Origin of the sequence: Streptomyces bambusae, from assembly GCF_020532645.1 — a bacterium.
Lineage (GTDB): Bacteria > Actinomycetota > Actinomycetes > Streptomycetales > Streptomycetaceae > Streptomyces > Streptomyces bambusae.
The window spans coordinates 55435-110760 of sequence record NZ_JAJAUZ010000018.1; the positions used below are offsets into that span (position 1 = coordinate 55435).

Annotated in this window: 60 protein-coding genes (1 of these 60 only partly in view); 23 read left to right on the plus strand and 37 right to left on the minus strand. The window is 72.6% G+C overall.

Going from position 1 to position 55326, the window contains the following annotated elements:
- Positions 1 to 105: 105 nt before the first annotated feature.
- From rlmB to LG634_RS15205, 5 genes are all read right to left on the minus strand, one after another.
- A complete protein-coding gene (gene rlmB, locus LG634_RS15185; protein WP_226734317.1) occupies positions 106 to 1062 on the minus strand; it encodes a 23S rRNA (guanosine(2251)-2'-O)-methyltransferase RlmB in 957 nt (318 codons plus the stop codon).
- 100 nt (positions 1063 to 1162) lie between these two features.
- Positions 1163 to 2566 (minus strand): cysteine--tRNA ligase, encoded by a 1404-nt coding sequence (gene cysS, locus LG634_RS15190; protein ID WP_226734318.1) that lies wholly within the window; start codon positions 2564 to 2566, stop codon positions 1163 to 1165.
- 106 nt (positions 2567 to 2672) lie between these two features.
- Positions 2673 to 3206 carry a 2-C-methyl-D-erythritol 2,4-cyclodiphosphate synthase gene (gene ispF / locus LG634_RS15195; protein WP_226734319.1) on the minus strand — a complete coding sequence of 178 codons (534 nt, stop codon included), beginning with the start codon at positions 3204 to 3206 and terminating at the stop codon, positions 2673 to 2675.
- Positions 3196 to 3942 carry a 2-C-methyl-D-erythritol 4-phosphate cytidylyltransferase gene (gene ispD / locus LG634_RS15200; RefSeq protein WP_226734320.1) on the minus strand — a complete coding sequence of 249 codons (747 nt, stop codon included), beginning with the start codon at positions 3940 to 3942 and terminating at the stop codon, positions 3196 to 3198. The genes ispF and ispD overlap by 11 nt, the downstream gene beginning before the upstream one ends.
- 336 nt (positions 3943 to 4278) lie before the next feature.
- A complete protein-coding gene (locus LG634_RS15205) occupies positions 4279 to 4761 on the minus strand; it encodes a CarD family transcriptional regulator (RefSeq protein ID WP_003953493.1) in 483 nt (160 codons plus the stop codon).
- A 613-nt stretch (positions 4762 to 5374) separates the two neighbouring features.
- On the opposite strand from LG634_RS15205, the gene LG634_RS15210 reads away from it, so the two are divergent.
- The gene (locus LG634_RS15210) at positions 5375 to 6034 is read left to right on the plus strand and encodes a DUF461 domain-containing protein (protein ID WP_226734321.1); all 660 of its coding nucleotides are present in this window, start codon (positions 5375 to 5377) and stop codon (positions 6032 to 6034) included.
- A gap of 153 nt (positions 6035 to 6187) precedes the next feature.
- On the opposite strand, the gene phoP is transcribed toward LG634_RS15210, so the two are convergent.
- Together phoP and phoR are read right to left on the minus strand one after the other, a co-directional pair.
- A complete protein-coding gene (phoP, locus tag LG634_RS15215) occupies positions 6188 to 6859 on the minus strand; it encodes a two-component system response regulator PhoP (RefSeq protein ID WP_468133279.1) in 672 nt (223 codons plus the stop codon).
- 5 nt (positions 6860 to 6864) lie between these two features.
- Positions 6865 to 8178, minus strand: a complete 1314-nt coding sequence (phoR, locus tag LG634_RS15220; protein WP_226734323.1) for a two-component system sensor histidine kinase PhoR — start codon at positions 8176 to 8178, stop codon at positions 6865 to 6867.
- Between the two features lie 210 nt (positions 8179 to 8388).
- Between phoR and phoU the strand changes: the two genes are divergently transcribed.
- Positions 8389 to 9060 (plus strand): phosphate signaling complex protein PhoU, encoded by a 672-nt coding sequence (gene phoU, locus LG634_RS15225; protein ID WP_226734324.1) that lies wholly within the window; start codon positions 8389 to 8391, stop codon positions 9058 to 9060.
- A gap of 111 nt (positions 9061 to 9171) precedes the next feature.
- Here phoU and LG634_RS15230 read toward each other — a convergent pair whose 3' ends face one another.
- From LG634_RS15230 to LG634_RS15240, 3 genes are all read right to left on the minus strand, one after another.
- The gene (locus LG634_RS15230; RefSeq protein WP_226734325.1) at positions 9172 to 9321 is read right to left on the minus strand and encodes a hypothetical protein; all 150 of its coding nucleotides are present in this window, start codon (positions 9319 to 9321) and stop codon (positions 9172 to 9174) included.
- Between the two features lie 118 nt (positions 9322 to 9439).
- Positions 9440 to 9904: a GNAT family N-acetyltransferase gene (locus LG634_RS15235; protein ID WP_226734326.1), complete on the minus strand. Its 465-nt coding sequence runs from the start codon at positions 9902 to 9904 to the stop codon at positions 9440 to 9442.
- A gap of 83 nt (positions 9905 to 9987) precedes the next feature.
- On the minus strand, positions 9988 to 10746 hold the full coding sequence (locus tag LG634_RS15240) for a phosphoglyceromutase (RefSeq protein ID WP_226734327.1): 759 nt from the start codon (positions 10744 to 10746) through the stop codon (positions 9988 to 9990).
- Positions 10747 to 10956: 210 nt separating this feature from the next.
- Here LG634_RS15240 and LG634_RS15245 point away from each other — a divergent pair, with 210 nt between their 5' ends.
- On the plus strand, positions 10957 to 12288 hold the full coding sequence (locus LG634_RS15245; RefSeq protein ID WP_226734328.1) for an MDR family MFS transporter: 1332 nt from the start codon (positions 10957 to 10959) through the stop codon (positions 12286 to 12288).
- On the opposite strand, the gene LG634_RS15250 is transcribed toward LG634_RS15245, so the two are convergent.
- Both LG634_RS15250 and mshA read right to left on the minus strand, forming a co-directional pair.
- Positions 12260 to 12781 (minus strand): type III secretion system chaperone family protein, encoded by a 522-nt coding sequence (locus LG634_RS15250; protein ID WP_226734329.1) that lies wholly within the window; start codon positions 12779 to 12781, stop codon positions 12260 to 12262. The genes LG634_RS15245 and LG634_RS15250 overlap by 29 nt on opposite strands.
- A complete protein-coding gene (mshA, locus tag LG634_RS15255) occupies positions 12774 to 14156 on the minus strand; it encodes a D-inositol-3-phosphate glycosyltransferase (protein WP_372482425.1) in 1383 nt (460 codons plus the stop codon). The genes LG634_RS15250 and mshA overlap by 8 nt, the downstream gene beginning before the upstream one ends.
- A gap of 326 nt (positions 14157 to 14482) precedes the next feature.
- On the opposite strand from mshA, the gene LG634_RS15260 reads away from it, so the two are divergent.
- The 3 genes from LG634_RS15260 to LG634_RS15270 all read left to right on the plus strand — a co-directional run bounded on the left by LG634_RS15260 (position 14483) and on the right by LG634_RS15270 (position 18071).
- Complete coding sequence (locus LG634_RS15260; RefSeq protein ID WP_226734330.1) at positions 14483 to 15304, plus strand: class I SAM-dependent methyltransferase; 822 nt, start codon at positions 14483 to 14485, stop codon at positions 15302 to 15304.
- A gap of 172 nt (positions 15305 to 15476) precedes the next feature.
- Positions 15477 to 16520: a C40 family peptidase gene (locus LG634_RS15265; RefSeq protein ID WP_372482426.1), complete on the plus strand. Its 1044-nt coding sequence runs from the start codon at positions 15477 to 15479 to the stop codon at positions 16518 to 16520.
- Between the two features lie 243 nt (positions 16521 to 16763).
- Entirely contained in the window at positions 16764 to 18071 is a 1308-nt protein-coding gene (locus tag LG634_RS15270; protein WP_226734331.1) for a PP2C family protein-serine/threonine phosphatase, read from the plus strand.
- Positions 18072 to 18200: 129 nt separating this feature from the next.
- Here LG634_RS15270 and LG634_RS15275 read toward each other — a convergent pair whose 3' ends face one another.
- The 6 genes from LG634_RS15275 to LG634_RS15300 all read right to left on the minus strand — a co-directional run bounded on the left by LG634_RS15275 (position 18201) and on the right by LG634_RS15300 (position 22618).
- A complete protein-coding gene (locus tag LG634_RS15275; protein WP_226734332.1) occupies positions 18201 to 18542 on the minus strand; it encodes a DUF2516 family protein in 342 nt (113 codons plus the stop codon).
- 161 nt (positions 18543 to 18703) lie between these two features.
- On the minus strand, positions 18704 to 19309 hold the full coding sequence (locus tag LG634_RS15280; RefSeq protein WP_226734333.1) for a hypothetical protein: 606 nt from the start codon (positions 19307 to 19309) through the stop codon (positions 18704 to 18706).
- A 23-nt stretch (positions 19310 to 19332) separates the two neighbouring features.
- Entirely contained in the window at positions 19333 to 19767 is a 435-nt protein-coding gene (locus LG634_RS15285) for a helix-turn-helix domain-containing protein (protein ID WP_226734334.1), read from the minus strand.
- A 61-nt stretch (positions 19768 to 19828) separates the two neighbouring features.
- Positions 19829 to 20611, minus strand: coding sequence for a putative protein N(5)-glutamine methyltransferase (locus LG634_RS15290; RefSeq protein ID WP_372482427.1), 783 nt, complete (start codon positions 20609 to 20611; stop codon positions 19829 to 19831).
- Positions 20612 to 20626: 15 nt separating this feature from the next.
- Positions 20627 to 21940 (minus strand): GNAT family N-acetyltransferase, encoded by a 1314-nt coding sequence (locus tag LG634_RS15295; RefSeq protein WP_226734335.1) that lies wholly within the window; start codon positions 21938 to 21940, stop codon positions 20627 to 20629.
- Between the two features lie 96 nt (positions 21941 to 22036).
- The gene (locus LG634_RS15300) at positions 22037 to 22618 is read right to left on the minus strand and encodes an RsiG family protein (RefSeq protein WP_226734336.1); all 582 of its coding nucleotides are present in this window, start codon (positions 22616 to 22618) and stop codon (positions 22037 to 22039) included.
- Positions 22619 to 22742: 124 nt separating this feature from the next.
- On the opposite strand from LG634_RS15300, the gene dtd reads away from it, so the two are divergent.
- A complete protein-coding gene (dtd, locus tag LG634_RS15305) occupies positions 22743 to 23168 on the plus strand; it encodes a D-aminoacyl-tRNA deacylase (RefSeq protein ID WP_226734337.1) in 426 nt (141 codons plus the stop codon).
- A gap of 28 nt (positions 23169 to 23196) precedes the next feature.
- Here dtd and ygfZ read toward each other — a convergent pair whose 3' ends face one another.
- The 13 genes from ygfZ to LG634_RS15365 all read right to left on the minus strand — a co-directional run bounded on the left by ygfZ (position 23197) and on the right by LG634_RS15365 (position 32753).
- Positions 23197 to 24162: a CAF17-like 4Fe-4S cluster assembly/insertion protein YgfZ gene (gene ygfZ, locus LG634_RS15310; RefSeq protein WP_226734338.1), complete on the minus strand. Its 966-nt coding sequence runs from the start codon at positions 24160 to 24162 to the stop codon at positions 23197 to 23199.
- A gap of 65 nt (positions 24163 to 24227) precedes the next feature.
- The gene (locus LG634_RS15315) at positions 24228 to 24665 is read right to left on the minus strand and encodes a Fur family transcriptional regulator (RefSeq protein ID WP_226734339.1); all 438 of its coding nucleotides are present in this window, start codon (positions 24663 to 24665) and stop codon (positions 24228 to 24230) included.
- 121 nt (positions 24666 to 24786) lie between these two features.
- The gene (locus LG634_RS15320; RefSeq protein ID WP_226734340.1) at positions 24787 to 25359 is read right to left on the minus strand and encodes a heme-binding beta-barrel domain-containing protein; all 573 of its coding nucleotides are present in this window, start codon (positions 25357 to 25359) and stop codon (positions 24787 to 24789) included.
- Between the two features lie 274 nt (positions 25360 to 25633).
- On the minus strand, positions 25634 to 26539 hold the full coding sequence (locus tag LG634_RS15325) for a hypothetical protein (protein WP_226734341.1): 906 nt from the start codon (positions 26537 to 26539) through the stop codon (positions 25634 to 25636).
- A complete protein-coding gene (locus tag LG634_RS15330) occupies positions 26536 to 27276 on the minus strand; it encodes a hypothetical protein (RefSeq protein WP_226734342.1) in 741 nt (246 codons plus the stop codon). The genes LG634_RS15325 and LG634_RS15330 overlap by 4 nt, the downstream gene beginning before the upstream one ends.
- Positions 27273 to 28025, minus strand: coding sequence for a hypothetical protein (locus LG634_RS15335; RefSeq protein ID WP_226734343.1), 753 nt, complete (start codon positions 28023 to 28025; stop codon positions 27273 to 27275). Before LG634_RS15335 ends, LG634_RS15330 begins: the two co-directional genes overlap by 4 nt.
- Before the next feature lie 197 nt (positions 28026 to 28222).
- Complete coding sequence (locus tag LG634_RS15340) at positions 28223 to 28498, minus strand: DUF3099 domain-containing protein (protein ID WP_226734344.1); 276 nt, start codon at positions 28496 to 28498, stop codon at positions 28223 to 28225.
- Positions 28499 to 28630: 132 nt separating this feature from the next.
- Entirely contained in the window at positions 28631 to 28921 is a 291-nt protein-coding gene (locus LG634_RS15345) for a DUF1416 domain-containing protein (protein ID WP_226734345.1), read from the minus strand.
- A 34-nt stretch (positions 28922 to 28955) separates the two neighbouring features.
- Positions 28956 to 29801, minus strand: coding sequence for a sulfurtransferase (locus tag LG634_RS15350; RefSeq protein ID WP_226734346.1), 846 nt, complete (start codon positions 29799 to 29801; stop codon positions 28956 to 28958).
- A 180-nt stretch (positions 29802 to 29981) separates the two neighbouring features.
- A complete protein-coding gene (locus tag LG634_RS38455) occupies positions 29982 to 30065 on the minus strand; it encodes a putative leader peptide (RefSeq protein WP_372482430.1) in 84 nt (27 codons plus the stop codon).
- A gap of 197 nt (positions 30066 to 30262) precedes the next feature.
- A complete protein-coding gene (locus LG634_RS15355; protein ID WP_226734347.1) occupies positions 30263 to 30982 on the minus strand; it encodes an LmeA family phospholipid-binding protein in 720 nt (239 codons plus the stop codon).
- Between the two features lie 84 nt (positions 30983 to 31066).
- The gene (locus tag LG634_RS15360; protein ID WP_226734348.1) at positions 31067 to 32488 is read right to left on the minus strand and encodes a hypothetical protein; all 1422 of its coding nucleotides are present in this window, start codon (positions 32486 to 32488) and stop codon (positions 31067 to 31069) included.
- A gap of 10 nt (positions 32489 to 32498) precedes the next feature.
- Complete coding sequence (locus LG634_RS15365) at positions 32499 to 32753, minus strand: MoaD/ThiS family protein (RefSeq protein WP_226734349.1); 255 nt, start codon at positions 32751 to 32753, stop codon at positions 32499 to 32501.
- Positions 32754 to 33139: 386 nt separating this feature from the next.
- Here LG634_RS15365 and LG634_RS15370 point away from each other — a divergent pair, with 386 nt between their 5' ends.
- The 5 genes from LG634_RS15370 (at position 33140) to LG634_RS15390 (ending at position 38602) form a co-directional block, all read left to right on the plus strand.
- Complete coding sequence (locus LG634_RS15370) at positions 33140 to 33931, plus strand: winged helix-turn-helix domain-containing protein (RefSeq protein ID WP_226734350.1); 792 nt, start codon at positions 33140 to 33142, stop codon at positions 33929 to 33931.
- A 24-nt stretch (positions 33932 to 33955) separates the two neighbouring features.
- Positions 33956 to 34984 carry a LacI family DNA-binding transcriptional regulator gene (locus tag LG634_RS15375; protein WP_226734351.1) on the plus strand — a complete coding sequence of 343 codons (1029 nt, stop codon included), beginning with the start codon at positions 33956 to 33958 and terminating at the stop codon, positions 34982 to 34984.
- Between the two features lie 128 nt (positions 34985 to 35112).
- Positions 35113 to 36375, plus strand: a complete 1263-nt coding sequence (locus tag LG634_RS15380; protein WP_226734352.1) for a S1C family serine protease — start codon at positions 35113 to 35115, stop codon at positions 36373 to 36375.
- A 77-nt stretch (positions 36376 to 36452) separates the two neighbouring features.
- Positions 36453 to 37187: a response regulator transcription factor gene (locus tag LG634_RS15385; protein WP_226734353.1), complete on the plus strand. Its 735-nt coding sequence runs from the start codon at positions 36453 to 36455 to the stop codon at positions 37185 to 37187.
- Between the two features lie 47 nt (positions 37188 to 37234).
- Positions 37235 to 38602 carry a sensor histidine kinase gene (locus tag LG634_RS15390; protein ID WP_226734389.1) on the plus strand — a complete coding sequence of 456 codons (1368 nt, stop codon included), beginning with the start codon at positions 37235 to 37237 and terminating at the stop codon, positions 38600 to 38602.
- A 24-nt stretch (positions 38603 to 38626) separates the two neighbouring features.
- Here LG634_RS15390 and LG634_RS15395 read toward each other — a convergent pair whose 3' ends face one another.
- The gene (locus LG634_RS15395; protein ID WP_226734390.1) at positions 38627 to 39490 is read right to left on the minus strand and encodes a phosphatidylinositol-specific phospholipase C; all 864 of its coding nucleotides are present in this window, start codon (positions 39488 to 39490) and stop codon (positions 38627 to 38629) included.
- Between the two features lie 236 nt (positions 39491 to 39726).
- Complete coding sequence (locus LG634_RS15400) at positions 39727 to 41550, minus strand: bifunctional metallophosphatase/5'-nucleotidase (RefSeq protein WP_226734354.1); 1824 nt, start codon at positions 41548 to 41550, stop codon at positions 39727 to 39729.
- 162 nt (positions 41551 to 41712) lie between these two features.
- Between LG634_RS15400 and mshD the strand changes: the two genes are divergently transcribed.
- The 8 genes from mshD to pstB all read left to right on the plus strand — a co-directional run bounded on the left by mshD (position 41713) and on the right by pstB (position 50970).
- Entirely contained in the window at positions 41713 to 42639 is a 927-nt protein-coding gene (gene mshD / locus LG634_RS15405) for a mycothiol synthase (RefSeq protein ID WP_226734355.1), read from the plus strand.
- 220 nt (positions 42640 to 42859) lie between these two features.
- Positions 42860 to 45115 carry an RNA degradosome polyphosphate kinase gene (locus tag LG634_RS15410; RefSeq protein WP_226734356.1) on the plus strand — a complete coding sequence of 752 codons (2256 nt, stop codon included), beginning with the start codon at positions 42860 to 42862 and terminating at the stop codon, positions 45113 to 45115.
- Positions 45096 to 46097 carry a CHAD domain-containing protein gene (locus tag LG634_RS15415; protein ID WP_226734357.1) on the plus strand — a complete coding sequence of 334 codons (1002 nt, stop codon included), beginning with the start codon at positions 45096 to 45098 and terminating at the stop codon, positions 46095 to 46097. The genes LG634_RS15410 and LG634_RS15415 overlap by 20 nt, the downstream gene beginning before the upstream one ends.
- Positions 46094 to 46495, plus strand: coding sequence for an NUDIX hydrolase (locus LG634_RS15420; protein WP_226734358.1), 402 nt, complete (start codon positions 46094 to 46096; stop codon positions 46493 to 46495). The genes LG634_RS15415 and LG634_RS15420 overlap by 4 nt, the downstream gene beginning before the upstream one ends.
- A 332-nt stretch (positions 46496 to 46827) precedes the next feature.
- Positions 46828 to 47967 (plus strand): phosphate ABC transporter substrate-binding protein PstS, encoded by a 1140-nt coding sequence (gene pstS / locus LG634_RS15425; protein ID WP_226734359.1) that lies wholly within the window; start codon positions 46828 to 46830, stop codon positions 47965 to 47967.
- A gap of 127 nt (positions 47968 to 48094) precedes the next feature.
- Positions 48095 to 49084, plus strand: coding sequence for a phosphate ABC transporter permease subunit PstC (gene pstC, locus LG634_RS15430; RefSeq protein ID WP_226734360.1), 990 nt, complete (start codon positions 48095 to 48097; stop codon positions 49082 to 49084).
- Positions 49084 to 50163, plus strand: coding sequence for a phosphate ABC transporter permease PstA (pstA, locus tag LG634_RS15435; protein ID WP_226734361.1), 1080 nt, complete (start codon positions 49084 to 49086; stop codon positions 50161 to 50163). Before pstC ends, pstA begins: the two co-directional genes overlap by 1 nt.
- A 30-nt stretch (positions 50164 to 50193) precedes the next feature.
- Entirely contained in the window at positions 50194 to 50970 is a 777-nt protein-coding gene (pstB, locus tag LG634_RS15440; RefSeq protein ID WP_226734362.1) for a phosphate ABC transporter ATP-binding protein PstB, read from the plus strand.
- 112 nt (positions 50971 to 51082) lie between these two features.
- On the opposite strand, the gene LG634_RS15445 is transcribed toward pstB, so the two are convergent.
- On the minus strand, positions 51083 to 52081 hold the full coding sequence (locus LG634_RS15445) for an inorganic phosphate transporter (RefSeq protein WP_226734363.1): 999 nt from the start codon (positions 52079 to 52081) through the stop codon (positions 51083 to 51085).
- A 5-nt stretch (positions 52082 to 52086) separates the two neighbouring features.
- On the minus strand, positions 52087 to 52707 hold the full coding sequence (locus LG634_RS15450; protein WP_226734364.1) for a DUF47 domain-containing protein: 621 nt from the start codon (positions 52705 to 52707) through the stop codon (positions 52087 to 52089).
- 187 nt (positions 52708 to 52894) lie between these two features.
- Here LG634_RS15450 and LG634_RS15455 point away from each other — a divergent pair, with 187 nt between their 5' ends.
- Positions 52895 to 53242: a metal-sensitive transcriptional regulator gene (locus tag LG634_RS15455; protein WP_226734365.1), complete on the plus strand. Its 348-nt coding sequence runs from the start codon at positions 52895 to 52897 to the stop codon at positions 53240 to 53242.
- A gap of 45 nt (positions 53243 to 53287) precedes the next feature.
- Here LG634_RS15455 and LG634_RS15460 read toward each other — a convergent pair whose 3' ends face one another.
- Entirely contained in the window at positions 53288 to 53443 is a 156-nt protein-coding gene (locus LG634_RS15460) for a hypothetical protein (protein ID WP_226734394.1), read from the minus strand.
- Between the two features lie 194 nt (positions 53444 to 53637).
- Positions 53638 to 54450: an SCO4651 family lipoprotein gene (locus LG634_RS15465; protein ID WP_226734366.1), complete on the minus strand. Its 813-nt coding sequence runs from the start codon at positions 54448 to 54450 to the stop codon at positions 53638 to 53640.
- A 108-nt stretch (positions 54451 to 54558) separates the two neighbouring features.
- On the opposite strand from LG634_RS15465, the gene LG634_RS15470 reads away from it, so the two are divergent.
- Both LG634_RS15470 and LG634_RS15475 read left to right on the plus strand, forming a co-directional pair.
- A complete protein-coding gene (locus LG634_RS15470) occupies positions 54559 to 54717 on the plus strand; it encodes a hypothetical protein (RefSeq protein WP_226734367.1) in 159 nt (52 codons plus the stop codon).
- A gap of 393 nt (positions 54718 to 55110) precedes the next feature.
- Positions 55111 to 55326 carry the 5' portion of a hypothetical protein gene (locus LG634_RS15475; RefSeq protein WP_226734368.1) on the plus strand. Its footprint extends 30 nt past the window's final position, so the window shows 216 of its 246 coding nt (coding positions 1–216); the start codon lies at positions 55111 to 55113; its stop codon lies beyond the right edge, outside the window.

The window sequence follows — 55326 nt, forward strand, 5'->3', positions numbered from 1 at the left end:
CCTCAACCGCCGGACGGGGCAGGATCAAGCCCGTCCGGGGCCCCCAGCCCGCTGGGGCCGGGGGCGATTGAGGACCGGGGTGCGGGGCGGAGCCCCCCACGAACCTCAGCTGCGACGCCGCGCCGCCTCGTAGAGCACGACACCCGCTGCGACACCGGCGTTCAGCGACTCCGCCCCGCCCGGCATCGGGATGCGGACGAGGAAGTCGCAGGTCTCGCCGACGAGTCGGCCCAGCCCCTTGCCCTCGCTGCCGACGACGATGACGACGGGCCCGCCGAGCGCCTCCAGGTCCTGGACCTCGTGCGTGCCCTCGGCCGCGAGGCCGACGACGGTGATGCCGGCCTTCTTGTACTCCTGGAGGGCCCTCGTCAGGTTGGTGACGCGTGCGACCGGCGTACGGGCGGCCGTGCCCGCGGAGGTCTTCCACGCGCCGGCGGTCATGCCCGCGGCCCGCCGCTCGGGGATGACCACGCCGTGGCCGCCGAACGCGGAGACGGAGCGGACGATCGCGCCGAGGTTGCGCGGGTCGGTGACCCCGTCGAGGGCGACGATGAGCGGGTCGGCGCCCGCGTCGTACGCCTCGGCGGTCAGGTCCTCCGGGTGCGCGTACTCGTACGGCGGGACCTGGAGGACGAGGCCCTGGTGGTTGAGCCCGTTGGTCATGCGGTCGAGCTCGGGGCGCGGGGCTTCCATCAGGTTGATGTTGCCGCGGGCCTGGGCGAGGGCGAGGGCCTCGCGGACGCGCTCGTCGTTGTCGATGAACTGCTGGACGTACAGGGTGGTCGCGGGCACGCCGTCGCGCAGGGCCTCGAAGACCGAGTTGCGGCCGACGACCATTTCGCTCTGGCCCTTGGGGCCGCCGCGGCGCGGGGCGGGGCGGCGCTTGGCGGCCTGCCGGGCCATGGCGTTGGAGACGCGGAAGGCCTTGTGGCCCTTGCGGTCCTCGGCCTTGGGCGTGGGGCCCTTGCCTTCCAGACCCTTGCGCCGCTGGCCACCGCTGCCGATCGTGGCGCCCTTCTTGTTGGACGTACGGCGGTTCCTGCGCTGGCTGTTCCCGGCCATGACCTCTACCTGTTTTCGTTGGTGCTGCGATATGTACGTATGAAGAGTGTGCCGCCCGGAACGCCGGGCGGCACCACTTGGCCGGAGCGGCCGGGCCCGGTCAGCGGGCGCCGAGCGTCCAGCGCGGGCCGGAGGGGCTGTCCTCGATGACCAGTCCGGACTGCTGGAGCTGGTCGCGGATGGCGTCGGCGGTCGCCCAGTCCTTGCGGGCCCGGGCGGCCTCGCGCTGGTCGAGGACCAGCCGTACGAGGGTGTCGACGGCGCCGTGGAGCTCCTCGCCGCGGTCGGTGTCGGTGCCGGCCCAGTGCGGGTCGAGCGGGTCCAGGCCGAGGACGCCGAGCATGGCGCGGACTTCGGCCAGGCGGGCGATCGCGCCGTCCTTGTCGTCTGCGGCGAGCGCGCTGTTGCCCTGGCGGACGGTGGTGTGGATGATCGCGAGGGCCTGCGGGACGCCCATGTCGTCGTCCATGGCCTCGGCGAACGCCGGCGGCACCTGGTCGGCGGGCTCGACGGGCTTGCCCGCCTTCTCGACGACCCGCTGGCAGAAGCCCTCGATGCGGGCGAAGGCGGCGTCCGCCTCGCGCAGGGCCTCCTCGCTGTACTCGATCATCGACCGGTAGTGCGGGGTGCCGAGGTAGTAGCGGAGCACGATGGGGCGCCAGTGCTTGACCATCTCGGAGACGAGCACCGAGTTGCCGAGCGACTTGGACATCTTCTCGCCGGCCAGGGTGACCCAGGCGTTGTGCACCCAGAAGTTCGCGAAGTCGTCGCCGAAGGCCTTGGCCTGGGCGATCTCGTTCTCGTGGTGCGGGAAGATCAGGTCGAGACCGCCGCCGTGGATGTCGAAGGCGCTGCCCAGGTACTTGTGCGCCATGGCCGAGCACTCCAGGTGCCAGCCGGGACGGCCGCGGCCCCACGGGGTCTCCCAGGAGGGCTCGCCGGGCTTGGCGGACTTCCACATGGCGAAGTCGCGGGGGTCGCGCTTGCCGGTCTCGCCCTCGCCGGACGGCTGGAGCAGGTTGTCGAGCTCCTGGTTCGACAGCTCCAGGTAGCCGGGGTACGAGCGGACGTCGAAGTAGACGTTGCCGTCGGCCTCGTACGCGTGACCGCGCTCGATGAGGCCGCGCATCATCTCGACCATCTCGGTGACGTGGCCGGTGGCGCGGGGCTCGTAGGTGGGCGGCAGGCAGCCGAGGGCGTCGTAGCCGTCGTTGAAGGCGCGCTCGTTCTCGTAGCCGATGGACCACCACGGGCGGCCCTGGTCGCCGGACTTCGCGATGATCTTGTCGTCGATGTCCGTGACGTTGCGGATGAACGTGACGTCGTAGCCGCGGTACGCGAACCAGCGGCGCATGATGTCGAAGTTCAGGCCGGACCGGATGTGCCCGATGTGCGGGGCGGCCTGCACGGTCGCACCACAGAGGTAGATCGAGACGCAGCCCGGCGCGAGCGGGGTGAAGTCGCGGATCTGCCGGGCGTTGGTGTCGTACAGGCGAATAGTCACGGGACCAAGGGTAGTGGGCGTGTGGTAGTGCCCCGCGACCCTTTCGGAGACGCGGGGCGCTTTGGTTCCCCGATCGTTGCGGCGGCCGGGCGGGGTGCGGTGCGCCTCAGGCGGCGGGCGTGCGGTGGACGAGGGCGGTGGCGATGGCGGCCAGGCCCTCGCCGCGGCCGGTGAGCCCGAGCCCGTCGGTGGTGGTGCCGGACACCGACACGGGCGCGCCGACGGCCTCGCTGAGCGCCTTCTGCGCCTCGTCGCGCCGCTTGCCGACCTTCGGCCGTACGCCGATGACCTGCACGGACACGTTGCCGATGGTGAATCCGGCGGCGCGCACGATCCGGGCGGCCTCGGCCAGCAGGGTGGTGCCGGCGGCGCCGGACCACTCGGGGCGGGAGGTGCCGAAGTGGGCGCCGAGGTCGCCGACGCCGGCCGCGGAGAACAGCGCGTCGCACGCGGCGTGGGCGGCGACGTCACCGTCGGAGTGCCCGGCCAGCCCGTAGCCGCCGGACGCGTCCTCGTCCCAGAGCAGGCCCGCGCACCACAGTTCGCGGCCCTGCTCGAAGGCGTGCACGTCGGTGCCGATGCCGACCAGCGGGATCAGCGGCGCGGCGGGCGCTGCGGGGGTGGTCGGCTCAGTAGGCATCGGTGGCCCTCCTGCGGGCGAGTACGGCCTCGGCGAGTACGAGGTCCAGGGGACGGGTGACCTTGAAGGCCTCCTCGTGGCCGGGCACGAGGACGACGGGGACGCCGAGCTTTTCCACCATTCCGGCGTCGTCGGTGGCGCCCTCGCCGTTGACGGCGACGGCCTCGTGGGCGCGGACCAGGGTGGCGAGGTCGAAGCCCTGCGGGGTCTGCACGGCGCGCAGCCGGGCCCGCTCGGGGGTGGCGACGACGGGTTCGGGGGTGCCGGCGGGCTGCGGGTCGACTTCCTTGACGGTGTCGGTGACCGGCAGGGCGGGGACGACGGCGGGTGCGCCCTCGCGGACTGCTTCGACGACGGCGTCGACGGTGTCGACGGGGACCAGCGGGCGGGCGGCGTCGTGGATGAGGACGGAGGTGACGCCCTCGGGGAGGGCGTCGAGGCCGGCCCGGACGGACTCCTGGCGGGTCTCGCCGCCGGGGACGACGAGGAAGTCGGTGCGCTCGGGCAGTGCGTGCTCGTCGAGGAGGTTCTTGACCTCGGCGGCGCCGGCCGGCGGGGCGACCACGACGACCAGCGAGACGGCCCGGGAGCGGGCCATGGCGCGGACGGCGTGGATCAGCATGGGGGTGCCGCCGAGGGTGCGCAGCGCCTTGGGGGCGCCAGGGCCCAGGCGGAGGCCGCGGCCGGCGGCGGGGATCACCGCGGCGGTGCGGGAGGGGCGCGAGTCGTCAGTCATCGGAGCTCCGGGCAGGCGGGCGACGAAGGCCAGGTTTGTGGCTTCGGCCGGTGTGGGTATGGCCTGGGGGTACCCCCGGCCCGTGGTTGGGGGAGTGCCGGGCACGATGCCGCGACCGGGGCCCCTTCCGTGACGACCGGTCGTATCGGCTGCCCGGGCCCGGCACGCCCAAGGTGGTGCAGGGGTGCGCAGCGTACGGGTGCGGCGTGCGCCGGTGCTACCGAGCCGGCGCGGGTGCGGATACAGACATGCCGCAGCGCCCGGCAACAACGCCCCTCACGGGTGAGGGACGTGTCGGCGGGCACCGCGGCACGACTGTTGAGCGCACCTCGCGTGTCAGGACGCGAGGACCTCGTCGAGGAGGGCCTCGGCCTTGTCCTCGTTGGTGTTCTCTGCGAGAGCGAGCTCGCTCACCAGGATCTGGCGAGCCTTGGCGAGCATGCGCTTCTCACCGGCGGACAGTCCGCGCTCGCGCTCACGACGCCACAGGTCGCGGACAACTTCCGCCACCTTGATGACATCGCCCGAGGCGAGCTTCTCCAGGTTTGCCTTGTAGCGACGAGACCAGTTCGTCGGCTCCTCGGCGTACGGTGCACGCAGCACCTCGAAGACCCGGTCCAGCCCGTCCTGGCCGACTACATCGCGAACGCCGACGAACTCCGCATTGTCCGCAGGCACACGAACCGTCAGGTCGCCCTGGGCGACCTTGAGCACCAAGTAGGTCTTGTCCACGCCTTTGATCTGGCGAGTTTCGATGGCCTCGATCAGCGCGGCCCCGTGATGGGGATAGACCACGGTGTCGCCAACCTTGAACGTCATGTGACAGGTACCCCTTCCGTGGCTATCCAGGGTAACACGAGAACTGACTGTTATGAATGGCGTTTTCGCAGGTCAGGGCCTATCTCGGGGCTTGACAACCACGACACGGACGTGCTGCGCGGGGGTTCCGGAAGGGGGTATTCGCAGGTCGGAGCGGCTGACAGCACGCCCCGAAACGGCCACGTTACACCTCCCGGGTGATGGTGGCGCTGTGACGTACGTCCCGTTTTGCCGGGTTGGAAGACCCGAAAGTCAAGTACTCCGTTCGACTGGCGGGCATCTGTACGGAGTGCCTTCCGGCCCAATCTGGAATTGATCACCACCCGGATCCTCCGGAACAGGTCGGCCGTAATAGCGGAGGCCGTCGGAAGCGGTCACGGGGTGGCTCGAAATTGATCACCGGCGATATGGCGGCGATATGCGAACGGGAGAGTGAACGGGGGGTTGAAGGCCGGGGTGATCCACTGCGCGGAGGGTCGGGTGCGGGCGCGGGGCGGCGGCTCGGTAACCTAAGCCCGCTGACACACCCTTAGGGCGGCTTTACCTCGCCAGGCGCCAGGCGGAGCCCCCGACCGCTTCCGTCCGTACGTACGTCCTAGGAGATGCCGCCGCCGTGAGCCGGACCCTTCGACGCGGCGCCGTTGCCGCCGCCGCCATCGTGTTCTCGATCGGATCGCTCGCCGCCTGCGGCGCGGGCAACAACGCGCAGACCCTGGAGATCAAGCCGGACAACGCGGCGATCACCAAGGGCGACATCAAGATCCAGAACGCGCTGGTCATCACGCAGCCCGAGAAGGAGGCGAAGGGCCCGGCCGTCGTCTCCGCGACGCTGTTCAACGCCGGCCTGGAGCCGCAGACCCTCGACGGGATCGCCCTGCCGGGTGGCTCCGGCACCGTGAAGCTGAAGCCCGCCACGGGCTCCGGCAAGATCACCGTGCCGGCCGGCGGCTCCGTGGTGATCGGCGGCAAGGGCAACGCCACCGCCGTCATCGAGAACGGCCGCGAGTCCGTCAAGGACGGCGACGCGCAGAAGGTCGTCTTCCAGCTCAGCAAGACCGGTGACGTGGCCCTGGAGGCCTTCGTGGTCCCGGCCACCTCCTACTTCAAGGAGTTCGGCCCCGCCGAGGTCCCGGCCGCGCCGACCACCGCGCCCTCGGGCACCCCGTCCGGCACGCCCTCCGGCACCCCGTCGCACGGCGCGACCGGCACCCCCGCGGGCACGCCGTCCGGCACCCCGTCGGGCACGGCCTCCCACGCCGCGGCGGGCCACTGACCCGCCCGGCGGCCCGCCTGCCGTGAGGGGCCGGAACCGGGACCGCCACCGCCGTACAGAACGGCCGGAGGGCCCCACCCGATCCAGGGTGGGGCCCTCCGGCCGTTCTGCTCGCGCCGCCACCGGCTCGCGGGCCGCCGCGGTCCGTGCGGCTTACGGCTCGAACTTGTAGCCGAGGCCCCGGACCGTCACCAGGTAGCGCGGGGCGCCCGGGTCCGGCTCGATCTTGGCGCGCAGCCGCTTGACGTGGACGTCGAGGGTCTTGGTGTCGCCCACGTAGTCAGCGCCCCAGACCCGGTCGATGAGCTGCATGCGGGTGAGCACCCGGCCCGCGTTGCGCAGCAGCATCTCCAGCAGGTCGAACTCCTTGAGCGGGAGGTCGATCTTGGCGCCCGCGACGGTGACCACGTGCCGGTCCACGTCCATGCGCACCGGCCCGGCCTCCAGGGCCGCGGGGGTGACCTCCTCCGGCTCGCCGCGGCGGCGCAGCACCGCGCGGATGCGGGCGACCAGCTCCCGCGAGGAGAAGGGCTTGGTCACGTAGTCGTCGGCTCCTATTTCCAGGCCGACGACCTTGTCGATCTCGCTGTCCTTGGCGGTCACCATGATGACCGGGACGTTCGAGCGGCCGCGCAGCTGACGGCACACCTCGGTGCCGGGGAGGCCGGGCAGCATCAGGTCCAGGAGGACGAGGTCGGCGCCGTTGCGTTCGAACTCGTCCAGGCCGTCGGGTCCGGTCGCCGCGATGGCGACCTCGAAGCCCTCCTTGCGGAGCATGTAGGACAGGGCGTCGCTGAAGGATTCTTCATCCTCGACGACGAGCACTCGGGTCACGGAAGGACCTCCGGGGCAGGGATGGCTGGTTCTGTTGCGAGGACGGAGCGAGCGGTGGCGGCCGGTCCCGTTCCGGAATGGGGGCCCGCGGAGCCGTCGTGGGCGCCGGTACCGGGCAGGGTTGCGGAGGAGTCGGAGGAGTCGCGGCCGGGCGGGAGCGCGGCCTCGGGGAGGCGGAGGGTGAAGGTCGAGCCCTGGCCCTCGGAGCTCCACACGGTGACCTCGCCGCCGTGCGAGGCCGCCACGTGCTTGACGATGGCCAGGCCCAGGCCGGTTCCGCCGGTGGCGCGGGAGCGGGCCGGGTCCACCCGGTAGAAGCGCTCGAAGATGCGCTCGCGGTCCTTCTCCGGGATGCCGATGCCCTGGTCGGTGACCGCGACCTCGATGAAGTCCCCGCCGGGTGCGGCGACCCGGCGGGCGGCGATGCCGACGCGGGTGCGGGCCGGGCTGTAGTTGACGGCGTTCTCGACGAGGTTGCCGAGGGCGGCCGCGAGCTGGCTCCGGTTGCCCCAGACGCGCAGGTCCGCGGTGCCGCCGGCGGCCATGGTGATCTGCTTGGTGCCGGCGGTGTGCCGGCAGCGGTCTATGGCCTCGGCGACCAGGGTGTCCACCCGGACCGGCTCGGCGTCCTCCAGCGGGTCGTCGTTCTGCACGCGGGAGAGGTCGATGAGCTCCTGGACCAGGTTGGTCAGGCGGGTGGCCTCGATCTGCATGCGGCCGGCGAAGCGGATGACGGCCTCGGGGTCGTCGGAGGCGTCCATGACGGCCTCCGACAGCAGTGAGAGCGCTCCCACGGGCGTCTTCAGCTCGTGCGACACGTTCGCGACGAAGTCGCGGCGCACCGCCTCGATGCGGCGGGCCTCGGTGAGGTCCTCGACGAGCAGCAGGACCAGCCGGGAGCCCAGCGGGGCGACCCGTGCCGAGACCGCGAGGGCCTCGCCGCGGCCGGTGCCGCGCCGCGGCAGGTCCAGCTCGACCTGTCGTATCTCCCCGTCGCGGCGGGTGTCGCGGGCCATGTGCAGCATCGGCTCGACGGCGAGCTTGCCCCCGCGGACCAGACCCAGGGCGTACGCCGCGGAGCTGGCCTTGACCACGCTGTCGCCCTCGTCGAGGACCACGGCGGAGGAGCGGAGCACGGAGAGCACCGTGTCCACGCCGGGCGGCAGGACCGCATTGATGTCGGGGCGCATGGCACTCCGCGTGGGGCGGGCCTGGTCGCGCTCGCTCCAGCGGAACGCCAGCATGGCGATGACGCCGGTGCACAACCCGGCGATCGCTGCCGCTGCGGCGACCGCCGCGTTCACGTCCATGTGTCCAGGTTAAGCAGGGTCGGCGACAGTTCCACAGCCGTTCGGGTGGCACCTCGAACAGTCGTCGCCCAGAGTTCACCGTGACGACCGAGTTGATTCACTTGTGGTGCCGGAGTCCGTCGCGAAGCCCGCCCACCGTGGGAGCGTGGGGGTCCGAGCCCCCCGGACCCGGGGCGAGACAGGCCTCCGGTAGATACAGAGAGGGACACCATGCGGGACGCGTACCACGAGGAACTGGACTCGATCGGCGAGAGCCTGGTCGAGATGGCGCGGCTGGTCGGCTCCGCGATCGGGCGGGCCACCACGGCCATGCTCGACGCCGACCTGAACCTTGCCGAGAACGTGATCGCCGCGGACCAGAAGGTCGACGATCTGCAGCACGACCTGGAGGCCCGGGCCATCGCGCTGCTGGCCCGCCAGCAGCCGGTCGCCACCGACCTGCGCATCGTCGTGACCTCGCTGCGCATGAGCGCCGACCTGGAGCGCTCGGGCGACCTGGCGCAGCACGTGGCGAAGCTCGCCCGGCTGCGGTTCCCGGACACCGCGGTGCCGCGGGACCTGCACGCGACCATCCTGGAGATGGGCCAGCTGGCGCAGCGGCTGATGGCCAAGGCAGCCGAGGTGATCATCACCAAGGACGTGGACCTGGCGCTCCAGCTGGAGAACGACGACGACGAGATGGACACGCTGCACCGGGCGCTGTTCCAGCACCTGATGGACGACCGCTGGAAGCACGGCATCGAGACGGCCGTGGACGTGACCCTGCTGGGCCGCTACTACGAGCGCTTCGCCGACCACGCGGTGTCCGTCGCCAAGCGGGTCGTCTACCTGGTGACCGGCGAGCACGCGGACGAGCTGCAGCAGCCGACCGAAACGGTCTGAGCCGCACGGCCCGGTCCGGCGCGGCCGTGCGGCGCGTCCGCATGCGGAAGGGCCCGCCCGGGCGACCCGGGCGGGCCCTTCGCTCGTGCGCTGCGCCTCGCGCCGGGGCGGTCAGCCGCCGCACTGGCAGGGCGCGCCGGACTGGCAGCCGCAGCCGCAGCCCGAGCCGCACCCGCAGGCGGCGAGGAGCGGGAGCCGCAGCGGCTCGGACACCGGCTGCCGTTCCTGCTCGGGAGTGATCGGTACGGGGGAATCGGCCATGGGGGTTCCTCCTCGGAAGGCGTACGCGTCGCACTGCCCTGACCCATTCATGCCCAGCGGTACCGGCGCGTCAACGGCGCACCGGTGCAGAATCCCCGGCCGCGGTCCGGGCCGGCGGTCAGGCGAGCTCCAGCACGCCCACGGTCTGGTCGCCGGAGGTCTCGCCGGTCTCGGTGAAGCCGAGCTTCCGGTAGAACTCCCCCGGTCCGTGCGGCCCCGTCTCCCAGGTGACGTACATCCGCCCGGCGCCGCGCCGGCGCAGTTCGTCGGCGACGGCCGCCACGGCGAACCGGCCGTACCCGCGGCCCTGCGCGTCTGCGGAGATGTTCAGCCGCCACAGCCCGGACCGCCGGTCCGCGGGGTCCTCCGCCGGGTTCCACTGCATGTCGAGGAAGGCCATCAGGAAGCCGACCGGCTCGTCGCCGTCGAGGAGCAGCCGCGGCCAGGCCCGCTCGCCGTACGCGTACGCCTCGGCCAGTGACGTCACCACCGGCGCCACGTTCTTCTCCTGCTCGGGCCGCACCCGCAGCGCCACCGCCGCGTCCACGTTCTCCGGCCCCACCTCGACCAGTCGCATGCTCATCCCGGCAACGTAACAACGCGCACGCCCCCCGACCACGGAATATCCGCGGCCGGGGGGCGCACCGGCGAACTGGGGGGCGGTGGTTACTTCTTGCCCTGGTTCTTGACGGCCTCGATGGCGGCTGCGGCGGCCTCCGGGTCGAGGTAGGTGCCGCCCGGGTTGAGGGGCTTGAAGGCGGCGTCGAGCTCGTAGGAGAGCGGGATGCCGGTGGGGATGTTCAGGCCCGCGATGTCGGCGTCGGAGATGCCGTCGAGGTGCTTGACCAGGGCGCGCAGGGAGTTGCCGTGCGCGGCGACCAGGACGGTGCGGCCGGCGAGCAGGTCCGGGACGATGCCGTCGTACCAGTACGGGAGCATGCGGCCGACGACGTCCTTGAGGCATTCCGTCCGGGGGCGGAGCTCCGGCGGGATGGTCGCGTAGCGCGGGTCCTCGGACTGCGAGAACTCGGTGCCGTCTTCGAGGGCCGGCGGCGGGGTGTCGTACGAGCGGCGCCACAGCATGAACTGCTCGTCGCCGTACTCCGCCAGCGTCTGGGCCTTGTCCTTGCCCTGGAGGGCGCCGTAGTGGCGCTCGTTCAGGCGCCAGGAGCGGTGGACCGGGATCCAGTGGCGGTCGGCGGACTCCAGGGCCAGCTGCGCGGTGCGGATGGCGCGCTTCTGGAGGGAGGTGTGCAGCACGTCGGGCAGCAGGCCGGCGTCCTTGAGCAGCTCACCGCCGCGGACCGCCTCCTTCTCGCCCTTCTCGGTGAGGTTGACGTCCACCCAGCCGGTGAACAGGTTCTTCGCGTTCCATTCGCTCTCGCCGTGGCGGAGGAGGATCAGCTTGTACGGTGCGTCGGCCATGCGTACGAGCCTAGTGGACGGCCCGGGGGCCTGCGCGCGCCGTCCGGGGGCTGGTCGGGACGGTCCCGGGACCGTCCGGCAACGGCCGTGGCGGGGCCGTCGATTGACGGCGGGCGTCAATTCAGTGGCGGGCGCGGGCCGCTCTCCGTAACGTGCCGAGGGCCGCTGCGCCACTTACACCGTGATGTCCGTACGCCCGGGGGGAACCGCATGTCCGCCGTCTCGCTCAGATCGATCGGAACCGCCGCGCGGGAGAGCGTCTCCGGACTGCCCCGCGCGTTCTGGTGGCTGTGGGCGAGCACCCTGGTGAACCGGCTCGGGGCCTTCGTCGCGACGTTCATGGCCTTGTACCTGACGCTGGAGCGGGGCTATTCGGCCTCCTTCGCGGGACTGGTGGCCGCTCTGTACGGCCTCGGCGGTGTGGTGTCCTCGCTGGTGGCGGGGGTGATGACGGACCGGCTGGGGCGGCGTCCGACGATGCTGGTGGCGCAGGCCGGCACCGCGTTCACGGTGGCGCTGCTGGGGTTCATGGAGCACCCGGTGGCCATCGCGGCGGTCGCGTTCCTCGTCGGCATGACCTCGAACGCCTCCCGGCCGGCGGTGCAGGCGATGATGGCCGACATCGTCCGCCCGGAGGACCGGGTCCGGGCCTTCGCACTGAACTACTGGGCCATCAACCTCGGTTTCGCGCTGAGTTCGGCCGGAGCCGGCCTCATCGCCCGCTACAGCTACCTCGCGGGCTTCCTCGGCGAGGCCGCCCTGACCCTGCTGTGCGCGGTGCTCGTGTACGTGAAGCTGCCCGAGTCCCGGCCGGAGAGGTCGGCGGAGGCGACGGCGAAGGAGGCGGACGTCCGGCTCGGCACGGTGCTGCGCGACGGCCGGTTCATGGGTGTGGTGGGGCTGTCGTTCCTGATCGCGACGATCTTCACGCAGGGCTCGGTCGGCCTGCCGGTCGCGATGGGCGAGGCGGGCTTCTCGCCTGCGGAGTACGGTCTGGCGATCGCGGTGAACGGCGTGCTGATCGTGGCGCTGCAGATCCCGGTGACCCGGTTCATCGAGCACCGCGACCCGCAGCGGCTGCTGGTGGTCTCCTCGCTGCTGGCGGGGCTCGGCTTCGGGCTGACGGCGTTCGCGGGTTCGCTGGGCGCCTACGTCATGACGATCTGCGTGTGGACGCTGGCGGAGATCGTGAACACCCCCACCCAGATGGGCCTGGTCGTCCGGCTCTCCCCGGTGCACGGCCGCGGCCGCTACCAGGGCGTCTACACCCTGTCGTGGGCGGCGGCCTCGCTGGTCGCCCCGCTGCTGGGCGGCGTGGTCATCGACCGGCTGGGCGCGGACTGGCTGTGGGGGGCGACCGCCGTCATCGGCACGGTGGCGGGTCTGGGCTACTGGCTGCTGATGCGGGGGCTGCCGGTGGCGGCCCCGGCGCAGGAGCCGGAGCCGGAGGCGGGGACCGCCGCCGAGGAGCCGGCCGCCACGGAGGGAGCCCCGGGGGCCGCCGGCCCCGAGGTCAGGACGGCCGCTCCGTCAGGTGCCTGAACGCGTCCAGGTTGCGCGTGGACTCGCCGCGCGAGACCCGCCACGCGTACTCCTTGCGGATGGACGACGCGAAGCCCAGCTCCAGCAGCGGGTTGAACGCGCCGTCCGCGGCCTCCAGGACCGAACCGAGCAGCCGGTCCAGTTCCTCGGGCGTGACCACGGACAGCGGCAGCCGGCCCACCAGGTAGACGTCGCCGAGCCGGTCCACCGCGTACGAGATCCCGTACAGCCGCAGGTTGCGCTCCAGCAGCCAGCGGTGGACGCCGGCCTCGTTCTCGTCCGGGTGCCGGATGACGAACGCGTTCAGGGACAGCGAGTGCCGGCCGACGATCAGGGAGCAGGTCGTCGACAGCTTCCGGGTGCCCGGCAGCTTGACCACGTACGAACCCGGCTCCGGGCTCTCCCACTCCAGTCCGGCGTCGTCGAGGGTGCCCTCCACGACCTGCGCGATGCGCTCTGCCTGCGTGCCCTCAGCCTGTGTGCCCTCAGCCATGCAGGGAGCGTACGCGACGGCGGTGATCATGCATGGCTGCGGTGTACACGTCGGCCGTGCCGCGCGCGGCGGTGTCCCAGCCGAAGAACTGGGCGTGCCGGGCCGCCTCGGCGCCCATCCGGTCGGCGAGGGCGGGGTCGTCCGCGAACCGGCGGAGCATCCGGGCGTAGTCCGCGGGGTCGTGGCCGGCGACGAGGAAGCCGGTGGCGCCGTCGTCCACCGCGACCGGCAGGCCGCCGACCGCGGCCGCGATCACCGGGGTGCCGGTGGCCTGCGCCTCGATGGCCACGAGTCCGAACGATTCGCTGTACGAGGGCATGACCAGGACGGACGCGGCGCGGAACCAGTCGGCGAGCCGGTCCTGGTCCACCGGCGGCTGGAAGCGGACGAGGTCGGCGATGCCGAGCTTGGCGGCCAGCTTCTGCAGGCCTTCCGGCTTGGCGAGCCCGCTGCCGCTGGGACCGCCGACCACCGGTACGACCAGCCGGCGGCGCATGGACGGCTCCTGGGCGACCAGCTCGGCGACGGCCTTCAGCAGCACGTCGGGGGCCTTCAGCGGCTGGATGCGGCCGGCGAACAGGGGGATCAGGGCGTCCTGCGGCAGGCCGAGGCGGGCCCGGGCGGCGGCCCGGCCGTCGGCGACGGTGAAGCGGTCCAGGTTGACGCCGGGGTGCACGACGGCGACCTTCGCCGGGTCCGCGTCGTAGTACCGGACGAGTTCGTCGGCCTCCTCCGCGGTGTTGGCGACGAGCCGGTCGGCGGCCTCGACTATCTGGGTCTCGCCGATGACGCGGGCGGCCGGCTCGGGGGTGTCGCCGGCGGCGAGCGCCGCGTTCTTGACCTTGGCCATGGTGTGCATGGCGTGGACGAGCGGGACACCCCAGCGCTCGGCGGCGAGCCAGCCGACGTGGCCGGAAAGCCAGTAGTGGGAGTGGACGAGGTCGTAGTAACCGGGCCGGTGGCCGGCCCAGGCCTGCATCACGCCGTGCGTGAACGCGCACAGCTGGGCGGGCAGCTCCTCCTTCGCCAGTCCCTCGTACGGGCCGGCGTCGACGTGCCGGACCAGCACGCCGGGGGCCAGCTCGACGACCGGGGGCAGGCCGCCGGCGGTGGCCCGGGTGAAGATCTCGACCTCGACGCCGATCGCGGCCAGCCGCCGGGCCAGCTCGACGATGTAGACGTTCATGCCGCCGGCGTCGCCCGTGCCGGGCTGGTGCAGCGGCGAGGTGTGGACGCTGAGCATGGCCACCCGGCGGGGCCGGCGGTGGTGGCTGCCGGGGATCCGCAGCCGGGGCGGGTGGGGGGCGGCGAACGTGGTGCGGCCGGCGGCGATCCGGCCGCCGATACCGCCGAGCCGGGACACGTACTGACTCACGTGAGCGGTCCTCTCGCTCGGGAGTCCGGGCAACTCCGGGCATGACGGAAACAGGACGGTCTCCGTCCTCACCGGGTGCAACCACTGCGGAGGCCGCCCGCATTCCACTGTGCAGAACTTTTCTGCCGACGGCGCGGCGGGATCCGGCCACGGGCGTGCCGGGCCGCGGACCGGCGTCCGGCTGCGGGCTGCGGGGCGTGGACGCGGACCGGCGTCCGGCTGCGGGCTGCGGGGCGTGGACGCGGACCGGCGTCCGGCTGCGGGCGTCCAGGCGTCCGGGCGTCCGGGCGTCCGAGAGCGTCCCGTCGGCCGCATACCCTGGCGTCATGGCCGCCCGCACCCCCTCCCCCGCCCCCGGACGCCCCGTCGGCACGGTCACGCGCGGCACCACCAACCCGAACCGGCTGCGGCGGATGGACCGGTGGATCGCCGATGCGCACGGGGCCGCGCTGCGGCGGGCGGTGGCGCCGGTCGCCGTGGACCTCGGGTACGGGGCCGCGCCCTGGACTGCGGTGGAACTGCTGGGCAGGCTCCGCACGGCGGCCCCGCGGGTGCAGGTGGTCGGGATCGAGATCGAGCCCGCCCGGGTCGCCGCGGCCCGGCCGTACGAGCGCGAGGGGCTGTCGTTCCGGCACGGCGGCTTCGAGGTGCCGCTGGACGGCGGCGCCCGCCCCGCCCTGATCCGGGCCGCGAACGTGCTGCGCCAGTACGACGAGGAGCAGGTGGCCGCGGTGTGGGAGCGGCTGTGCCGGCGGCTGGCCCCGGACGGCCTGCTCGTCGAGGGGACCTGCGACGAGATCGGGCGGCGGCACGTGTGGGTCGCGCTGGGGCCCGAAGGGGCGCGCACCGTCACCTTCGCCACCCGGCTGGGCTCCCTGGAGCGCCCCTCGGACCTCGCGGAGCGGCTGCCGAAGGCACTCATCCACCGCAACGTGCCCGGCGAGGCGGTGCACGCCTTCCTGCGGGACTTCGACCGGGCCTGGGCGGCGGCCGCCCCGTACGCCTCGCTCGGCGCCCGGCAGCGGTGGATCCGCACGGCCCGGTCGCTGGCCGCGGACTGGCCGCTGACGGACGGCCCGCGGCGGTGGCGGCAGGGCGAGCTGACGGTCCGCTGGGACGCGCTGCGGCCGGGTGGACCGCGGGCGTAGCGGAGCTGGTGCATCCGTACCGGTTGCGGGGCAGCCGAGTTGTCCACAAACCCCCCGGTCGGGGGTGTCGCAATCCGCCGAGTCGTGACACCATCCCGAAGGCGACAACAAGTTACTGACGGTAAATCAGCTGTGTCGCACGGGAAAAGCCGGGACTTTCGCTGGGGGGACAGTGAACCGAAGGGGCGGGGCCGCCGCACTCACGCTGATCTGCGCCATGGCCGTGCTGGGCACCACCGGGGTCGCGCACGCCGCGCCGACCCGGCCCGAGCCGGGCCCCAACCCCGCCCTGGAGCAGGTCCGCAAGCAGATAGAAGACCTGTACCACCAGGCCGCGAAGGCCACCGACGAGTACAACCTCGCCGAGGAAGAGGCCAAGCGCCAGTCCGAGCAACTCGTCGCCCTCGCCAAGCAGATCGAGGCCGGGAAGCAGCGCATCGCGGACCTGAAGAACAAGGCGGGCGCGGCGGCCCGGGCCCAGTACCGCACCGGCGGGCTGCCGCCGGCCGCGCGCCTGGCGCTCAGCCCGACGCCCAACCAGTTCCTGAACGGCGCAGGGCTGCTGCGCCAGGGCGAGCGGGCCGCCAAGGGCATGCTGACGGACCTGGACCGCACCCAGGCCGACCTGAAGCAGTACGCGAAGGACGCCAGCGTCCACTGGAAGACCCTGGAGGCCACCCGGCTGAAGAAGGAGGCCGCCCAGAAGCAGATCAACGACAAGATCAAGGCGGCCGAGCAGCTGGAGAACCGCCTGGAGGCCGAGGAGAAGGCCCGCCTGCTCCAACTGGAGCGCGAGGCCCAGTACAAGGCGCAGAACGACTGGCTCAAGACGGGCGCCCTCAAGGACGTCAGCGGCAAGGCGACCGAGGCCGGCAAGCGGGCCGTGCAGTACGCCACCGCGCAGATCGGCAAACCGTACGTGTGGGGTGCCGAGGGCCCGGACTCGTTCGACTGCTCCGGCCTCACCTCGCAGGCCTGGCTGGCCGGCGGGCGGCAGATCCCGCGCACCTCGCAGGAGCAGCTGCGCCGGCTGCCGCGGGTGGCCGTGAAGGACATGCGGCCCGGCGACCTGATCATCTACTTCAACGACGCGAGCCACGTCGCCATGTACATAGGGGACGGCGCGATGGTGCACGCGCCGCGGCCGGGGCGGAACGTGACGATCGCGGGCGCGGGCTCCATGCCGATCCTGGCGGTGGTCCGGCCGGACGCGTAGGGCGTCGCGAGGGCAGGGCGCGCGGCCGGGGAGGTTCCGTACCGCGGGCCGGACCGGTAGGGCCGTCCGGCGTGATGTTCGTCATTCCGGTGTGCGGCCTTTCCCCCGGGATTTCGGCATATGCCGGGGGCCAGGGACACCGCGGCATTCCGATGTGGCGGCTCGTACCGCTATGGTCCCGGACTGGCGGGGTGCCGTTCCGGGCGCCGCCGCACCCTCGGGGGGAGGGAAGGAACCCAGACGATGCCCGTACCCGTACCGCGGCAGAGGGACGTCCCGGCCGCGGAGAGCGGTCAGGCCGGTCTGCCCCCGCACCTGCCCCAGCAGTCGCTGACCCTGCTCGTGATCGAGGACGATCCGGCGGGCGGCCTCACCGTCCCCGAAATGCTCGACGGCGAGGGCAACCGCATCCGGATCCGCACCGCGCGCAACCTCACCGAAGCGGCCCGGCTGCTCACCCCGGACGTCCACTGCATCCTGCTCGACCTGTCGCTGTCCGGTGGGCAGCGGACCACCGCCGGCGCACCGGCCGCGGGCCCGGCCGCGCCCGCCGAGCCGCCCGTCGACGAGCTGGCCACCCTGCGCCGGGTCCTCCAGCTGGCCCCCGGCCACGCCGTGCTGGTCCTCACCTCCGAGGCCGACTCCGAGCGCGCCGCCGAGGCGGTCCGCGTCGGCGCCCAGGACTACCTGTCCCGGGACGAGCTGGACGGCCGGCTGCTCAGCCGCGCCATCCGGTACGCGGTGGAGCGCAAGCGCGCCGACATCGCCCAGTACAAGCTTGCAGAATCGAAACTGCGCGCCCAGGAGAACGCCCGCCTGGAACGCGGCCTGCTGCCCACCCCGCTGCTGGAGGGCTCGAACCTGCGGTTCGCCGCCCGCTACCGGCCCGGCCGCAGCCGCGCCCTGCTCGGCGGCGACTTCTACGACGCGGTCCGCACCCCCGACGGCACCGTCCACGCGATGATCGGCGACGTCTGCGGCCACGGCCCCGACGAGGCGGCCCTCGGCGTGGAGCTGCGCATCGCCTGGCGGGCGCTGACCCTGGCCGGGCTGTGCGGGGACGAGCTGCTCGCCACCCTCCAGGAGGTCCTGGAGGTGGAGCGGCCGCACGAGGAGATCTTCGCGACGCTCTGCACGGTGGACATCGCCCCCGACGGCCGCCGCGCCGGGCTCTGCCTGGCCGGTCACCCGGCGCCGCTGATCGCCCGCCCGGGCCAAGCCGCACAGCTGCTGCCGTACGAGAACAGCGGGCCGGCCCTCGGACTGCTGCCGGGGGCGCGCTGGCCTCGCCGGCAGGTGGAGCTGGGCGGCACCTGGAGCCTGATGCTCTACACCGACGGCCTGATCGAGGGCCGGATCGGGAACGGCCGGGAGCGGCTGGGCCAGGACGGCATGGTCGAGATGATCAACCGGCACCTGGAGCAGTCGCTGACCGGCGAAGCACTGCTGGAGGCCGCCGTGACGGAGGCCCGCCGCCTCAACGGGGGCGAGCTGACCGACGACGTGGCCGTGGTCCTGCTGGACCGCACGGCGGGCGCCCGCCGGCGCTGAGTCCGGGCGGGCGCGGGAAGTCGGGGCGGGCGCGGGAAGTCCGGGCGGGCGCGGGAAGTCCGGGCGGGCGCGGGAAGTCCGGGCCGGCGCGGGAGTCGGGCGGGGTGGGTGCCCTGCGGACCGACCGGCTCAGCGGCCGCCGTTGTAGGGCCCGTACGGGCCGTCGCTGCTGCTGCCGCCGCGCCGCTTCGGGCCGCCGCCGGAGACCTGGCGCAGGGCCGGGCGCACGTCGACGAAGAAGACGATGGTCGCGATCAGACCGGCGATCTGCAGGAACAGCATCCCGAGGAACATGTCCACCAGGACCGTGATGCCCAGCAGGATCAGCCAGAACGGCTTGGTCTGCTTGTCCGCCGCCCGGAACGCGTCCTCGCGGGAGGTGGCGGCCATGACCAGGGCGATGACGGCGGGCACGAGCGTGCCGAAGTACAGCAGCGTCGCGAGGAGAGAGTCGAACTTCTGCATCAACATCCCGGCACCAGCTTCTTCGTGTCCGTCGTCTTCGCCATCGGGGCGGGGGCCCCGCGGGCCCTCCGGGCCGCAGTGCGGCCCAGCGGCCAAGTTACCCGCTGCAGGGCCAACGAACCGGACCCCCGCCGGGTGCCCGGTCCGCCGGCCCGCATCTCAGCCGGTCAGCCCTGCTCGGCGGCAGCGGAGCCGTCGCCCGCGGCCGCCGGCGCGGCGTCCTTCTTGGCGGCCGCCTTGCGCGGGGCGGCCTTGCGGGCGGGCTTCGCCTCCGCGGCCGCCGGCTCGGCGGCCTGCGTCTGCGCACCGGCCGGCCCGCTCTTCGGCTCGTCCCCGCCGTCGACCGCCACGGCGACCTCGACGATCTCCTCGGCGACCTCGCCGCGCCACTGCTTCACGGCCTGCTCGCCGTGCTCGGCGACCCGGTCGTAGGCCTCCTTGGCCCGGACGGCGTACTCGGCGGCCACGCCGACGCTGCGCAGCGCGAGGTCCTGGGCCTGCTCGCCGAGCTTCTTCAGGTCGGTGTCGAACGTGCCGAGCACCTCGGAGACCTTGGCGGTCACCACGGCCTGCGCCTCGCGGGCCTTGTCCTGCACGACCTTGGGGTCGGTGTTGCGCACGGCGTCGATGCGCGCGGGGGCCTCGGCGCGCAGCTGGTCGATCAGTGCGGGCACCTTCCTGGCCTGCTGGAGCGCGAGGTCGGCGGAGCCGGCGGCGAAGTAGAGGGGCGTGGGGTCGGCGAGGGTCTTGCGCAGGTCATCGGTGATGGCCATGACTGGTCCTCCCGGATCGCAGTTCAGTTCGTGGTCGTGGTGGGATCGGTGCCGTTGCCTCGGGCCGGGTCACTGCCCCGGGCGGTGCCGTCGCCGTCGTCGGTCATCGCCTCGAAGGCGTTCTCCTTGCGGAACGACTCGTAGATCTGCAGCAGCACCTGCTTCTGCCGCTCGTTGATCGAGGGGTCCGCGAGTATCGCGGCCCGCGTCTCGACCTCGTCCGGCTCGCGCTCGTCGAGCATTCCGGCGCGCACGTACAGGGTCTCCGCGGAGATCCGCAGCGCCTTGGCGAGCTGCTGGAGGATGTCCGCGCTGGGCTTGCGCAGCCCGCGCTCGATCTGGCTCAGGTACGGGTTCGAGACCCCTGCCGCATCAGCCAGCTGCCGCAGCGAAAGCTGCGCCTGCCGCCGCTGATCCCGCAGGTACTCACCGAGATTCCCGACATTGAGCGTCCCCATGGGCCGATCCTCCCCCACCCTGCTAACTTTTGCAAGCAGTTGCTAGCAAAAGCATGTCGCCTCACCGGGCGGGCAGCGTACCGATCACCACGTGGGCCTCGTACTCCTCCGACGCCGAGTGCCGCGCCGTCAGGCCGGCCGCACGGATCGCGGCGGCGGTGCGGTCGGCCTGGTGGGCGCCCGTCTCGATCAGGAGGCGGCCGCCGGGGGCCAGCCAGCCGGGGGCGGCGGCCGCCACCCGGCGGTGGACGGCCGCGCCGTCGGGGCCGCCGTCCAGGGCCCGCAGGGGTTCGTGGTCACGGGCCTCCGGGGGCAGCAGCCCGATCTCGCCCGTGGGGACGTACGGGGCGTTGACCACCAGGACGTCCACCCGGCCGCGCAGGACCGCCGGCAGCGGGTCGTAGAGGTCGCCCTCGTGGACGCGGCCGCCGGCCGCCGCGACGTTCCGCCGGGCGTAGCGGACCGCGGCCGGCTCGATGTCCGCCGCGTGCAGCTCCACCCCCGGGACGGCCGCGGCCACCGCCGCACCCACCGCACCGGCCCCGCAGCACAGGTCCAGCACCACCGACCCGGGCCGGGCCAGCCGCGCCGCCTCCCCCGCCAGGAACTCGCTGCGCCGCCGCGGTACGAACACCCCCGGGCCGACCGCGATCCGCAGCCCGCAGAACCCGGCCCAGCCCACCACGTGCTCCAGCGGCCGCCCCGCGGCCCGCTGCGCCACCAGCGCGTCGAGCTCGGCGGGCCCGGCCGCGGCTCCGGCCAGCAGTTCCGCCTCCTCCTCCGCGAACACGCAGCCGGCCGCCCGCAGCGCCACCACCACCGGGCCCAGATCAAGATTTGTCACGGAACGTCACCCTACTCAGAACAGGTCCGGGCACCACGGCCGCACGGCGGTCCGGAACAGCGACTCCGCTCGCGCCACCGCCCCCGGCACCTCCTCCGTCAGCCGCCCCAGCGCCGCCAGCCGCACCGCCGACACATCACCGAGGTACAGCGCGCCCAGCTCGGCCACGCCCAGCCGCAGCTCCGCCGGCTCCGACCCGGCCGGCCGGCACTCCGCCCGGCCGTCCGCGCCGGCCACGAGCCGGAACCGGCCCCCGGCGAGCCCGCCTTGGTCCTCGACCTCCAGCACGAGCGCGCCGGGAGCCTCGTACGTCCGGGCCTCCAGGGCGCGTACGACGTCCAGGACGCGCACCCACAGCCAGTCGGCCTGCGTGCGGACCGCGGCGGCCCGCGGGTTGGGGAACAGGTCCGGGACCAGCGCGTCGGGCGCCCGGTAGCCGGTGCGGACGGAGCGCACCCAGTCGACCGAGCACAGGAAGTGCCACAGCGCCCGCTCGGCGGCCGGGGTGGCGGCGATCAGGTCCTTGACGGTGAGGGTGTTCGACGGGGTCTTCGCGTCGGTCCACCGGTCGTCGGCGGTGTAGACGGCGTACCCCTCCGGCTCGCCGGCGGGCGAGCGGTAGAGCACGGAGAACGGCTCGGTCCACGGCCGGCCGGGGTCCGGGTCCAGACCGGTGGACCTGTCCCACCAGTGCGCGGGGCGGTCGATGACGCCGGGCAGCCGGGCCCGCAGCCGCTCGTGCACCACCGGCCCGGCCGCCCGGATCCGCTCGGCGTCCACCACGTCGATCCGGCCGCCGCAGGCCGGGCGGCCGGTGCGGCGCGGGTCGAGGCCGGTGCGGGCGACGTCGATCTCCCACTCGGTGAGCGAGGTCGCGGGGCCGAAGCCGTACCGCCCGTAGATCGGGTACTCGGCGGCCACCAGGGTGGCCAGCACCTCGCCGCGCCGCCGGGCGGCCCCCAGGTCGGCGGCCATCATCCGGCCGAGGAGCCCGCGGCGGCGGTGCGTGGGCAGCACGGTGACCCGGGAGACGGCGGTCGCGGTGACGGCGGCGCCGCCGGGCACGGTCACCTGCTGCGCGAAGGACCGGAAGGTGGCCACGCAGCGGCCGGTGTCCGGGTCGAACGCGCCCTGCACCCGGGTCAGGTCGGTGGATTTCAGGCGGTACGCCGCTTCCTCGTCCGTGACGGCCGGCGGGCTGAGGAAGCCGATGCTGGAGGCGGCCAGCCAGTCCTTGAACTCCGGCTCGCCGACCGGGCGGACGTCGACGGGCGGCGCCGGAGGGGGCGTGGGGGCGGCGGACGGCGTGGCGGAGTCGGCAGCGCTCATTCGGCTCACGCTACGGCGGGCGCCCGCGCGGCGTCACGCGGTTTTCCCCGGTGTCGCGGGGGTGCCGGGGGCCGCCCCGCCGCCCCCGCCCCGGTCTCACGCGAGCAGGTCGTCGACCTGCGCCTCGCCCTCGCGGTACCGGCGGGTGATCTCCGCGCTGCACTCGTCGGTGGTGTGCTGGAGCTGCTGGCGGCGCCGCGAGACCTGGTTCTCGTAGCGGACCAGCCGGGCCATCGCCGCATGCAGCTCGTCGTCCGTACGGGCGTCCAGGTCGGACAGCTCCACGTCGGAGAGCATCTCGGCGGCCAGCAGCCGGTACTCCTCGCCGTGCGGGGTGCCGAGGGTGACGTGCCGTGCGGAGGCGCTGCGGCTGGACGGGGCGTCCGCGAGGATCTCCGAGAGCCGGTCGACGACCGGCGTCTCCGGGTCGGTCCGCCGGGCCACCTCGGCGCGCAGGATGTCGATGCGGCCCTGGAGGAGCCGCCGTACGTAGCTCAGGTCGGCCTCGTCGCGCTGGGCCTCGCGGCGCAGGGTGCGCAGCTCCGGCAGCCGCAGGCCGCCGAGCCCGGGGGCGTCGTCCGGGAGCCGGGCGGGGGTGCGCTGGAGCGGGGGCCGGCGGGCCGGCGGGACGTCCACGGCGGCCGGCCCGTGGGGCTGCCCGGCACCAGAGTTGTTCATACGAATCCGTCCCCTCGACGTGCGGCACACCGCTTGCGTGCATCGTGCCACTCTCCGTGCCGCCGGTGCAGGTGCACGCCACCCGATCGGCCCCGGACGGGTGCACGCCTGCTACACAAGGGGTATGCGAGCAGTGGTTCAGCGTGTGGACGGGGCGGCCGTGACGGTCGCCGGAGAGACCGTCGGCGAGATCGTCGGCGAGGGCCTGTGCGTGCTGGTCGGGGTGACGCACGACGACACCCCGGAGAAGGCGGCGCAGCTGGCCCGGAAGCTGTGGTCGGTGCGGATCCTGGACGGCGAGAAGTCGTGCAGCGACGTGAACGCGCCGCTGCTGGTCATCTCCCAGTTCACCCTCTACGGCGACGCCCGCAAGGGCCGCCGCCCCACGTGGAACGCGGCGGCCCCGGGCCCGGTCGCGGAGCCGCTGGTCGACGAGGTGGTCGCGCAGCTGCGGGCGCTGGGGGCGACGGTGCAGACGGGCCGGTTCGGCGCGGACATGCGGGTCTCGCTGACGAACCACGGCCCGTTCACCGTGCTCGTGGAGGTCTGACGCCCCGTCCGGGACGCCGCGGCCGGTTCTACGGCGCGACCACGACCTCCTGGGCGGCGGCCGTCGTGCCGGCGAGCAGCGGGGCGTCCACCGGCACGTTGCGCTTCACCAGCGCCAGCGCGATCGGGCCGAGTTCGTGGTGGCGGGCGGCGGTGGTGACGAAGCCGAGCTGGCGGCCCTCCGCGCCGTCCGCGGCCAGCCGCACCGGGGTGCCGTGGCCGGGCAGCAGCACCTCGCTGCCGTCGAGGTGCAGGAAGACCAGGCGGCGCGGCGGCTTCCCCAGGTTGTGGACGCGCGCGACGGTCTCCTGGCCGCGGTAGCAGCCTTTCTGGAGGTGCACGGCGGTGCCGATCCAGCCCAGCTCGTGCGGGATCGTCCGGTGGTCCGTCTCCAGTCCCAGCCGCGGCCGGTGGCCCTCCACGCGCAGCGCCTCGTACGCGAGCAGGCCGGCGACGGGGCCGTGCGCGGCGGCGAACTCCTCCAGCCGCTCGCGCGGCAGGAACACGTCCCGGCCGTACGGGGTCTCCCGGACGACCAGCTCCTTCGGCACCTCGGCGGTGGAGCCGGCGGGCAGGTGCACGACGGCGGTGTCGGCGGTGCGGTCGGCGATCTCGACCCGGTAGAAGAACTTCATCGACTCCAGGTAGCCGAGCAGCGCCTCCTGGGTGCCGGGCTCCACGTGCGCCCACACGGTCTCGCCGTCGTCGACGAGGTAGAGGGCGTGCTCGATGTGGCCGTTCGCGGAGAGGATCAGCGCTTCGGTGGCCTGGTGCGCGGGCAGGTCGGTGACGTGCTGGGTGAGCAGCAGGTGCAGCCAGCTCAGCCGTTCCGGTCCGGTGACGGTGACGACCCCGCGGTGGGAGAGGTCGACGAACCCGCGGCCGTCGGCCAGAGAGCGCTGCTCTCGGAACAGATCACCGTAATGGGCCGCGACGGCCTCGTCACGGCCTTCGGCCGCCACGGCGCCGGGCAGGGCAAGCAAAGGGCTGGTCATGCGTCCAAGCGTACGACCGGCCGCGAGCGGCGGTGCGGCGGCCCGGACACGCCCCTGGGCAGGCCCTACGAAGGCTCCGGCGGCTTGCCCGCCGCGCAGTCCCTGCACCGGCCGAAGATCGCGAAGTGCTTCATGTCGGTGTCGAACCCGAACGTGTCGCGCAGCTTCGCCGTGAAGTCGGCGGCGATCTCCAGATCGGCCTCGATCACCCCGGTGCAGTCGCGGCACACCAGGTGGATGTGGTGGTGCCGGTCGGCCAGGTGGTAGGTCGGCGCGCCGTGCCCGAGGTGGGCGTGCGAGACGAGGCCCAGCTCCTCCAGCAGCTCCAGGGTCCGGTACACGGTGGAGACGTTCACGCCGGAGGCGGTCTTGCGGACCTCGGCGAGGATCGCGTCCGGGGTCGCGTGCTCCAGGGTGTCGACCGCTTCGAGCACCAGTTGCCGCTGCGGCGTCAGCCGGTACCCGCGCTGCCGCAGATCGCTCTTCCAGTCGGTGGTCACCACGCACCCAGTCTAGGCGGCACGCGGGGATGCGGAAGGGGATCACGGAGGCCCGTGATCCCCTTGCCGGTGCTGTCCGGTGCGGTGCCGTGCGGTGCGGTGCCGTGCGGTGCCGTGCGGCGGATCAGCGGAAGAAGGCGATGCCGTCGTCCGGCATGTCCGGGAGGTTGCGCGCCATGTCGGCGATCTCCTCCGGGGTGACGACCTTCTTCAGCTGGGCGGACATGTACGGCCGCAGCTCGACGTCGGGGGTGGCCTTCTCGCCCACCCACATCAGGTCGCTCTTGACGTAGCCGTAGAGGCGCTTGCCGCCGCTGTACGGGCCCGAGGCGGCGGTGCGGGCGACCGCGTCGGTGGCGACGTCGATCTGCGGCTTCTGGTCGGCGAGCTGCCCGTACCAGACCTCGACGACGCCCTGGTCGCGGACCATGACGATCTCGACGTTGCGGTCCTTGTCGATGCGCCAGTAGCCGGACTCCGACTCCAGCGGACGCACCTTGTTGCCCTCGGCGTCGAGGACCCAGCTGTGCGAGGTGTACTCCAGGAAGTCCCGGCCGTCGTGGCTGAAGACGACCTCCTGGCCGAAGTTGCACTTCTCGTCGCCGGGGAAGTCGAAGACGCCCGCGCCCTCCCAGGTGCCGAGGAGGAAGGCGAGCGGGACGAGACCCGGGTTCAGGTCGGAGGGGATCTGGATCATGGGTGGCAGCTCAGGCGATCTGTCGGGTGCGGAGGGGGTCCGGGGCGGTCAGCTGCTCAGCGCTGACCCTGGTACAGCTTCTTCACGGCCAGGCCGGAGAAGGCGAGAACGCCGACGCAGACCAGGACCAGCAGGGAGGTGAAGACTGCCTCAAGCACGGGGTGCTCCTCGGAGGATTCGTCGGGGTCCCCCCGGACGGAGCCGGCGGGAGGTACGGGCCGGTCCCCAAGCCTACTGGTCCGGGGCCCGGCCCTCTCTGCGAGGTGGGCGGCAGTCAGCCGAGCAGCTGGTTCTGCAGCACCACGGTCTGGTGGAACGGCACCATCGGGACCCCGCCGCTGCGCCGCGCCACGATCAGCGCCTGCACGTCACCCGCCTGGATGCAGGCCGCCCGGGCGTGCTCGGGCCCGGTGGGGGCGGACTCCTCGTAGACGCCGATCTCGACGTCCGTGTTGCGGGTGACGAAGTTCTGGTCGGACTTCGTCTCCGTCCACGCCAGGTCGAGCTGGAGCTCTTCGGTGCCCGCGAGGGTCATCTGCCGGGCGCAGCCGGTCCAGGCCGCGGCGGCCTGCTCGCCGGGGAAGCGGATCAGGTAGATCCGGGTGCGGGTGCCGTCGGGCATGGTCCAGCCGCGGGCGGCCACGTGCCGGACGCCCTCGTCGACCAGGGACTGCCGGGTCGCCGCCCGTTCGTCGGCGGCGTACTCGGACAGCAACTGCCCGAGCGTGACCTCCTGGGACACGTCGGCACGGCCCTTGTCCGCCTTGGCCCGGGCCAGCCGGCCGGGCTCGGCGCCGGCGGGGGCGGGCAGCAGCAGGCCGCCCAGGTCCGCGTAGTGGACGTTCGCCTCGTTGTCCTCGGCGAAGGGCAGCGGTGCACCGGCCGGTACCGGCGGCTTGACCAGCTCGGGGTACGGCCATCGGCCGTCGGCGAGGGTGCCGAGGCCGGGCAGGTCGGTGCGCTCGCGCTCGCCGATCCCGTACGCGACTCCGCTGCCGGCGGCGCCGAAGACGAGCACGGCGGCGGTCCAGCGCAGCGCCGCGCGCAGGATGCGGCGGTCGCGCGGCGGCTTGGCGGTGGCCACGGGCCCGGCCGGCCCGGCCACGGCTTCGGCCACGGGTTCAGCCACGGGTTCAGCCACGGCCGGCTCGGCCACGTCGGTCGTGTTCTGGTCGCTCACACGGACTCCCCGGGGGACTTCAGGTGGTCGAGCTGGTCCGCCAGCAGGCCGAGCGCGGCCTTGGGGTCGAAGGGCTTGGCCCCGGAGGCCTCGAACGAGACGAGGGTGCCTTCGGTGTACGCCGAGCAGAAGAGCGAGTCCACGCCCTCGCCCTTCTTGCCCTCCGGGCCGTCGGCGGGGACGAGCGCCACCTGCACGCAGGAGGCCTCGGGGTGGCCCTCGACCTTGCGGGTCTTGCCCTCGCCTTCCTTGGCGACGAGCTTCAGCACGCGCTCCGAGAACCGGCTGAACTCCGCCAGCCCCTTGCCCTCCGCGCGGATCACCCGGACCTCGGCCGCGTAGCCGTTGACGTCCAGGTAGCTGCGGCCGGCGGTACCGGTCAGCTTGAGGCGGTCGAGGATGCGGTCGCGCTGCTTGCGCTCGGCGGCGCGCATGCCCTTCCGCTCCTCCTTGATGCGCTCCACGGCCACCGGGCCGGACAGCGCGTACTCGCTGCCGTCCTCCCCCAGGTCGGGACCGGGCCGTACGCCGTACGGCCGGGGCAGCAGCAGCTTGCGCAGCTCGCCCTCCGGGACGGACGGCGGCGTGGGCGCGGCCGTGGGACGGGCCTCGGCGGTCCGCCAATAGCGGGTCTCGGCGGTCCGGTCGGCGCCGTCGAGTGCGATCACGCCCCAGGTGCCGGCGCCGGCGAGGGCGCCGAGGCCGAGGGCGCCCGCGATCAGGGTCTTGTGCTTCACAGACGCTCCAGCTGCTTCTTCGCCAGGTTCCGGACGGTGCTCTCGGAGATCGAGCCGCGGTTGTCCCAGAACCAGATGTCCATCACGACGTCGCCGCGCCGGGCCACGGCCCGGGCCTGCCGGACCGGCAGGTAGCCGGCCTCCTTGTCGGCCTTGGAGTACACCCAGTACGCGCCGTTGGCGACGTCGGCGCCGGGGACGGCCTTGCCGAGGTTGTCGGCGTAGTCGTCCTCGTCCATGTAGGAGGCCTGGTCGTCCTGGAAGTGTTCGGCGCCGTCGCGGTCGCGGAACTGCACGAGCCGCACGGTCACGGTCAGGCGGCCCTTCTCCAGCCACTCGGTCAGCGCGACCCGGCGGATGCCGTCGGCCTGGAGGTCGTCGAACATGCTGCCGGGATAGTCGAAGAAGTCCGTCACGTAGGCCGGTACGCCCATGTCGGCCGGCGCGATGCCGGTCTTGGCCCCGGCGGGCGCCTTGACGAGCAGCTTGGCAAGCGGGCCGTCCGTCGGGTGCCAGCGGTTCGCGTTCACCGAACGGTTCGTGGTCGCGTCGCCCGGCGCGCGCAGCTTCGGATGCGGCAGCTGCTGCTGCGCCAGCGGCGGCAGGGGCGTCGGGGCGCGGTCGTACTGGAGGGCGTAGCCGGTGGCCGTGCCGGCGAGGGTGCCGAGGGCGGCTGCGGCGGCGATCAGGGCGGTGGTGCGGCCCCGGCGCCGCGGCGGACGCAGCGAAGTCGGCTCGACGGGCTCCACCGGATCGTTCGCATCAGGAAACTCATCCGGGAATGTCGGACTTTCCGGTTCCGCACCCACCTCCTCCGATGTGCGCTGGTCAGGCAGGGTCTGATCTGATTGCAAGGGTCCCCCCACAGGACGTTTGAGCTGCGGACTCGGTTCGTCCGCAGCCCCATCAGATCATTAGCACCTGCAAGGTGGCGCACGCACCCCGGTTACGGTTCGGAATCCCGCCCGGGACGTCGCTTTCCGTCCAGTTCGTCCCACCATTCGTCGGACTGCGGATCCCCGGACGGGTCGTCCCACCAGCGGTCGTCGGGGCCCCGGCGGTTCGCGACGATCGCGGCGAACGGGGGTACCGCCATGGCGACCACGCACATGGCCACGGCCGCCTCGACCGACCACAGGCGCACGAAGGCCCAGGCGGACACGAAGAGGACCAGGCATCCGCCCATCAGCAGGAAGTAGGCGCGGCGGCGCCGGGCGTACATACCTCCAGCGTAGGCCCGGCGGCGCGCGCACGGCCCCGGACGGCGCGAAGGGCCGCACCCCGTTCCAGTGGCGTCCAACCCCCTGGGGTGCGGCCCTCCGGCCGGTCAAACAGTGCTGCCCGAGGGGCAGTCTCAGACGGCGATCGCGACGTCCGTCACGCCACCGGTCTCCACGACCACGACCTTGCGGTCCGCGGTGCCGCCGGGCACGAGCGCCCGCAGGGTCCACTCGCCCTCGGCCGCATAGAAGCGGAACTGGCCGGTCGCCGAGGTCGGGACCTCGGCGGTGAACTCGCCGCCGCCGTCCAGCAGTCGCACGTAACCGACGACGGGCTCGCCGTCCTTGGTCACCTGGCCCTGGATCGTGGTCTCACCGGGCTTGATCGTCGAGGCGTCGGGGCCGCCTGCCTGCGCTCCACACATGTCTCTGTCCTGTCCTAGAGAGCGAAGAAGGTGATTACTTGTTGGCGCCGAGCTCGATCGGCACGCCGACCAGGGAGCCGTACTCGGTCCACGAGCCGTCGTAGTTCTTGACGTTCTCCTGGCCGAGCAGCTCGTGCAGGACGAACCAGGTCAGCGCGGAGCGCTCGCCGATGCGGCAGTACGCGATGGTGTCCTGCGCCAGGTCGACCTGCTCGGCCTCGTAGAGCGCGGTCAGCTCTTCGTCGGACTTGAACGTGCCGTCGTCGTTGGCGTTCTTCGACCACGGGATGTTGCGGGCGCTCGGCACGTGGCCGGGGCGCTGCGACTGCTCCTGCGGGAGGTGGGCCGGCGCGAGCAGCTTGCCGCTGAACTCGTCGGGCGACCGGACGTCGACCAGGTTCTTGCTGCCGATCGCGGCGACGACGTCGTCGCGGAAGGCGCGGATCGAGGTGTCCTGGGCCTGGGCCTTGTACGCGGTGGCCGGGCGCTGCGGGACCTCGGAGCCGTCGACCAGGTCGCGGGAGTCGAGCTCCCACTTCTTGCGGCCGCCGTCGAGGAGCTTCACGTCCTGGTGGCCGTAGAGCTTGAAGTACCAGTAGGCGTAGGAGGCGAACCAGTTGTTGTTGCCGCCGTACAGGACGACGGTGTCGTCGTTGCCGATGCCCTTGGCGGACAGGAGCTTCTCGAAGCCCTCCTGGTCCACGAAGTCGCGGCGGACCGGGTCCTGGAGGTCCTTCTTCCAGTCGATCCGTACGGCGTTGCGGATGTGGTTCTTGTCGTACGCGGACGTGTCTTCGTCCACCTCCACGACGACGACGTTGGCGTCGTCCAGGTGGGCCTCGACCCAGTCGGCGTCGACGAGGACGTCGCTGCGGCTCATGGTGTTCTCCTCCGGGGCAGTGTGCGGCGGGGTGGTGCAGATGCTGCGGGTGCTGCGTGGTGCATCGCGTAGCACGGAAGGCGCGCGGCCGTCGTGCGCGGGGAGGCGGCAGGGCGGGGCGGCGGTGCGGTCACGCGGGGAGGGCCGGGAAACGGCCTGATGGGACGGGAGCGGCTGGGCTCACATCGAGCGACACAGCATGGCGGCGACGCGGCACAGGTCTACTGCCCGCCGCTTCGTGAGGTCCGCCTGCTGTCGCTTCATGTCATGGATCGTAGGGACGAATCGGTGGGCCTGTCACCGTTGTGTCATATAGCGAGACAGGATCGTCCGGATTCCGGGATGGAATACTGTTTCCGCCGGCTTTCCCGGGGCTTCCGGTCATCCGGACGGCCCAGTTCATCTGCGGTGCGGACCTCTTCGTCTCACTATGCGGCCAAGGGGTGTCCGGCGCCGCTCCGTCACTTCCCGAGGAGGACGTCCTCGCCCGTCAGGGTGGCCCGTACGCCGTCCGCGCCGGTGGTCACCTTCCCGAGCCGCAGCCCCTCCGGCAGGCCCGCGATCCGGTGGTCGAAGTCCGTTTTGGAGCGCACGAGTTGCTCGATCCCGGGCAGGCCCGCACCGGGCACCTCGGTGGCGTGCACCCGGACCGTGCGGCCGTCGCCGAGCAGCCTGACCGTCGAGATCACGCTCGGGGACAGGCTCCGTCCGAAAACGCCGATGGTGGTGGACACCTTGAGGGTGCCCGGGGTGCCGCCGTACCCGACGGTGACCGCTGTGCCGGCGGCCTTCGACAGGTCCGCGTACGAGATGAACGCCTCGCCGTCCGCGCGGGCCGCCCGGCCCGCCGACCAGCTGCCGTCGAGCCGTACGTCGTGGAAGCGGGCGTCGATCCGGGTGATCCGCACCTGCCGGCCCGAGCTGCCGCTCGACCGGACCCCGGCCAGCGTGGCGTCCACCCGGTCGAGCCGGTCCGACAGCGCCTGGGTGAGGAACGGGAAGCCGGTGATCTCCACCTCGGTCTCCCCGGCCCGGGCCCCGTGTTCGAGCCGGACCGCCGCCTCGATGCGGCCCTCGGCCCGGGCGGCTGCGAACCGGTCCGCCCCGACGAGCAGCGCCGCGAGGACCACCCCCACGATCCCGACGATCAGCAATACGCGCTTGGAGCGCAGTGGACGCACGGCTTCCCCCCTGGTGCCTGGGCGTTGTCTGGATACGGGTACGGGCCCGCCCCGGCCTGGTCTGCCGGGGGCGGGCCCGTACGGTCAGCCGACGACGCGGCCGATGATCGCGACGGCCGGCGCGGCGGCGGCCAGCGGCAGCGCGACCCCGGCGGTCATGTGGACGAACTTCGACGGGTAGTCGTACGCCGCCGTCCGCAGGCCGACGAGCGCACACGCCCCGGCCACGAGCCCCAGCAGCGCCCCGCCCGTGCCGAGGTCCGTGAAGCCGCCCGCGACGATCCCGGCGCCGGCGGCCGCGCCCAGCGAGGCGACGAGCGACGGGACCGGCGGCAGCGGCAGCGCGCGCACCACGGCCGCCACGGCCACCGCGGCCGCGCCGACCGTCACGGCCTCGTGCCCGGCGGCCAGGTAGCCGGTGCAGATGATCGCGAGCGCCGCCGAGGCCACGCTCGCCATCAGGCCGTAGACCCGCTCGTCGGGGTCGGCCTGGCTGCGCAGCTGGAGCACGAGGGTGAGGACCACCCACGCGCCGAGGGTGCCCACCAGGGCGCCGCCGGAGTGCTCCTCGGCCACGGCGAGCACGGCCACGTCCGCGACCAGCGCGCCGGCGAAGGCCACCGCGATCCCCTGGCGGGCGGGCCACATGCCGTTGAGCCGGAACCAGCCGGCCGCGGTCAGCGCCTGCAGCAGCACCAGCGGGACCAGCAGCGCGTAGTCCCCGACCGGGGCCGCGACCGCGAGCAGCAGCCCGAGCGCGGCGGTGAGCAGCGCGGACTGCGGGCCGGGGTCGATGATCGGCGACCGGCCCTCGGCCCGCGCCTGCCGCGGGTCGCGCACCCGGGTGCTGCCGCCGAGCGTGGGCGGCGAGTACGCGGGGCCGCCGTCGCCGGCGAGGTCCGGAGCGGCATCCGCAGCGGCCGCCACGGCGGCTTCCGGCACCGGGAGCGGCTCGGGCTGCTCGTACGCGTACGCCTCCGGCCCGGCAGGAGCGGGGACGGGCGCGGGCGCGGGGTCCGCGGAAAGCTGCCGGTACAGCTCGGCGCCTTCGCCCGCGTGACCGGCCTGGCCCGAGTAGTCGGAGTAACCCGAGTAGTCGGAGTAACCCGTGTGGCCCGTCTGACCCGTGTGGCCCGTGTGGCCGGAGTGCCCCGTGTAATCGGAGTGACCCGTGTGACCCGCCTGACCCGGCCAGTCGGGCTGACCGTGCTGACCCGGCTGCGCCGGCTGCCCGGCCTCCGGCCACACCGGGCCGCCCTGCGGCTGCCCCCCGTACGACCAGTCCTGCGCCGCGGCCGGCGCCGCGGGCCGGTCCCAGCCCGTGCCCTGCGCGGGGACGCCACCGGCCTGCGGCCACGCCTGCTCGGGCGAAGGCTCGGGCACGGGTGACGGCGCCGGGGGCTGCACCGGCTGGTACGAGGTGTCCCAGGTGTCCGTCGACCACGTCTGGGTCGTGTACGGATCGGGTTCGAGCGGGTTCGGCTCGTGCGTGTCGTCGTTGCTCATCGGAGTGCGCTCACCCGCCCGCGAACGGCGGGAGGACCTCGACGGTGCCGCCCTCGGTCAGGCGTACGGCGTCGTGGCTGCGCTTGCCGACCGGGTCGCTGTCGACGAGGAAGGAGCAGCGCCTCAGCACCGCGGACAGCTCGCCGGGGTGGCGCTCGCGCACCGCGTCGAGGGCCTCGGCCAGTGTCTCGGCCGAGTACGGCTCCTCCGCCGTCCCGGCCGCGGCTTTGGCCGCCGCCCAGTAGCGGATGGTTCCCGCTGCCACAGCAGCTCCTTTCGTCCCGCTCGTCCCGTCCGACGGGCGTGCGCAGGCTTCCATGATGACGCCTGCGGCCCCCCGGACGGTTCAGCGGTCCCCCCGCCGCACGTGACCGAGCCGACAGAAAGACCTTGCGTTCGGCCCGCACCGGCGGAGGCGGGTGGGCTATTCTGCTGGGCAGAGGATCCGGGCAAAGCAGCCCCCGGGTCCTTTTGTGCTTTCAGCACGTTGAACACAGAGCGAACAGTGTCAAGCACGCGGGCCCCAGGGCGCGGGGCCCGCACACCGTACGAAGCAGTGCCGCAACGTCCTCGACGGGACCGAGGAGGAACCGACGTGATGGGCCAGCGAACCGTGTACGACGAACATCCGACCGTGGCAGGTGGTCTGCGATGAGCTCTCTGCTCCTCCTGACCAATGCCCTCCAGCCGTCGACCGAGGTGCTCCCCGCCCTCGGCCTGCTGCTGCACAACGTCCGGGTGGCACCTGCCGAGGGCCCCGCCCTGGTGGACACCCCGGGGGCCGACGTCATCCTCGTCGACGGCCGCCGGGACCTCCCCCAGGTCCGCTCCCTCTGCCAGCTGCTGCGCTCCACCGGGCCCGGCTGCCCCCTCATCCTGGTCGTCACGGAGGGCGGGCTCGCCGCGGTCACCGCCGACTGGGGCATCGACGACGTGCTCCTCGACACCGCGGGTCCCGCCGAGGTCGAGGCCCGGCTGCGGCTGGCCACCGGCCGCCGCCAGATCGGCTCCGACGACTCCCCCATGGAGATCCGCAACGGCGACCTGTCGGTCGACGAGGCCACCTACTCCGCGAAGCTGAAGGGCCGGGTCCTGGACCTCACCTTCAAGGAGTTCGAGCTGCTGAAGTACCTCGCCCAGCACCCGGGCCGGGTCTTCACCCGCGCCCAGCTGCTCCAGGAGGTCTGGGGCTACGACTACTTCGGCGGCACCCGCACGGTCGACGTGCACGTCCGGCGGCTGCGGGCCAAGCTCGGCCCCGAGCACGAGTCGCTGATCGGCACCGTCCGCAACGTCGGCTACCGCTTCGTCACCCCCGAGAAGGTCGAGCGGGCCGCCGAGGAGGCCCGTACCAAGGCCGTCACCGAGGCCGCCGAGGCCATCACCCGTACGGAGGACAAGCCGGTGATCGTCCGATCCACAGGACGCCCTGCCCAGAGGTAGGTCACCCCGCGTAGACTCTCGCGTGTGGCCAAGGTGACGCGTGACGACGTGGCACGACTCGCGGGTACCTCTACCGCCGTCGTGAGCTACGTCATCAACAACGGACCCCGGCCGGTCGCCCCGGCCACCCGCGAGCGCGTTCTCGGCGCCATCAAGGAGCTGGGCTACCGGCCCGATCGTGTTGCCCAGGCCATGGCCTCGCGGCGCACGGACCTCATAGGCATGATCGTGCCGGACGCCCGCCAGCCGTTCTTCGCGGAGATGGCGCACGCGGTCGAGCAGGCCGCCGCCGAGCGCGGGAAGATGGTGCTCGTCGGCAACTCCGACTACCGGACCGAGCGCGAGGTGCACTACCTGCGGGCCTTCCTCGGCATGCGGGTCTCCGGCCTGATCCTGGTCAGCCAGGGCATGAGCGAGCAGGCCGCCAGCGAGATCGAGGCCTGGGACGCCCGGGTCGTGCTGCTGCACGAGCGGCCCGAGGCCATCGACGACGTCGCCGTCGTCACCGACGACATCGGCGGCGCCCAGCTCGCCACCCGGCACCTGCTGGAGCACGGCCACGAGTACGTCGCCTGCATCGGCGGCATCGAGAACACCCCGTCCGTCGGCGACCCGGTCGCCGACCACGTCGAGGGCTGGCGCCGGGCCATGCTGGAATCCGGCCGCTCCGTCGAGGGCCGCCTGATCGAGGCCCCGTACAACCGGTACGACGCCTACCGGGTCGCCCTGGAGGTCCTGGCCTCCCCGGACCGCCCCACGGCGATCTTCTGCGCCACCGACGACCAGGCCATCGGCGTGCTGCGGGCCGCCCGCGAGCTGCGCATCGACGTGCCGGGCGAGCTGGCCGTGGCCGGCTTCGACGACGTGAAGGAAGCGGCGCTCACCGACCCGCCGCTGACCACCATCGCCTCCGACCGGCCGGCGATGGCGCGGGCCGCGGTGGACCTGGTCCTCGACGACGGCCTGCGGGTCGCCGGCTCGCGCCGCGAGCGGCTCAAGCAGTTCCCGTCGGCGCTGGTGATCCGGCGCTCCTGCGGCTGCAACCCCGGCTGACCGACCCCCTGCGCGGCACCCCGTACGCCCCGCCCGCGGTGGCCCTTTATATCGGGCATACGCGGTTCTGTCGGGCTTCTCAGCGGGGACTCAGGAACCTCTCATGTACGGCGGCCAGAGTCATAGCCATGACCGACAGCCACCGCCGCGAAGGCGACCCGCAGCAGAACCAGCCGTTCCCCCCGGCTCAGCCGGCTCAGCAGCAGGACCCCTGGGGCGAGCAGTGGCAGCGCAGCCGGGACCGCCTGGCCCACGACACCCTCGCCGGCTCCGGTGACGGCGGCTACCCGCCGCCGCCCGCCTACCCGCCGGCGCCCGGCTGGTTCGAAGCGCACCGGCCGCAGGTCATCCAGGGCGAGACCGTGCCCGCCACGGTCACGGCCGACGGCGGCCACGGCGGCCACGGCGGCCAGGTTGGTCAGGGCGGCCGGCACGGCGGCCGGCCCGCCCGCGCCAGGCGCCCCGTCGCCCTGCTGGCCGCGGTGGCCATCACCGCGGCCGTGATCGGCGGTGCGACGGCGGCCGGCGTGGAGCGGTGGTTCGGCGGCACGGACGGCAGCGGCGGCCCCGGCTTCGCCGGCAGCAACGTCTCGCAGTCCTCCAACGGGACGGTGTCCGGCGTGGCCGAGCAGGTCAGCCCGTCCGTTGTCCGCATCGACGTCAAGAAGTCCGGCGGCCAGTCCGTCGGCTCCGGCATCGTGATCACCGCCGACGGGGAGGTCGTCACCAACAACCACGTCGTGGACGGCGCCGACGAGGTGCAGGTGACCATGAGCAACGGCAAGAAGTACACCGCCAAGGTCGTCGGCACCGACCCCGGCAAGGACCTCGCCCTCATCAAGCTGAACGGCGCCTCCGGCCTCAAGCCCGCCAAGCTCGGCAATTCCGACGGGGTGAAGGTCGGCGACCAGGTCGTCGCCATCGGCTCCCCCGACGGCCTCACCGGCACCGTCACCAGCGGCATCGTCTCCGCTCTCGACCGCAAGGTCACCGTCCCCAAGTCGGAGAACCGGCAGCGGAGCGGGCAGCAGGACGACCCGTACGGCGGCGGCTGGCCGTTCTCCTTCGGCGGCCGGCAGTTCAACGGGGACACCGGCTCCGACACCACCTCGTACCAGGCCATCCAGACCGACGCCCCCGTCAACCCCGGCAACTCCGGCGGCGCGCTCATCAACATGAACGGCGAGATCGTGGGCATGCCGTCCGCGATCTACTCCCCCTCGAACGGCTCGGGCCCCGCCGGCAGCGTGGGCCTCGGCTTCGCCATCCCGGTCAACACCGTCAAGGCCGACCTGGACCACCTCCGCAGCGGCGGTGACGGCGGCACCGGCTCCGGCTCGGACTCCGACTCCGACAGCGGCTCCGGCAGCGTCTTCGGCACCGGCTACTGACCGACCCGTACGGGGCCGGGCCCGTGCGAGGCTGAGAGCGACCACCCGGACCCGGACCGAGGAAGAGAACACCGCCGATGACAGCCCCCGAAGGCGACCAGCAGCGCATCCTCATCGTCGACGACGAGCCCGCCGTCCGCGAGGCGCTGCGGCGCAGCCTCGCCTTCGAGGGCTACACCGCCGAGACCGCGGTCGACGGCCTCGACGCGCTCGACAAGGCGGCCGCGCACACCCCCGACCTGATCGTGCTGGACATCCAGATGCCCCGCATGGACGGGCTGACCGCGGCCCGCCGGCTGCGCGCCGGCGGGTCGCAGACGCCGATCCTGATGCTGACCGCCCGCGACACCGTCGGCGACCGGGTCACCGGCCTCGACGCCGGCGCGGACGACTACCTGGTCAAGCCCTTCGAGCTGGACGAGCTGTTCGCCCGGATCCGGGCCCTGCTGCGGCGCAGCCGGTACGCGGCGCCCGCCGCTGCCGGGGCCGCGCAGGAGGACGTACTCGCCTTCGGGGACCTGCGGATGGACCTCGCGACCCGCGAAGTGACCCGCGGCGGACGGCCGGTGGAGCTGACCCGCACCGAGTTCACGCTGCTGGAGATGTTCCTCGCGCACCCCCGGCAGGTCCTGACCCGCGAGCAGATCCTGAAGACCGTGTGGGGCTTCGACTTCGAGCCCAGCTCCAACTCCCTGGACGTGTACGTGATGTACCTGCGCCGCAAGACCGAGTCGAACGGCGAGCCGCGGCTCGTGCACACCGTCCGCGGCGTGGGCTACGTGCTGCGGCCCGCCGAGGGCGGCGGCGAGTGAGGCTCCTCAGACGCTTCCGCACCCTGCCGCTGCGCTCCCGGCTGGCGATGCTGGTCGCGGCGGCGGTCGCGGTCGCAGTCGCCGCCGTGGCCGCGGTCTGCTGGTTCATGGTCCGCACCCAGCTGCGCGACCAGCTCGACGCCTCGCTGCTGGCCACCAACCCCAGCGGCCAGGTCGCGCAGGCCCTGCGGGAGGGCTGCGTGCCGCCGCCGCGGATCCCCGACGCGCAGATCGCGGGCGAGCTGAACGCGACCGTGCAGATCGTCACCGCCGAGGGCCGGCACTGCTGGGTGAGCGGCAAGACCACGCTGCCCGTCACCGAGGTCGACCGGCAGGTCGCCGCCGGGCAGCGGAGCAACACCCTGCACGACGTGACCACCACCGACGGCGTCGCCATGCGCGTCTACACGCTGGCGGCGCGCACCGCCCCCGACGCCCAGCTGTTCGCGGTGTCCGTCGCCAAGCCGCTCGCCGACATCGACAAGCCGCTGTCCACCCTGGCCTGGGTGCTGCTGCTGGTCGCCGGCATCGGAGTGGTCGGCGCCGGGGCGGCCGGCCTGTGGGTGGCACGGACCGGGCTGCGGCCGGTGGACGAACTGACCGGAGCCGTCGAGCACATCGCCCGGACCGAGGACCTCACCGTACGGATCCCCGACGAGGGCGAGGACGAGATCGCCCGGCTGTCGCGCTCGTTCAACCAGATGACGGCCGCGCTGGCCACCGCCCGGGACCGGCAGGCCCAGCTGATCGCCGACGCCGGGCACGAGCTGCGCACCCCGCTCACCTCCCTGCGCACCAACATCGAGCTGCTGGCCCGCAGCGAGGAGACCGGGCGGGCCATCCCGGCCGACGACCGCCGCGAGCTGCTGGCATCGGTGAAGGCGCAGATGACCGAGCTGGCCTCGCTGATCGGCGACCTCCAGGAGCTGTCGCGGCCGGACGCGGCGGGCCCCGGCCCGCTCCAGGTGGTCGCGTTCCACGACATCGCCGGGAGCGCGCTGTCGCGGGCCCGGCTGCGCGGACCCGAGCTGCGGATCAACGCGGTGCTGGACCCCTGGTACGTCCGCGCCGAGCCGGCCGCGCTGGAGCGGGCGGTGGTCAACGTGCTGGACAACGCGGTGAAGTTCAGCCCGCCGGGCGGCACCGTCGAGGTGTTCCTGCACGACGGCGAGCTGACCGTCCGCGACCACGGGCCGGGCATCCCGCCCGAGGACCTGCCGCACGTCTTCGACCGGTTCTGGCGCTCGCCGTCGGCCCGGGCGCTGCCGGGCAGCGGGCTGGGACTGTCGATCGTGGCCCGTACGGTCACCCACGCGGGCGGCACGGCGGAGCTGCGGCCGGCGGACCCGGGGCCGGGCACGGAGGCTGTGCTGCGGCTGCCGGGGGCGCCGGTGCCGCCGCCGGAGATGCCGTAGGGCCCGTACCGCGGGCCCGTCCGGTCAGAACGGGTTGTGGGCGATCAGCGCCTCGATGAGGCCGCCGCGGGTGTTCGGGAAGTCCATCGGGACCACCCCGAGCCCCGTGCGGCCGGCCATCTCGCCGCCGTTGACGAACGAGTGGACCTGCGGGTTGAGCCGGTCGGAGTTCCAGCGCGGCGGCATGTACGCGGAGGTGCTGGTGTAGTTCACGAAGAGCCGGCCGGGCTGCTGGACCGCCTTGCGGAAGTGGTTCTCGATCCTGGTGCGCTTGGCGAACGGCTCGGCGTTCCAGTCGTCCTGGATGTCGAAGTACGTGCCGTCGCCGTAGCGCAGGCCGGGCAGGCCTCCGTTGTCGCCGAGCAGGACCACCTTGCCGCGGGCCTCCCCGAGGGTGGGCAGGCCGGCGCCGATGCGGAACAGCGGGCGCCAGCCGCGGTTGTCGAGGTAGTCGTCGAAGACCGCCCGGAAGGTGGCGTCGCTCTCGCCGGAGTACTCCTGCTTGACCCGCATCAGCACGGTCTCGCCGGGGTGCGCGGCGAGGAAGTTCCAGCAGGCCACGAGGACGTCGCCGAACATCAGGTGCTGGAAAAACGAGCCGTGGTGGATGGCGAACGAGCCGCCCGTCACCCGGCAGCGCACGTCCAGGAACCGGATGCCGGCGTTCAGCTGGTCCGCGATGCCGATGTTCTGGCAGGCCACGTACAGGCCGCCGTGCAGCGCCCCGGAGTCGTGGGTGCCGGGGACGGTGAGCCGGGTCAGCGCGGTGGCCGCGGGCAGCGCGCCCATCCAGTCCCGCACGCCGGGCGCGGCGGCCGCCCGGCCCGCCCCGAGCCCGACCGCGGCGGCGGCAGCGGCCGCTCCCGCCAGAAACGTACGCCGATCCAGCCCCACGGCACCCATGGCATTCCCCTCGTCCGCCCTACCGGTCGGTAGGGAGTATGACGAGTACACGTCAGAACTGGAACCCTCGTGACGGGCCGGTCCGGACGGCCGGGAAAGGACCGGGAGATGCCGGGAGACACCGGGAGACGCCGGGAGACGCCGGGACACACCGGGAGCCCGGAAACGCCGGAGGGGCGATGGGCCCGCCGGCCCACCGCCCCTCCGTCACTGCTGTGCGCTTACTTGACGACCGTGATCCGGTCCGTCGCCGGCGGGGCCAGCGGGCTCGTCTCCGAGGAGTGAGCGGCCAGGTAGGCGTTGAACACGTCCAGGTCGGAGGCGCCGACCAGCTTGTTCTTGTGCTCCTTCAGGACGGTGAAACCGTCGCCGCCGCCCGCGAGGAACTCGTTCATCGCGACGCGGTAGGTGCGCGCCGGGTCGATCGGCTGGCCGTTGAGCCGCACCGAGTCCACGACGATCCGGTCCGCGCCGGCCTTGGTCGTGTCGAGGGTGTAGGTGAAGCCCTTCGACACCTGGAGGATCTTCGGGTTCAGGCCGTTGACCGGGCCGCTGACCTGCTGCTGCAGCGCGGTGACCAGCTGGGCGCCGGTGAGGTCCACGACGTTCATCATGTTGGTGAACGGCTGGACGGTGAAGGACTCGCCGTAGGTCACGATGCCGTCGACGGCCTCGTCACCCGACTTGGCGTACGCCAGGTCCGCGCGGATGCCGCCCGGGTTCATGATGGCCAGCTCGGCCCCGCCCTTGGCGGCCGGGGACAGCGCCTCCAGCTGGGCGTCCGCGATGACGTTGCCCAGCGGCTTCTCGTACGCCGTGGAGCCGCGGCCCGCGATGTCGGCGGAGATGAAGCCCTGCGGACGGCCGGCGATCGGCTTGGCCAGCGTGTTCCAGCGGCCGATCAGCTCCGACATGTCCGCGGCCTTCTCCTGGTCGCGGCCCACGATGCGGTTGACGGCCTTCGGGAACTTTGCCGCGGTGCGGACGATGTCCTTGGTGGCGCGGTCGTAGGTGAGCGTGGTCTCGGTGAAGAGACGGCCCAGCGAGGCGGCCGAGGTGACCGTGCGCGGGTTGCCGGACGGGTCCGGGATGTTGCAGCTGTACGCCTGGTGCGTGTGGCCCGTGACCAGCGCGTCGATCTTCGGGTCGAGGCCCTTGGCGATGTCGACGATGGCACCCGAGATGCCGGCGCCGGCGCCCGGGACGTCGCAGTCGTAGTTGTACGCGCCGCTGGCGGGCAGGCCGCCCTCGTGGATCAGGGCGACGATCGACTTCACGCCCTGCTTGTTCAGCTCGGCGGCGTACTTGTTGATCGTCTGGACCTCGTCGCCGAACTTCAGGCCCTTGACGCCCGCGGCGGTCACGACGTCCGGAGTGCCCTCCAGGGTCACGCCGATGAAGCCGATCTTGACGCCGTCCTTCTTCCACACCCAGTACGGCTTCATCAGCGGACGCTTGGTCTTCTCGACCTCGACGTTCGCCGCGAGGTACGGGAACTTCGCGCCCTCGAAGATCTTGTCGCCCTCGAAGCAGCCCTCGACCGGGTGGCAGCCGCCGTACTGCATGCGCAGCAGCTCCTGGCGGCCCTCGTCGAACTCGTGGTTGCCCACGCTCGACACGTCGAGGTTCAGCTTGTTCAGCGCCTCGATGCTCGGCTCGTCGTGGAACAGACCGGACAGCATCGGGCTGCCGCCGATCATGTCGCCGGCGGCCGCGGTCACCGAGTACGGGTGGCCCTCGCGCGCCTTGCGGAGGCTGGTGGCCAGGTACTCGACGCCACCGGCCGGTATCGCCTTGGTCGTGCCGTCGGCCTGGCGCTCGGTCACATTTCCGGACGAACCCTGCGGGGGCTCCAGCGTCCCGTGGAAGTCGTTGACCGACAGCAGCTGGACGTCGACCAGCCGGTCCGAGCCCGGAGCGGCGGCCGGAGCGGCGGCCCCGGCCGGGAGGGCGGCGGCCACAAGAGCACCCGCACCTGCCGTCACGGCGAGAGCGGCGAAGGTCAACCGCCGGTTTCGGCGGTGCCGTTGTGGTGTCGCTGACATCAGTTCCCCTTTGCGGACAGCGATACGACTGGGAGGTTCATGCGATCAATTGCGGAAAATCGCCTGCGCAGCCTACGGTCAACGCGCGTAGCGGGAACAGGGGGTACCTGGTTACGAGGTGGTTGCGGCTGGGTGCGGGCCCCACAGCCGTAGGCTCGTCGTATGACTGACGCAGCAGCGGCCCTGGAGCCCGGACGGCAGATCCAGCAGTTCGACGAACTGACCCGCGAGCAGGCCGAGGCGGTCCTCGCCCTCATCGAGGAGGCCGCCCGCACCGACGGCACGACCTCGGTCTCCGAGCAGGGACGGCTGCGGCTGAGCGGCGGCCGGCGCGAGGGGATCGCCCACTTCCTCCTCAGCGAACGCGGCCGCCTCGCCGGCTACGCCCAGCTGGAGGACACCGACCCCGTCGAGGCGCCCGCCGCCGAGTTGGTAGTCCACCCCGCGATGCGCGGCCGAGGCCACGGCCGGGCCCTCGGCACCACCCTGCTGGCCGCTTCCGGCAAACGCCTGCGGGTCTGGGCACACGGGGGCAAATCGGCCGCCCGCCACCTGGCCCAGGTCCTCGGCCTCACCCTGTTCCGCGAACTCCGCCAGCTGCGCCGCCCCTTGGCCGACGGACCCGCCCTCCCGGAACCGGCACTGCCCGCCGGCGTGACCGTACGCACCTTCGTGCCCGGCGCCGACGACGCGGCCTGGCTCGCCGCCAACGCCGCCGCCTTCGCCCACCACCCCGAACAGGGCGCCCTCACCCAGCGGGACCTCGACGACCGCAAGGCCCAGGCCTGGTTCGACCCGAAGGGCTTCTTCCTCGCCGAGCGCGACGGCCGGCTCGTCGGCTTCCACTGGACGAAGGTGCACGCCGAGCAGAACCTCGGCGAGGTGTACGTCGTCGGCGTACTGCCCGACGCCCAGGGCGGCGGCCTCGGCAAGGCCCTCACCGCCATCGGCCTGCGCCACCTCGCCGAGTCCGGACTGCCCACCGCGATGCTCTACGTGGACGCCGACAACCCGGCCGCGCTCTCCGTCTACGAGGGCCTCGGCTTCGTCACCCACGAGGTCGACCTCATGTACCGCACGGAGTCCTGACCTGCCGGAGAGCCCCGGCCCGCGGCCCCAGGACACGAGATGATCACGCCTTGGGCCGGGCGCTCCCAGGAAGCCACACGCCATTAACCGGGCATTCAGACACGCTTGCCACGCTCCCGGCATGGAGCTCGCCGCCGATCCCACCCTCCGCACAGGCCCATGGCCGACGGCCGCACATTCCGACGCGCCTGTACTCCCGCGTGCGCGGAAGAATGGAGACATGAGCCAGCAGAGCAGCGCCGAGGTCCCCGTCCAGCACACACAGCCCTCCGTCGGTTCCATAGCCGCGCACCGGCCGCACTCCGCGACCGGCAGCCTGACCGGCCTCGACCACGGCCTCGACCGGGGCCTCGACCACGGCCTCGACGCCGATCTCGACGCGTACGAGGAGGACGGATCGAACGGCGAGCTGCCCAGCGGCCGCTTCCTCGACCGCGAGCGCAGCTGGCTCGCCTTCAACGAGCGCGTCCTCGAACTCGCCGAGGACCCCACCACCCCACTCCTCGAACGGGCTAACTTCCTCGCGATTTTCGCGAGCAACCTCGACGAGTTCTTCATGGTCCGGGTGGCCGGCCTCAAGCGCCGCATCGCGACCGGCGTCGCCACCCGCTCCGCCTCCGGCCTCCAGCCCCGCGAGGTGCTCGACCAGATCTGGACCCGCTCCCGCGAGCTCATGGCCCGGCACGCCGCCTGCTACCAGCACGACGTCTCCCCGGCCCTCGCCGAAGAGGGCATCGAACTGATCCGCTGGCCGGAGCTGACGGAGAAGGAACAGGCCCGCCTGTTCACCCTGTTCCGCAACCGGATCTTCCCGGTGCTCACCCCGCTGGCCGTCGACCCCGCGCACCCCTTCCCGTACATCTCCGGCCTCTCGCTCAACCTGGCCGTCGTCGTGCGCAACCCGGTCAGCGGCCACCGGCACTTCGCCCGCGTCAAGGTCCCGCCGCTGCTCGACCGCTTCCTGGAGGCCTCGCCCGAGCGGTACGTGCCCCTCGAAGACGTCATCGCCGCCCACCTCGAAGAGCTGTTCCCCGGCATGGAGGTGCTGGCCCACCACACCTTCCGGGTCACCCGCAACGAGGACCTGGAGGTCGAGGAGGACGACGCCGAGAACCTCCTCCAGGCCCTGGAGAAGGAACTCATGCGGCGCCGCTTCGGCCCGCCGGTCCGCCTGGAGGTCGAGGAGTCCATCGACCCCGGCGTCCTCGACCTGCTCGTGCAGGAGCTCAACATCTCCGGCGCCGAGGTCTACCCGCTGCCCGGACCGCTCGACCTCACCGGACTCTTCGGCATCGCCGGCCTCGACCGGCCCGAGCTGAAGTACCCGAAGTTCGTCGCCGGCACCCACCGCGACCTCGCCGAGGTCGAGTCCGCCTCCGCGCCCGACATCTTCGCCGCCCTGCGCGAGCGCGACGTCCTGCTGCACCACCCGTACGACAGCTTCTCCACCTCCGTCCAGGCCTTCCTGGAGCAGGCGGCCGCCGACCCGGACGTCCTCGCCATCAAACAGACGCTGTACCGCACCTCCGGCGACTCGCCCATCGTCGACGCCCTCATCGACGCCGCCGAATCCGGCAAGCAGGTCCTCGTACTCGTCGAGATCAAGGCCCGCTTCGACGAGCAGGCCAACATCAAGTGGGCGCGCAAGCTGGAAGAGGCCGGCTGCCACGTCGTCTACGGCCTCGTCGGCCTCAAGACCCACTGCAAGCTGTCGCTCGTGGTCCGCCAGGAGGGCGAGACCCTGCGCCGCTACTCGCACGTCGGCACCGGCAACTACCACCCCAAGACCGCCCGGCTGTACGAGGACCTCGGCCTGCTCACCGCCGACCCGCAGGTCGGCGCCGACCTGTCCGACCTCTTCAACCGGCTCTCGGGCTACAGCCGCCGCGAGACCTACCGCCGCCTGCTGGTCGCCCCGAAGTCCCTGCGCGACGGCCTGATCTCCCGGATCAACAAGGAAGCCGCCCACCACCGGGCCGGCCGCCCCGCCTACGTCCGCATCAAGGTCAACTCGATCGTCGACGAAGCCCTCATCGACGCGCTCTACCGGGCCTCCCAGGCAGGCGTGCCCGTCGACATCTGGGTGCGCGGCATCTGCGCCATCCGCCCCGGCGTCGCCGGCCTCTCGGAGAACATCCGGGTCCGCTCCGTCCTCGGCCGGTTCCTGGAACACTCCCGGCTCTTCGCCTTCGGCAACGGCGGCGAGCCCGAGATCTGGCTCGGCAGCGCCGACATGATGCACCGCAACCTCGACCGCCGCATCGAGGCCCTCGTCCGGGTCACCGACCCCGCCCACCGCGCCGCGCTCGACCGGCTGCTGGAGACCGGCATGTCCGACGCCGGCTCCTCCTGGCACCTCGGCCCGGACGGCGAATGGACCCGGCACAGCACCGACGCGGAAGGCCAGCCGCTGCGGCACGTACAGGAGATGCTCATAGACGCCCGGAGGCGCCGGCGTGGCTCTGCCAAACCCTGACCCCTGTGCCGGTGACGTCCTGGGCGCGTACCTGCGCGCCCAGGCCACCGCTTTCCTCCGCGGCCTGCGGCTGCACGAGGAGAGCGGTGCGGACGCCGCGGAGAGCACCGAGGCGGCCCGCGTCCTGCGCGGCGCCGCCCGCCGCATCCGCAGCTCCCTCGTCACCTTCCGCCCGGTCACCGAAACCGCCTGGGCGGACGGCCTGCGCACCGAGCTGGCCTGGCTCTCGGCCACCCTGTCCGACGAGCACGCGTACGCCGCCCGGCTGAACCGGCTGCTGGATGCCCTGCACCGGCTCTCCGGCGCACCCGGCGTGCCCGCACCCCGCGGCGCCGCCCGCTCGGCGCTCACCGTCGGCTCGGCCCGGGCCGCGGCCCTGCTCGACCGCCAGCTCAGCCTGGCCCGGACCCGTGCCCACTCCGCCACCCTCCAGGCGCTCGGCTCGGCCCGCTTCCACGCGGTCGCCGACGCCGTGGCCGTGCTCGCCTCCGAGGTGCCGCTGGACCGGATCGCGGCCGCCGGCCGCACCGACGACGTGCTCGTCCCGCTCGCCGCCCAGGCCGCCGACCGGCTGGCCGAGGCCGCCGGCGCCCTGCCCCTGGTCCGGGCCGCCCACCCGTACAACGCCGAGGCGCTGGTCGACGACGAACAGCAGGACGCGCCCTGGCACCGGGTCCGCTCCCTGCTGCACGTCCACCGCTACGCCCAGGAGGCGCTGGCCGCGGACGTCACCCGGCTGACCGCCGCCGGCGAGGCCCTCGACCGGCACCGGGACGCGGCCGAAGCCGCCGCCGCCTCGGCCGCCGCCGCCCGCACCCCGCGGATCGCGCCCGCCACCGCGTACGCCCTGGGCGTGCTCCACGCCGACCAGCGGCACGAGGTGGAGGCCGCCCGGTACGCCTTCCAGCGGATCTGGCAGCGCGCCGGCGAACCCACCGGCGCGGGCGCCGGCACCACCGCGGCCGCCGGGGCCGGCGCGTGAGCGACGTGGTCGCGGCCGGGGCCGTGCTGTGGCGCCGCTCCCCCGGGACCGGCGCCCTGGAGGTCTGCCTGGTGCACCGCCCCCGCTACGACGACTGGTCGCACCCCAAGGGCAAGCTGAAGAAGTCCGAGACCCCGGCCGCCGCCGCGGTCCGCGAGGTGCGGGAGGAGACCGGTCAGCGCTGCACCCTCGGCGCCGCCCTGACCACCGCCCGCTACCTCGCCGGCGGCCTGCAGAAGACCGTCCACTACTGGGCCGCCGAGGCCCGCGGCGGCACCTTCACCCCCGACCACGAGATCGACGAGGTCCGCTGGCTGCCCCCGGCGGCCGCCGACGCCCTCCTCACCCGTCCGGGGGACCGCCGCACCCTGGCCGAGGCCCTGCGCACCCTGGGCTGACCGGCCCCTGCGCCCGGCACGCCCGTACGCCGTCACCCCCTGCACCCGGCACGCCGTACGCCGTCACCCCCCTGCGTGCGCCCGCGTGCGCCCGGCGTTTTCGTGAGGACCATCCGGCGGCCGGGATTCCGGCCCGTCCGCCACGGTTCACCGTCCGTTCACTCTGTGCGGCCGGTCGCTTCACCTGATCTGCCTAATTTCAGTCGTGCACGGTGAGCGCCGGGCCCGAAAGAGTCCATCTGCCGCGCATCGCGACGTAACCCACCTGTAGTCCTCTTCGCACGCCGCCAGAAAGACAACGGACCGGCGGCTCCTGGAAGGAACACCCGAAAGTGAAGCTTCAGCGCAAGAACCGGCTTCGTGCCTCCGCCCTCGGGGCCCTCGTCGTGTCCGGCGCCCTGGTCCTCACGGCGTGCGGCTCCGACGACAACAGCAAGCCCAAGGACGGCAACACGACGGCCGCCGCCCCCAAGGGCGACCCGAAGGCCTGTGAGGGCGCCAAGGGCCAGCTGCTGGCCTCCGGCTCCTCCGCCCAGAAGAACGCCATGGACCTGTGGGTCAACGGCTACATGGCGACCTGCCCTGGCGTCCAGGTGAACTACAAGTCCTCCTCCTCCGGTGAGGGCATCGTCGCGTTCAACCAGGGCACCGTCGGCTTCGCCGGCTCCGACTCCGCGCTGAAGCCGGAAGAGGTCGCCGACTCGAAGAAGATCTGCAAGACCGGCCAGGGCATCAACCTGCCGATGGTCGGCGGCCCGATCGCCATCGGCTTCAACGTCTCCGGCGTGGACAAGCTCACCCTCGACGCCCCCACCCTCGCGAAGATCTTCAACGACAAGATCAAGAAGTGGGACGACGCCGCGATCGCCAAGCTCAACCCGGGCGTGAAGCTCCCGTCCACCGCGATCCAGGCCTTCCACCGCTCCGAGGACTCCGGCACCACCCAGAACCTCGGCAAGTACCTCTCGAAGACCGCCGAGAAGGACTGGACCTACGAGCCCGAGAAGAAGTGGCCGGCCCCGGGCGGCCAGGCCGCCTCCGGCTCCGCGGGCGTCGCCGCCCAGGTCAAGCAGGTCGACGGCGCGATCGGCTACTTCGAGCTCTCCTACGCCACCGCGCAGAGCATCAAGACGGTCGACATCGCGACCGGTGCCGCCGCCCCCGTCCAGGCCACCCCGGAGAACGCCTCCAAGGCCATCGCCGCGGCGAAGATCGTCGACCCGGCCGGCAAGGACCTGGCGCTGAAGCTCGACTACACCACCAAGGCCGAGGGTGCGTACCCGCTGGTCCTGGTCACGTACGAGATCGTCTGCGACAAGGGCAACAAGGCGGAGACCCTCCCCTCCGTCAAGTCCTTCCTGAACTACACGGCCAGCGACGCCGGCCAGAAGCTCCTCTCCGAGAAGGGCTACGCGCCCATCCCGGCCGAGATCAACGCCAAGGTCCGTGAGGTCATCACCTCGCTGTCCTGAGTCACAGCGCCCGGGGGTCCGGTCCGTCCCGTCCGAGGGACCGGCCCCCGGGACCTCCCCCGTTCTCCGGGGGACATCCGGTGCACCGCCGCCAGGGGGCCCGCCCCCCACACAGACCGGAAAGATCATGGCTTCCACCACACCCACTCAGATGGACACGGCTCCGCCCGTGGTCTCCGGCGCACGGTCCACCGGCCGCGCCGGCGACAAGATATTCAGCGGGCTCTCCAAGGGCTCCGGCATCCTGCTCCTCACGATCATGGCGTCCATCGCCGTGTTCCTGACCTACCGCGCCACGCTCGCCCTGTCGGAGAACGAGGGCAACTTCCTCACCACCTTCGACTGGAACGCCACCGGCAACCCGCCGGTCTTCGGCATCGCGGTCCTGCTCTACGGCACCGTCGTCAGCTCGATCATCGCGATGGTCATCGCGGTTCCGATCGCCGTCGGCATCGCCCTCTTCATCTCCCACTACGCTCCGCGCAAGCTGGCCGGGCCGCTCGCGTACGTGGTGGACCTGCTGGCCGCCGTCCCGTCGATCGTCTACGGCATCTGGGGCGCCCTCTTCCTGGTCCCGTACCTGGGCGGGCTGACCTCCTGGCTGAACCAGTACCTGAGCTTCACGTACATCTTCGACAAGACCCAGGTGGGCGTCGACCGCTCGCTGTTCACCGTCGGCATCCTGCTCGCGATCATGATCCTGCCGATCGTGACCAGCGTCAGCCGCGAGGTCTTCCTCCAGGTCCCGCGCATGAACGAGGAGGCCGCCCTGGCCCTCGGCGCGACCCGCTGGGAGGTCATCCGGATGTCGGTGCTGCCGTTCGGCCGCTCCGGCGTCATCTCCGCCTCGATGCTCGGCCTCGGCCGCGCCCTCGGCGAGACGATGGCCGTCGCCACCGTCCTCTCCCCGAGCTTCCTCATCTCCGGGCACCTGCTCGACCCGGGCGGCGGCACGTTCGCCCAGAACATCGCCGCGAAGTTCGACGAGGCCAACGAGTTCGGCCGGGACGCGCTCATCGCGTCCGGTCTCGTCCTCTTCCTGCTCACCCTGCTGGTCAACGGCGCCGCTCGCATGATCATCGCGCGCCGCAAGGAGTACTCGGGGGCGAACGCCTGATGAGCCACGCACTGCAGGACCCGCGGCCCGTGAAGCCGCGCAGCTCCGCCCCCAGCTCCCTGACCCGCGGCGGCCTGCCCCGCTGGGCCCCCGCCGCCATCGCCGCCCTCTCGGCCCTGCTGGGCGCCGGCATCGGCGCCGTGGCCGGCCTGGAGAGCCGCATGCAGTGGGGCCTGATCGCCGCCCTCCTGTTCGTCGGCATCACCTACACGGCCAGCTCGGTCGTCGAGAACCGCCGCCAGGCCAAGGACCGCGTCGCGACCTCCCTCGTGTGGGTCTGCTTCCTCCTGGCCGTGGTCCCGCTGCTCTCGCTGCTCGGGGTCACCATCGCCCGCGGCATCAAGGTCCTCGACGGCTACTTCCTCAGCCACTCGATGGCCGGTGTCGCCGGCTTCGCTCCCGGCGGCGGCGTCTACCACGCCCTGCTCGGCACCATCGAGCAGGTGCTGCTGGCCACCGCCATCGCCGCCCCGATCGGCCTGCTAACCGCCGTCTACCTGGTCGAGTACGGCCGGGGCCGGCTCGCCAAGGCCGTCACCTTCTTCGTCGACGTCATGACCGGCATCCCCTCCATCGTCGCGGGCCTCTTCATCCTGACGACGTGGACGCTGATGCTGGAGCAGGGCCCCTCCGGCTTCGCCGGCTCGCTGGCCCTGTCGATCCTGATGATGCCCGTCGTGGTCCGCTCCACCGAGGAAATGCTCAAGCTCGTCCCGAACGAGCTGCGCGAGGCCTCCCTCGCCCTCGGCGTGCCGAAGTGGCGCACGATCCTCAAGGTCGTGCTCCCCACCGCCATCGGCGGCATCTCCACCGGTGTCATGCTGGCCGTGGCCCGCATCGCCGGCGAGACCGCCCCGATCATGCTCCTGGTCTTCGGCAACCCGCTGATCAACGACAACCCCTTCGAAGGCGCCCAGTCCTCGCTCCCGCTCTACATCTGGGAGCAGTACAAGGTCGGAAGTGAAGACTCCTTCGACCGCGCCTGGGCGGCAGCGCTCGTCCTGATCGCCTTCGTCATGATCCTCAACCTGGTGGCCCGCGGCATCGCCCGCTGGAAGGCCCCCAAGACCGGTCGCTGACGCGGCCCAGCGAAAGAAGCAGTGATTCACATGGCCAAGCGCATCGACGTCTCCGGTCTCTCCGCCTTCTACGGCACCCACAAGGCCATCGACGACATCTCCATGACCGTCGAGCCCCGCTCCGTGACGGCCTTCATCGGCCCGTCCGGCTGCGGCAAGTCCACCTTCCTGCGCACCCTGAACCGCATGCACGAGGTCACCCCCGGCGGCCGCGTCGAGGGCAAGGTGATGCTGGACGACGAGAACCTGTACGGCCAGGGCGTCGACCCGGTCGCCGTCCGCCGCACCGTCGGCATGGTCTTCCAGCGCCCCAACCCGTTCCCCACCATGTCGATCTTCGACAACGTGGCCGCGGGCCTGCGCCTGAACGGCTCGTACAAGAAGAGCGAGCTCAACGACGTCGTGGAGCGCTCCCTCAAGGGCGCGAACCTCTGGAACGAGGTCAAGGACCGCCTGAACAAGCCCGGCTCGGGCCTTTCCGGCGGCCAGCAGCAGCGTCTGTGCATCGCCCGCGCCATCGCGGTCGAGCCGCAGGTCCTGCTGATGGACGAGCCCTGCTCGGCCCTGGACCCCATCTCCACCCTCGCGATCGAGGACCTGATCGGCGAGCTGAAGGAGCGCTTCACGATCGTCATCGTGACGCACAACATGCAGCAGGCCGCCCGCGTCTCCGACCGCACCGCCTTCTTCAACCTCGCGGCCGTCGGCCAGCCCGGCAAGCTCGTCGAGATCGACGACACGGACCGGATCTTCTCGAACCCGTCCGTCCAGGCCACCGAGGACTACATCTCGGGCCGCTTCGGCTAGGCCGAAAGTCCCGCAACCACGTCCTGCGGTGCTGCATGGCGGTGCCACCGCAAGGCGAAGGGCCCGGCTCCCCCCTGGGGAGCCGGGCCCGATTTCGTTCCGCCGGCCGGCGTCAGACGAACGCCAGGTTCACGATCCAGAAGCTCAGCGCGGCCACCAGGGCCGCCGCCGGCATCGTGATGAACCAGCCGAGGATGATGTTCTTCGCCACGCCCCAGCGGACCGCGTTCACCCGCTTCGTGGCACCCACACCCATGATCGCGGAGGTGATCACGTGGGTGGTGGAGATCGGCGCGTGGAACAGGAACGCCGAGCCGAACATGATCGAGGCGCCCGTGGTCTCCGCGGCGAAGCCCTGCGGCGGGTCCAGCTCGATGATCTTGCGGCCCAGCGTGCGCATGATGCGCCAGCCGCCGGCGTACGTACCGAGCGACAGCATCACCGCACAGGCGATCTTCACCCACACCGGGATCGGGTCGCCGGCCGCCTCGACGTCCGCGATGACCAGCGCCATCACGACGATGCCCATCGTCTTCTGGGCGTCCTGGAGACCGTGCCCGAGCGCCATGCCGGCCGCCGAGACGGTCTGCGCGATGCGGAAGCCCCGCTTGGCCCGGTGCGGGTTGGTACGCCGGAAGAGCCACAGGATGACGACCATCACCAGGTAACCGGCCACCAGGCCGACCACCGGGGACACGAACATCGGGATGACGACCTTCTCGATGACACCGGACCAGATGACGTCCGTGCCGCCGGCCAGCGCCGCACCCACCATGCCGCCGAACAGGGCGTGCGAGGAGGACGAGGGCAGCCCGAAGTACCAGGTGATCAGGTTCCAGACGATCGCGCCGACCAGCGCCGCGAAGAGGATCCACATGCCCCGGTTGCCGTGGGGCGTCTCGATCAGGCCCTCGCTGACCGTCTTGGCCACCCCGCTGCCGAGGAAGGCACCGGCGAGGTTCATCACCGCGGCCATCGCCAGGGCCGCGCGCGGGGTCAGCGCCCGCGTGGAGACCGAGGTCGCGATGGCGTTCGCGGAGTCGTGGAAGCCGTTGGTGTACGTGAAGCCGAGCGCGACACCGATGGTCACGACCAGCGCAAAGGTGTCCACGAGGTTCAGGACTCCTTGACCGCGATGGTCTCCACCGTGTTGGCGACGTGCTCGAACGCGTCAGCCGCCTCTTCGAGCACGTCCACGATCTGCTTGAGCTTCAGCACCTCGATGGCGTCGTAGTTGCCGTTGAAGAGGTGCGCGAGCAGCTTGCGGTGGATCTGGTCGGCCTGGTTCTCCAGCCGGTTGACCTCGATCCAGTACTCGGTGAGGTTGTCCATCGTCCGCAGGTGCGGCATGGCCTCCGCGGTCAGCTCGGCCGCCCGCGCCAGCACCTCGATCTGCTGCTCGACACCCTTCGGCAGCTCCTCGACGTTGTAGAGGACGACGAGGTCGACCGCCTCCTCCATGAAGTCCATGATGTCGTCGAGCGACGAGGCGAGGGAGTAGATGTCCTCGCGGTCGAACGGCGTGATGAAGGACGAGTTCAGCTGGTGGAAGATCGCGTGCGTGGCGTCGTCACCCGCGTGCTCCGCCGCCCGCATCCGCTCCGCGATCTCGGCCCGGGCGGAGGTGTCCGCTCCGAGCAGTTCCATCAGGAGCTTCGAGCCCGTGACGATGTTGTCCGCGGATGCGGCGAACATGTCGTAGAAGCTCGTCTCCCTGGGGGTCAGACGAAATCGCACGTGAGGTCCTCGGGGTATCGGATTCGGTCACGCTGATGCTAGGCGCATCCACCGGCCACGGCTAACCGGCCGTTCCCGAGTGTCCTCCATCAGGCACAGTGGGGAGCAAGACCCCTGCCCGTTCAGGCAAAGCCCGGTAGCCTATACCCATGAGGGGTATACGTCCCCAGGTGACCACGGAGGACCCATGACCACCACCGAGACCGCCGGCGACACCGGAACCACGGGCCACGCCCCCGCCGAGGACGCGGCCGTGCACGGCTACCACCACCAGAAGGACGAGCACCTCAAGCGCCTCCGCCGGATCGAGGGGCAGATCCGCGGCCTCCAGCGCCTCGTCGACGAGGACGTCTACTGCATCGACATACTCACGCAGGTTTCGGCCAGCACGAAGGCGCTCCAGTCCTTCGCCCTCCAGCTCCTGGAAGAGCACCTGCGGCACTGCGTCGCCGACGCGGCCGTCAAGGGCGGCGCGGAGATCGACGCCAAGGTCGAGGAGGCCACCAAGGCCATCGCCCGCCTGCTGCGCACCTGAGGGGCGTCACGGGGTGCTGCGTACCGGGCACGGGGTCCGTTGCGGCTATGCGCAGCGGACCAGGAGGACCTCGTCGATCCGGTCCAGGCTGAGCCGCTCCTCGTCGGCGTCGGAGGCCGCGATGATCAGCTCACCGCACAGCTCGATCTCGGCGAGGGCCACGCGGTCCTGGTCAGTCGTCCTCCCGGCTGCCGGAGTCACGTGCATCACCCTCCTCCTGCCGCTGGCGGCATCGGTCACCGGATCCTCAGCGTAAGGAGCCCGGCACCGCCCGCGCATGACACGGATGGACCATTTCCGGCTACCCGCCCCGGCCGTTTGAGCCAGCGGCCGTACCAGGCCCGTCGTCGGACTCCTGCCTGCCCCGGGCGACGCCGGGAGTTCGACGACAGGCCCTAGTCGGCGATCTTCCCGGCGAAGATGTCCCGGCTCGGCGGCAGCTGCACCGTCACCGGCGTGCCGAAGCCGAACAGCAGGGTGGTCGAGGAGACGTCCACCGGCCCGTTGTTCACGTAGCTGAACCGGTGCCGGACCTTCCGCAGCAGCCCCGCCTCGTCGAGGTAGGCATCGAAGGGCACGGTGTCCTTGCTGAACCCTTTCGCCGCGGCCGCCAGCGCGGCCCGCGCGTGCGGGGAGGCGCTGCGGGCGGCCCGCCCGATGTCGGTGGTCCCGCGGTAGTGCCGCACCTTCGTACCGGCCAGCTCGGTCTCCCCGACGTACGTGACGTCCTGCGCCCCGCGCAGCAGCTCGGCGGCGGCCAGCGGGTCGGTGGCGCCGCCGGTGACCAGGTTGCCGTCCCTGAGGGAGGTGGTGTCCACCCGGACCCACTTGTCGGCGGGCACGCCGGCGCCGCGGTTCTTCATGTAGAGCGCGCCGGGGGCCAGCAGCTCGGTGATCGGCCGGTGCCCGGTCCTGCCCGTCACGTCGGCGGGCAGCATGACGAGCAGCTGCCCGAGCCGGTTGCGGAAGTCGACCCCGCCCTCGCCGCGGATCGTGACGCGGGTGCCGCCGGTCGCCATCTCCATCGCCGTCCGCGCCCGGGCGCTGCCGGCCCGGGTCAGCATGTCGGCGGCGCCGCGCACCGCCTCGGTGCCGTCTGCCGGGGGCTGCTCGCCGGTACCGCAGCCGGCGGCGGCTCCGACCACTCCGAGTGCCGCCGCGGCGGCGATCCACGCGCCGCCCGTGCGGCTGTGCCGCTGCACCACCATCGCCTGCCAACCCCCAACGCGTGACCGCTTCTTGCCCGAGGTCCCCACCCGCTCCCCCTAACGAGCCCGGGGGGTCCCCCGTCACGGCGCGGCCGGTACCGTGGTGGTGTGGACCCGCACCCTGCCGACGCGCACGAGACCACCACTTCCGAGCGGGGCTCCTTCTGCACCGCCCGCTGCTCCTGCGGCTGGCGCGGCCCGGCCCGCCGCTCCCGGGACCTGGCCCGCAAAGACGCCACCGCCCACGCCACCGACCCCTCCCGCTGACGGGGCGCCGCGATCCTCAAAGACCGGTGGCTCCGCCCCCGGACCCCCGCGCCTCAAACGCCGGCGAGGCTGGATTCCACCCGGCAGCATCCGGCTCCCAGCCGCGGCAGGGACAGCCGAAGTCCGGGCAGGGGGCACACTCAGCCCGTCCGACGCTTGAGGACCGGGGCCCGGGGGCACACTCAGCCCGTCCGGCGTTTGAGGACCGGGGCCCGGGGGCACTCTCAGCCCGTCCGACGCTTGAGGACCGGGGCCCGGGGCGGAGCCCCGAAATCAAGCCCCGCCGGCGTTTGAGGCGCGGGGTCCGGGGCGGAGCCCCGTGAAGGGGGGACGGGGTCGCCCGTCCGGACACCCCCGGTGGACGCCACGCCACCACACCGGTGCCCTGGTGTCATGCCACTCCGCCGACTCACCGTCCTGGCCGCCGCCACCGCCTACGCCCTCGCCCCCCACACGGCAGCCGCGCACCAGCAGAACCCGCCCCCCACGCAGCACCCCCGGCACCCCACCGCCACCGCAGACGGCCCGGCAGACGTGGCCCTCGCCATCGGCACGACCACCGCCGCGGCCACCGCCACGGCCCTCTGGCTCCGCTCACGGCACCGCCGT

Bases quoted from the DNA above. Each gene is read 5' to 3' on its own strand.
- LG634_RS15275 (WP_226734332.1), bottom strand. From the start codon at position 18,542: ATGTTGATGCAGAAGTTCGACTCTCTCCTCGCGACGCTGCTGTACTTC.
- LG634_RS15235 (WP_226734326.1), bottom strand. From the start codon at position 9,904: ATGAGCATGCGACTGGTCGAGGTGGGGCCGGAGAACGTGGACGCGGCG.
- pstA (WP_226734361.1), top strand. From the start codon at position 49,084: ATGAGCCACGCACTGCAGGACCCGCGGCCCGTGAAGCCGCGCAGCTCC.
- mshD (WP_226734355.1), top strand. From the start codon at position 41,713: ATGACTGACGCAGCAGCGGCCCTGGAGCCCGGACGGCAGATCCAGCAG.
- LG634_RS15390 (WP_226734389.1), top strand. From the start codon at position 37,235: ATGCTGGTCGCGGCGGCGGTCGCGGTCGCAGTCGCCGCCGTGGCCGCG.
- LG634_RS15380 (WP_226734352.1), top strand. From the start codon at position 35,113: ATGACCGACAGCCACCGCCGCGAAGGCGACCCGCAGCAGAACCAGCCG.
- ygfZ (WP_226734338.1), bottom strand. From the start codon at position 24,162: ATGACCAGCCCTTTGCTTGCCCTGCCCGGCGCCGTGGCGGCCGAAGGC.
- LG634_RS15465 (WP_226734366.1), bottom strand. From the start codon at position 54,450: ATGGTGGTGCAGCGGCACAGCCGCACGGGCGGCGCGTGGATCGCCGCC.
- pstB (WP_226734362.1), top strand. From the start codon at position 50,194: ATGGCCAAGCGCATCGACGTCTCCGGTCTCTCCGCCTTCTACGGCACC.
- LG634_RS15240 (WP_226734327.1), bottom strand. From the start codon at position 10,746: ATGGCCGACGCACCGTACAAGCTGATCCTCCTCCGCCACGGCGAGAGC.
- rlmB (WP_226734317.1), bottom strand. From the start codon at position 1,062: ATGGCCGGGAACAGCCAGCGCAGGAACCGCCGTACGTCCAACAAGAAG.
- LG634_RS15230 (WP_226734325.1), bottom strand. From the start codon at position 9,321: ATGGCCGATTCCCCCGTACCGATCACTCCCGAGCAGGAACGGCAGCCG.
- LG634_RS15320 (WP_226734340.1), bottom strand. From the start codon at position 25,359: ATGATCCAGATCCCCTCCGACCTGAACCCGGGTCTCGTCCCGCTCGCC.
- pstC (WP_226734360.1), top strand. From the start codon at position 48,095: ATGGCTTCCACCACACCCACTCAGATGGACACGGCTCCGCCCGTGGTC.
- LG634_RS15260 (WP_226734330.1), top strand. From the start codon at position 14,483: ATGGCCGCCCGCACCCCCTCCCCCGCCCCCGGACGCCCCGTCGGCACG.
- LG634_RS15345 (WP_226734345.1), bottom strand. From the start codon at position 28,921: ATGTGTGGAGCGCAGGCAGGCGGCCCCGACGCCTCGACGATCAAGCCC.
- LG634_RS15270 (WP_226734331.1), top strand. From the start codon at position 16,764: ATGCCCGTACCCGTACCGCGGCAGAGGGACGTCCCGGCCGCGGAGAGC.
- LG634_RS15205 (WP_003953493.1), bottom strand. From the start codon at position 4,761: ATGACGTTCAAGGTTGGCGACACCGTGGTCTATCCCCATCACGGGGCC.
- LG634_RS15300 (WP_226734336.1), bottom strand. From the start codon at position 22,618: ATGAACAACTCTGGTGCCGGGCAGCCCCACGGGCCGGCCGCCGTGGAC.
- LG634_RS15400 (WP_226734354.1), bottom strand. From the start codon at position 41,550: ATGTCAGCGACACCACAACGGCACCGCCGAAACCGGCGGTTGACCTTC.
- LG634_RS15245 (WP_226734328.1), top strand. From the start codon at position 10,957: ATGTCCGCCGTCTCGCTCAGATCGATCGGAACCGCCGCGCGGGAGAGC.
- phoR (WP_226734323.1), bottom strand. From the start codon at position 8,178: ATGGACGTGAACGCGGCGGTCGCCGCAGCGGCAGCGATCGCCGGGTTG.
- LG634_RS15340 (WP_226734344.1), bottom strand. From the start codon at position 28,498: ATGTACGCCCGGCGCCGCCGCGCCTACTTCCTGCTGATGGGCGGATGC.
- LG634_RS15410 (WP_226734356.1), top strand. From the start codon at position 42,860: ATGAGCCAGCAGAGCAGCGCCGAGGTCCCCGTCCAGCACACACAGCCC.
- ispD (WP_226734320.1), bottom strand. From the start codon at position 3,942: ATGACTGACGACTCGCGCCCCTCCCGCACCGCCGCGGTGATCCCCGCC.
- LG634_RS15360 (WP_226734348.1), bottom strand. From the start codon at position 32,488: ATGAGCAACGACGACACGCACGAGCCGAACCCGCTCGAACCCGATCCG.
- phoU (WP_226734324.1), top strand. From the start codon at position 8,389: ATGCGGGACGCGTACCACGAGGAACTGGACTCGATCGGCGAGAGCCTG.
- LG634_RS15250 (WP_226734329.1), bottom strand. From the start codon at position 12,781: ATGGCTGAGGGCACACAGGCTGAGGGCACGCAGGCAGAGCGCATCGCG.
- LG634_RS15370 (WP_226734350.1), top strand. From the start codon at position 33,140: ATGAGCTCTCTGCTCCTCCTGACCAATGCCCTCCAGCCGTCGACCGAG.
- LG634_RS38455 (WP_372482430.1), bottom strand. From the start codon at position 30,065: ATGAAGCGACAGCAGGCGGACCTCACGAAGCGGCGGGCAGTAGACCTG.
- dtd (WP_226734337.1), top strand. From the start codon at position 22,743: ATGCGAGCAGTGGTTCAGCGTGTGGACGGGGCGGCCGTGACGGTCGCC.
- LG634_RS15285 (WP_226734334.1), bottom strand. From the start codon at position 19,767: ATGGGGACGCTCAATGTCGGGAATCTCGGTGAGTACCTGCGGGATCAG.
- LG634_RS15455 (WP_226734365.1), top strand. From the start codon at position 52,895: ATGACCACCACCGAGACCGCCGGCGACACCGGAACCACGGGCCACGCC.
- LG634_RS15280 (WP_226734333.1), bottom strand. From the start codon at position 19,309: ATGGCCATCACCGATGACCTGCGCAAGACCCTCGCCGACCCCACGCCC.
- LG634_RS15350 (WP_226734346.1), bottom strand. From the start codon at position 29,801: ATGAGCCGCAGCGACGTCCTCGTCGACGCCGACTGGGTCGAGGCCCAC.
- LG634_RS15385 (WP_226734353.1), top strand. From the start codon at position 36,453: ATGACAGCCCCCGAAGGCGACCAGCAGCGCATCCTCATCGTCGACGAC.
- ispF (WP_226734319.1), bottom strand. From the start codon at position 3,206: ATGCCTACTGAGCCGACCACCCCCGCAGCGCCCGCCGCGCCGCTGATC.
- LG634_RS15295 (WP_226734335.1), bottom strand. From the start codon at position 21,940: ATGAGCGCTGCCGACTCCGCCACGCCGTCCGCCGCCCCCACGCCCCCT.